Origin of the sequence: Gluconacetobacter brunescens (assembly GCF_048695475.1) — a bacterium.
GTDB lineage: Bacteria > Pseudomonadota > Alphaproteobacteria > Acetobacterales > Acetobacteraceae > Gluconacetobacter.
This window is the reverse complement of sequence record NZ_JBLHEN010000002.1, coordinates 1,237,501-1,279,780: the sequence shown is the minus strand read 5'-3', so window position 1 is coordinate 1,279,780 and position 42,280 is coordinate 1,237,501. Positions and strand designations below refer to the sequence as shown.

At 67.0% G+C, this 42,280-nt stretch carries 35 protein-coding genes (1 of these 35 cut by a window edge); 7 read left to right on the top strand and 28 right to left on the bottom strand.

All coding sequences use genetic code 11. From position 1 onward, the window contains the following. The first annotated feature begins 161 nt into the window (after nt 1-161). A complete protein-coding gene (locus tag ACMAUO_RS18050; RefSeq protein ID WP_420358252.1) occupies nt 162-716 on the top strand; it encodes a DUF4232 domain-containing protein in 555 nt (184 codons plus the stop codon). Between the two features lie 259 nt (nt 717-975). On the opposite strand, the gene ACMAUO_RS18045 is transcribed toward ACMAUO_RS18050, so the two are convergent. The 6 genes from ACMAUO_RS18045 to ACMAUO_RS18020 form a co-directional block, all read right to left on the bottom strand. Next, a complete protein-coding gene (locus ACMAUO_RS18045) occupies nt 976-3,624 on the bottom strand; it encodes a M1 family metallopeptidase (protein ID WP_420358251.1) in 2,649 nt (882 codons plus the stop codon). A gap of 267 nt (nt 3,625-3,891) precedes the next feature. Continuing rightward, the gene (locus ACMAUO_RS18040) at nt 3,892-5,760 is read right to left on the bottom strand and encodes a TonB-dependent receptor domain-containing protein (protein WP_420358320.1); all 1,869 of its coding nucleotides are present in this window, start codon (nt 5,758-5,760) and stop codon (nt 3,892-3,894) included. Nucleotides 5,761-5,841: 81 nt separating this feature from the next. Next, complete coding sequence (locus ACMAUO_RS18035; protein ID WP_420358250.1) at nt 5,842-7,137, bottom strand: TonB-dependent receptor plug domain-containing protein; 1,296 nt, start codon at nt 7,135-7,137, stop codon at nt 5,842-5,844. 540 nt (nt 7,138-7,677) lie between these two features. Beyond that, the gene (locus ACMAUO_RS18030; RefSeq protein ID WP_420358249.1) at nt 7,678-8,607 is read right to left on the bottom strand and encodes an EamA family transporter; all 930 of its coding nucleotides are present in this window, start codon (nt 8,605-8,607) and stop codon (nt 7,678-7,680) included. A gap of 57 nt (nt 8,608-8,664) precedes the next feature. Beyond that, nucleotides 8,665-10,695: a DNA topoisomerase IV subunit B gene (gene parE / locus ACMAUO_RS18025; RefSeq protein WP_420358248.1), complete on the bottom strand. Its 2,031-nt coding sequence runs from the start codon at nt 10,693-10,695 to the stop codon at nt 8,665-8,667. Nucleotides 10,696-10,804: 109 nt separating this feature from the next. Next, complete coding sequence (locus tag ACMAUO_RS18020) at nt 10,805-11,347, bottom strand: hypothetical protein (protein WP_420358247.1); 543 nt, start codon at nt 11,345-11,347, stop codon at nt 10,805-10,807. Between the two features lie 321 nt (nt 11,348-11,668). On the opposite strand from ACMAUO_RS18020, the gene ACMAUO_RS18015 reads away from it, so the two are divergent. Next, nucleotides 11,669-12,199 (top strand): hypothetical protein, encoded by a 531-nt coding sequence (locus ACMAUO_RS18015; protein ID WP_420358246.1) that lies wholly within the window; start codon nt 11,669-11,671, stop codon nt 12,197-12,199. Between the two features lie 52 nt (nt 12,200-12,251). On the opposite strand, the gene ACMAUO_RS18010 is transcribed toward ACMAUO_RS18015, so the two are convergent. Further along, complete coding sequence (locus ACMAUO_RS18010) at nt 12,252-12,701, bottom strand: RrF2 family transcriptional regulator (protein ID WP_420358245.1); 450 nt, start codon at nt 12,699-12,701, stop codon at nt 12,252-12,254. Nucleotides 12,702-12,869: 168 nt separating this feature from the next. Between ACMAUO_RS18010 and cysK the strand changes: the two genes are divergently transcribed. Further along, on the top strand, nt 12,870-13,859 hold the full coding sequence (gene cysK, locus ACMAUO_RS18005; protein ID WP_420358244.1) for a cysteine synthase A: 990 nt from the start codon (nt 12,870-12,872) through the stop codon (nt 13,857-13,859). Between the two features lie 238 nt (nt 13,860-14,097). Here cysK and ACMAUO_RS18000 read toward each other — a convergent pair whose 3' ends face one another. From ACMAUO_RS18000 to gltX, 10 genes are all read right to left on the bottom strand, one after another. Next, entirely contained in the window at nt 14,098-15,246 is a 1,149-nt protein-coding gene (locus tag ACMAUO_RS18000; protein WP_420358243.1) for an OmpA family protein, read from the bottom strand. Between the two features lie 209 nt (nt 15,247-15,455). Then, entirely contained in the window at nt 15,456-15,794 is a 339-nt protein-coding gene (locus ACMAUO_RS17995; RefSeq protein ID WP_114728989.1) for a DUF1491 family protein, read from the bottom strand. A gap of 33 nt (nt 15,795-15,827) precedes the next feature. Further along, nucleotides 15,828-17,423, bottom strand: coding sequence for a S41 family peptidase (locus ACMAUO_RS17990; protein WP_420358242.1), 1,596 nt, complete (start codon nt 17,421-17,423; stop codon nt 15,828-15,830). Next, nucleotides 17,423-19,702 (bottom strand): ribonuclease R, encoded by a 2,280-nt coding sequence (gene rnr, locus ACMAUO_RS17985; RefSeq protein ID WP_420358241.1) that lies wholly within the window; start codon nt 19,700-19,702, stop codon nt 17,423-17,425. Before rnr ends, ACMAUO_RS17990 begins: the two co-directional genes overlap by 1 nt. 2 nt (nt 19,703-19,704) lie before the next feature. Next, entirely contained in the window at nt 19,705-22,419 is a 2,715-nt protein-coding gene (gene topA / locus ACMAUO_RS17980) for a type I DNA topoisomerase (protein WP_420358240.1), read from the bottom strand. A 36-nt stretch (nt 22,420-22,455) separates the two neighbouring features. Next, nucleotides 22,456-23,643 carry a DNA-processing protein DprA gene (dprA, locus tag ACMAUO_RS17975; protein ID WP_420358239.1) on the bottom strand — a complete coding sequence of 396 codons (1,188 nt, stop codon included), beginning with the start codon at nt 23,641-23,643 and terminating at the stop codon, nt 22,456-22,458. Beyond that, nucleotides 23,640-24,275, bottom strand: coding sequence for a glycerol-3-phosphate 1-O-acyltransferase PlsY (gene plsY / locus ACMAUO_RS17970; RefSeq protein WP_420358319.1), 636 nt, complete (start codon nt 24,273-24,275; stop codon nt 23,640-23,642). The genes dprA and plsY overlap by 4 nt, the downstream gene beginning before the upstream one ends. Beyond that, a complete protein-coding gene (locus ACMAUO_RS17965; RefSeq protein ID WP_420358238.1) occupies nt 24,275-25,585 on the bottom strand; it encodes a dihydroorotase in 1,311 nt (436 codons plus the stop codon). Before ACMAUO_RS17965 ends, plsY begins: the two co-directional genes overlap by 1 nt. Then, nucleotides 25,582-26,547 carry an aspartate carbamoyltransferase catalytic subunit gene (locus ACMAUO_RS17960; RefSeq protein ID WP_420358237.1) on the bottom strand — a complete coding sequence of 322 codons (966 nt, stop codon included), beginning with the start codon at nt 26,545-26,547 and terminating at the stop codon, nt 25,582-25,584. Before ACMAUO_RS17960 ends, ACMAUO_RS17965 begins: the two co-directional genes overlap by 4 nt. After that, nucleotides 26,544-27,944 carry a glutamate--tRNA ligase gene (gltX, locus tag ACMAUO_RS17955; protein ID WP_420358236.1) on the bottom strand — a complete coding sequence of 467 codons (1,401 nt, stop codon included), beginning with the start codon at nt 27,942-27,944 and terminating at the stop codon, nt 26,544-26,546. Before gltX ends, ACMAUO_RS17960 begins: the two co-directional genes overlap by 4 nt. Before the next feature lie 180 nt (nt 27,945-28,124). Here gltX and ACMAUO_RS17950 point away from each other — a divergent pair, with 180 nt between their 5' ends. Both ACMAUO_RS17950 and ACMAUO_RS17945 read left to right on the top strand, forming a co-directional pair. Continuing rightward, on the top strand, nt 28,125-30,239 hold the full coding sequence (locus ACMAUO_RS17950; RefSeq protein ID WP_420358235.1) for a ComEC/Rec2 family competence protein: 2,115 nt from the start codon (nt 28,125-28,127) through the stop codon (nt 30,237-30,239). 79 nt (nt 30,240-30,318) lie between these two features. After that, a complete protein-coding gene (locus ACMAUO_RS17945; RefSeq protein WP_420356546.1) occupies nt 30,319-30,987 on the top strand; it encodes an IS1595 family transposase in 669 nt (222 codons plus the stop codon). A gap of 120 nt (nt 30,988-31,107) precedes the next feature. On the opposite strand, the gene nth is transcribed toward ACMAUO_RS17945, so the two are convergent. Next, entirely contained in the window at nt 31,108-31,794 is a 687-nt protein-coding gene (gene nth / locus ACMAUO_RS17940) for an endonuclease III (RefSeq protein WP_420358234.1), read from the bottom strand. A gap of 262 nt (nt 31,795-32,056) precedes the next feature. Between nth and ACMAUO_RS17935 the strand changes: the two genes are divergently transcribed. Further along, nucleotides 32,057-33,889, top strand: a complete 1,833-nt coding sequence (locus tag ACMAUO_RS17935) for an ABC transporter ATP-binding protein (protein WP_420358233.1) — start codon at nt 32,057-32,059, stop codon at nt 33,887-33,889. Nucleotides 33,890-34,018: 129 nt separating this feature from the next. Here ACMAUO_RS17935 and ACMAUO_RS17930 read toward each other — a convergent pair whose 3' ends face one another. The 10 genes from ACMAUO_RS17930 to hisB all read right to left on the bottom strand — a co-directional run bounded on the left by ACMAUO_RS17930 (nt 34,019) and on the right by hisB (nt 41,622). Next, nucleotides 34,019-34,768 (bottom strand): nucleotidyltransferase domain-containing protein, encoded by a 750-nt coding sequence (locus ACMAUO_RS17930; RefSeq protein WP_420358232.1) that lies wholly within the window; start codon nt 34,766-34,768, stop codon nt 34,019-34,021. A 712-nt stretch (nt 34,769-35,480) separates the two neighbouring features. After that, nucleotides 35,481-35,882 carry a P-loop NTPase family protein gene (locus ACMAUO_RS17925; RefSeq protein WP_420358231.1) on the bottom strand — a complete coding sequence of 134 codons (402 nt, stop codon included), beginning with the start codon at nt 35,880-35,882 and terminating at the stop codon, nt 35,481-35,483. A gap of 427 nt (nt 35,883-36,309) precedes the next feature. Further along, on the bottom strand, nt 36,310-36,795 hold the full coding sequence (locus tag ACMAUO_RS17920) for a hypothetical protein (protein ID WP_420358230.1): 486 nt from the start codon (nt 36,793-36,795) through the stop codon (nt 36,310-36,312). 138 nt (nt 36,796-36,933) lie between these two features. Beyond that, entirely contained in the window at nt 36,934-37,314 is a 381-nt protein-coding gene (locus ACMAUO_RS17915) for a histidine triad nucleotide-binding protein (protein WP_420358229.1), read from the bottom strand. An 18-nt stretch (nt 37,315-37,332) separates the two neighbouring features. Beyond that, nucleotides 37,333-37,815, bottom strand: coding sequence for a phosphoribosyl-ATP diphosphatase (locus tag ACMAUO_RS17910; protein ID WP_420358228.1), 483 nt, complete (start codon nt 37,813-37,815; stop codon nt 37,333-37,335). Nucleotides 37,816-37,843: 28 nt separating this feature from the next. After that, nucleotides 37,844-38,617, bottom strand: a complete 774-nt coding sequence (gene hisF / locus ACMAUO_RS17905) for an imidazole glycerol phosphate synthase subunit HisF (RefSeq protein WP_420358227.1) — start codon at nt 38,615-38,617, stop codon at nt 37,844-37,846. Further along, the gene (gene hisA / locus ACMAUO_RS17900) at nt 38,617-39,972 is read right to left on the bottom strand and encodes a 1-(5-phosphoribosyl)-5-[(5-phosphoribosylamino)methylideneamino]imidazole-4-carboxamide isomerase (RefSeq protein ID WP_420358226.1); all 1,356 of its coding nucleotides are present in this window, start codon (nt 39,970-39,972) and stop codon (nt 38,617-38,619) included. The genes hisF and hisA overlap by 1 nt, the downstream gene beginning before the upstream one ends. Then, nucleotides 39,969-40,640, bottom strand: coding sequence for an imidazole glycerol phosphate synthase subunit HisH (gene hisH / locus ACMAUO_RS17895; protein ID WP_420358318.1), 672 nt, complete (start codon nt 40,638-40,640; stop codon nt 39,969-39,971). Before hisH ends, hisA begins: the two co-directional genes overlap by 4 nt. A 2-nt stretch (nt 40,641-40,642) precedes the next feature. Then, a complete protein-coding gene (locus ACMAUO_RS17890) occupies nt 40,643-41,029 on the bottom strand; it encodes a hypothetical protein (RefSeq protein WP_420358225.1) in 387 nt (128 codons plus the stop codon). Then, complete coding sequence (gene hisB, locus ACMAUO_RS17885; protein ID WP_182975705.1) at nt 41,026-41,622, bottom strand: imidazoleglycerol-phosphate dehydratase HisB; 597 nt, start codon at nt 41,620-41,622, stop codon at nt 41,026-41,028. The genes ACMAUO_RS17890 and hisB overlap by 4 nt, the downstream gene beginning before the upstream one ends. A 184-nt stretch (nt 41,623-41,806) precedes the next feature. Here hisB and ACMAUO_RS17880 point away from each other — a divergent pair, with 184 nt between their 5' ends. Beyond that, nucleotides 41,807-42,280: the 5' portion of a nitroreductase family protein gene (locus ACMAUO_RS17880; protein ID WP_420358224.1), read on the top strand. The gene runs 117 nt beyond the window's last position; only the first 474 of its 591 coding nucleotides appear in the window; its start codon is at nt 41,807-41,809; the stop codon falls past the right edge of the window.

Here is a 42,280-nt window from a genome sequence, read left to right as displayed (position 1 = left end):
TGAATCCCATTTGATACCAAACGATTAGGCCGCCCCCAGGGCGGCCTTTTGCGTTTCCAGGCACACAACTGGAAGCATATGGGAAGCCGCCGCAAGCTTGCCTCGGATGATGTGCTGTTTTTAGGCTGTCAGAATGGCGGACGATGGGGAGCGCTGACGATATGGTGGACGCGCAACGTGTGCGGCTTGCGGTTCTGTCGCTTTGTGCCGAGCTATTCGTCGCAGGCGGCCTGTCCGCTTCGAGGGTTCAAGCCGCTCCGGCGTCGTATTCCCAGTGCATGGTTTCACAGCTCTCGCTCGGCTTCGATGATGAAGGGGGCGTATTCAACGGTATGTCGCAGAGCGGCACGCTGCTGGTGCTGCGGAATATCGGTATCGTGCCGTGCCAGGTGCGGGCTCTGCCGCATCTGCATTTCGAGGACGCCGATGGTCATGCAATGGACGCGGTTCGCCGTGCGCCGCCCGGGGTGCATCCCGGGCCGGTGCTGTTGCCGGCCCTCGTGATGCCCGACGCGGAACTGACGGCGCGGCTGCATTGGGTCTCGGGTGATGTCTATGACGGTCACCGCTGCATCTCGCCGGCCACTGCCGTGATTGACCTTCCAGGGGGCGCGTTGCGGCAGTCCTTCGGTCGGCATATGTGCGCCCCGGCCGGTTCAACGCAGTTTTTCGATCAGGCGCCGCTGCGGCCGGATCCGGTGCCCCCGGCGCCATAGGTCACAGGCCCTGCAGGCCGGAATCGGATCTGTGCCGCAAGCACGGCGGCTCAAAGCCGGGTTGCCCGGCGGGATTTGAAATGGTCATGAAGAAAATGCGCCGGGACGTTGTTCGAGAAACCATGCGGGCGAACAATGCCCCGGCGGCAGATCCGGGCCGCGATTGATCGCGGCCGGAGGTGGGATTGCCGGAGACGATCGTTTCAGGCTCCGTCAGCCTGAAACGATCGGTTGGGTTTTCCTGCGCTCCCGATCGTGGTCAGTGCGAGAGGGTAGCCAGCCACGGGGTCAGGTCCGCCTGGGCCCGGGCCGCGACGGCGGCATTGGCCGCGATCAGATCGGTGGCCTTGTGGGCCTCGATCTTGGCGCCGATCGATTCCGTGGTGGAGGGGTCGGTCGCCAGCGCCTTCGCGATGTCGGGATTGATCGAGTACGACGCAATGGCCGGCAGCAGGGCGGATTGCGACCAGGGGGCCAGACGCGCGCGGATCTGCTTCTGCGTCTGCGGGTCCTGCACCAGCGACCAGACAAAATCAGGATTGTCGCTGGCGGCGGCCACCCGGGCGAGCGAGCGGGCAACGCGGCCATTGGGAATGACGCCGCTATAGGCAAGCTGCACGCTCTGGCGGATCAGCGCGGGATCCTGCGCTCCGGCAAGAGCGTTGAAGAAGCGCAGCTTGTCTTCGGTACTGGTGGCCGCGTGCAGCTTCCTGGCCAGGATGGCATAGGTGGCGGCATCGGCATGCCGGCCGACGACCGAGGTGACGGGGTCGACCAGGCTGGCCGGCAGGCTGTCGGGGTTCTTCACATAGGCGGCAAAGCGCTCCTGTGCGCCGCTGACGACCGTCGGGTCGTCGAACTGGCCCAGGGCCGAGATCACCTGCGGACGCAGCAGGGTATCGAGGAAGGACTCATCCGCGCGCGGCGTCCAGCCCAGGCGCGCCAACTGCGGCCCCAGCAAGGCGCGGGCGAAGGCGTGGAAGGCGGGCCGTGACGGGTTGCCGCGCTCCATGGTGTCCAGATCCCTCAGGCGGCCGATCGTGTCCTGCCAGACGGCGATATTGTCCTCATGCGTGGCCGGCAGGGCGGCGACCAGATTCAGCCAGGTCGACAGCGGGGCCTGGCCGGCCTGGAACAGGGTGTACTGGTCGCCCAGCAGGTTGGCGCGATCGACGGCGCTCAACTGGCTGAACGCCTTGCCGAGCGCCGCCAGCGACGGTGCATCGTAGGCGACGCGATAATAACCGTTCTCGCCCGGATTGGCCTTCAGCGCCAGGTCGCAGCCGGCGAAGGTCAGGTGCGCCGGCTGGTCGGGCTTCAGGATCACGCGCTGCGCGGTGATGCCGGGACCCGCGACGGTAACGGGGATGATCCAGCGTGCCGGCAGCGGATGGGCGTCGCCGATGGAGAAGCGGCCCTCGGTCAGCGTCAGGGTCGTCTTGCCGGCCTCGCAGCGACGGCCCACGGTGACCAGCGGGATGCCCGGCTGCTCGGTGAAGCTGCGCGCGACGGTCGCCACATCCTGATGCGAGACCTGCGACAGGGCGGCCCACAGGTCGGCGCTGGTGGTGTTGCCGTAGGCGTGGGCCTTCATGTAAGCGCGCATGCCCTCACGGAACACATCGGGACCCAGCCAGTCCTCGACCATGCGGATGACCTGCTCGCCCTTCTGGTAGCTGATCCGGTCGAAGGCGGTATTGGCCTCGCTGACGTCGTGGATCACCTGCTGGACCGGATGGGTGGTCGGATGGGCATCCTGCGCCATCGCCTGCTCGCGGTCGGAATGCTGGCGGGGCCACATCTGCCAGGTCGGGTTGAAATGGTCGGTGGCCTTGGTCTCCATCCAGGTGGCGAACCCTTCGTTGAGCCAGATATTGTCCCACCAGCCCATCGTCACCAGGTCGCCAGACCATTGATGGGCCATTTCATGCGCCACGACGACATAGACGGCTTCCTGGGTCGTGGGCGCGCTGGTCTTGGGATCGAACAGCAGGTCGTCGTCGATGAAGGTGATGGCGCCCCAGTTTTCCATCGCCCCGGCCTCGTAATTTCCGGGAATGGCGATCAGGTCCATCTTCGGCAGCGGATAGTCGACGCCGAAATACTCGTTGTAATACGGCAGGATCTGCGACGCTGCGGTCAGGGCGTAGCGTCCCTTTTCCTGCTCGCCGGTGGGGGCGTAGACATTGATCGGCGTCTCGCCGCCCTTGCCGCTGACGGCCTTCATGTCGCCGGCCACCAGGGCCAGAAGGTAGGTGGACATGCGGGGCGTCGTGCCGAAGACGACTTTCTTGGCATGCGCGCCGGCCGGGGTGGACGATTCGATCGGCATGTTGCTGACGGCGGTGAAGTCGGCCGGCAGGGTCGCCGTCAACTGGAAGGTCGCCTTGAAGGCGGGCTCGTCCCAGCCGGGGAACATGCGGCGGGCATCCGCGACCTCGAACTGCGTCACGAGCATGCGATGCTGCTTGCCGTCTGACGTGCGGTAATCGTCGTAATAGATGCCGTTCGGCGTGGCGGGGATGGGGCCGCGATAGACGATCGCCAGCTTGTGCGCACCCATGGTCATGGGCTGCGGCAGGGTCAGCGTCGCGGTCTGGGCCTTGTCGTCCTGCGTGATCTTTGCCGGCGTGCCATCGAGCGTTGCCGAAACCAGCGTCAGGCCCGCCTGGTTCAGCGTGATGCTGGCGGTGGAAGACGTGACGTTGACGTCGATGTCCTCATGCCCGGTCAGGGCAAGGCGCTTCAGATCGGTGACGATATTGATCCGGTACGCGCCGGGAACGACATCCTTCGGCAATTGGCCGGGTGCGTGCGCGAAATCGAAGGGGGATTCGGCCAGGGCCGGTCCTGACAGCAGGGCTGTGCCTGCCAGCAGAAGGGCGGCGATGGCGGGTTTGCGGAACATGCGGAAAATCTCCGGTATCGTGGACCAGCGTGCCTGGTCATTGCCGTCGCATTGTCCGTTCATTGAACGGACAACGCAAATCGACCGCCATGTTTTATGGGAGGGTACGGACGGCGATGAAGGAGCCGGTCCAATTTTCTGGCATTGGCGGCATCCGGGTTAGAACCGGATGCGAATGACGGCCGGCCGGTTGTTACACCGGGCCGGCCGTCTGGTCTGGCCGACCCGCATGCCCGGCTGGGAATGCGGATCGGACACTACGATGGATTAGAAGTGCGCCCCGATATTCAACTGGAAGGAGCGACCGAGAACCGCCTCGTAGTAGCGCGTCAGGCTGACCGTGCCGGGATATTTCGGCAGGGCGTCGGTGATGTTGTTGATCATGAAGTTGGCGTCGATGTTCTTGGTGATCTTATACCCGAACGTCGCGTTGAAGTAGGCGAAGGCCGGCCGGTTGTTGGCCTCATAGGCCGTGGCCGGAACCTGCAATGCATAAACTGACTTACCGTAATAGACCGTCTGCCACTGAAAGGACAGCGGACCACGATAGTAGTTCAGGTTCAGCGTCATCAGGTTGCTGGGATTCGAGGTATCGCCGGTTCCGTAATAGGTGCTGCCCAGATAGGTCTGGTTGTTCTTTACATAATGCGTGAAGTTGCCACGGACTTCCACGGTGCCAGCATCCCTGGACAGGCCGAAGCGCGACAACGGCATGGCGTAGTCGAAATTGGCCTGGACCGCCTGCATATGCTGGTTGGCGATGTTGTAATAGCCTTCGTTGAAGTTCGTGATCTGGTGGGTTTCCGGATCGCGGGTGAAGGCGTTGCAATAGGCGTTGTTCGGGTAGCTGGACGAGTCATAGCATGCGTTCATCAGGTCGCCGACCGCGAGATAGGTGATCTCGTTGCCGACCTTCACATCCACGAACGAACCGGTCATATCCAGGCCCGGGATGAAGGTCGGACGGAATTCCAGCGTGCCGGTGAAGCTTTTCGATGTCTCGTTCTGAAGGTGGACGTTGCCGCCGGTCCGGCCAGGAACCGTCCCGCTCACGATGTTGGAGACGAAATCGGCGGGAACCCCGGCGCGGGCGCAGTTGGCGCTGCGAATGCCCGGGTTGGGGCCGGCATTAACGTAGGCGCCGTCGCAGGGATCGTCGGCGAATTCATAGGACGTGCTCTGGGGCGCGAACAGTTCGGTGACCGAGGGGTTGCGGACCGAGCGCGCATAGTTGCCCGACAGGCCGAAATCCTGCGTCGGCCACCAGGCGCCGCCGAACATATAGGTCCAGTAGCTGCCGGTCATGCTGTTGTGGATGTAGCGGCCGTTGGCGGTCGCCGACAGGCTGTAGGCGCCGGTCATCTGCATGCTGGGCGAAATGAGGGGAACGTCCAGTTCGCCGAAGACTTCATGCGTGCCGTAGGAGCCGGACGTACGCGGCAGCGAAGTCAGGTTGCCATACTGCTTGTAGGTGCCGTCCGGCTGCTGATCACCGGCGAAGAAGGAACCGGGATTGAAGGTATAGCCTTCGCGACGATGTTCGTAGCCCAGATCCCAGCGGACCTGACCAGCCGGCAGACGAACGACCGTGCTGTGGATTTCCGCCTGAAGGTCACGCTGCGCATTGGTATTCTTGTAGTGCGCGTCGGAAATGATGTAGTCGACCGCGGCCGGGGTGGATTGGCCGGTGCCGAACGGATTGAACGGCGCGCAGACCGAGCTGCGGGTCGGTGCCGACGAATTGACGTAACCGGGGGCGCAGACGATGTTGCCGGCGGCATCGGTCGTGGCGTTCAACGCGTTTGTCAGGTTCTGGGTATTGATCGACGGCTGGAACGTGTCGTTCATATACTTGCTGTATTCGCCCTTGGCCGACCATTCGAAATGACGGCCGACCGCGTCGAAGTCGCCGCTCAGGCCACCCTGGAAGCGGAACATCTGCAAGTCGGTGCGATACATGCCCTGATCCAGGTCCTGGTTCAGGCGCGACAGGTAGAACGTATCGGTCGGCTCACCTGCAGCGGCCAGCGCGTTCTTGATCGTCGTCTGTTCCGCGGGCGTCAGGAACGGATTGTTGGTGCTCATGGCAAAGCCACCGTTGACGGTCGTATAGTCCTGATAGTTGGCTGCCGTCAGCGGGTTGGAATCGAAATATGGGGTGTTCCAGGTGCCCTGGCCGACCAGGCTCGATGCCTCGCCGCGCGCGTACCAGCCCTGTCAGGTGGCGTGCAGATGGTCGGTAATGTCGTAATGGCCCAGCGTCGTCAGGTTGAGCTGCGAGGACGGGGCGTAAAGCTGGCTGTAATTCTGCAGCGCGGTGCCGTTGCCGCCCGACGAGTTGAAACCGCTCTTCGTCGCCCAGTTATAGGTCAGCGGCACCAGCGACTTGCCGTCCTGGCTGAACATCAGCGGCTGGCCGGCGGCATTGGCGATGCCGGCTTCGACCTGCCCGGCATAGATCGGTACATCGTCGGGTACAAGACCCGGAACGCCGTTCGGGGATGCGATCAGGTTGCGGACCTGCGGCGTCAGGACACGGGAATAACCCGGATTCGTGCCGATCGGGGCGTACTGATAGGTCGTCGCGTTGGCGCCCGTGATGTTGGGTCGGTCGCTGGCGAGCATGCCGCCCATGTTACGGTATTCCACGTCGAAGACGGCGCCGCCCCGGCCGTGGTCGAATTCATGCCCGAATTTGAAGGTGATCTTCTCGCCGGGGGCATCCAGCTTCTGGGTCCAGTTGCCCTGCGCGGTGAAATCGACGCCCGTGAAATGATCGTCGAGCTGATAGTTTACGACGCCAGCCACGGCATCCGCGCCGTAGGCGGCGCCCGCGCCGCCCAGCCGGGTATCGACCTGCTTGATCAGCGAGGTCGGGATCGTGCTGACGTCGACCTGCGAACCGGAACCGTTGCCGTACAGCGAGGCCGTTTCGCCGCCGACCATGCGCATGCCGTCGATCAGCGTCAGCGTGCGCTGGGAACCAAGGCCCAGCAGAGAGGAGAAGGACTGGCCGGCGGCCATCCCCTGCGTGCCGATCGGCGTCTGGTCGCCGAGCGAGAACGCGGTGTTTTCACGCAGCAGGGCGATGCCCATGTCGGTATAGCCGCGCGTGCGCAACTGCTCCGCGCTGACCGTCGAGCCGGCCATGACATTGGTCAGGCGGCTCTGCGACAGGCGGGTGCCGGTCACGGTCACGGCTTCGGGCTCCGCTGTGGGCACCTGCAGCACCGACGAGGTGGCCTGTGTCGAGGTCGCGGGAACCGTCGTTGCCGGAACGACCGTCGCCGGAGCCGCCGTGGCGGGCGCCGTGGTTGTTGTGGCCGTCTTGGCCGTCTTGGTCGCCTTCTTGCCCTTGGTGCTGTGCTTGTGCGTCGTGTGGGTCGCGGGTTCGGCCGTCTGCGCGAAGGCATGAGCGTACATCATTCCGCTCATGGCCGTGAAGGCGAGCAGAATGGTGTTCTTTCGGCGGAAGGCGCGTGCGGTCGTCTGCTTTATCTGGCGATCGCCCATGAATTTCTCCAGAAGGGTTAACGTGAAAATTGGTAAGCGAGTGTCTCGATAAGAATTCGGCGCCAAGGGCCATGCCAGATCATCCCGAACGGAGAATTGGACGGAATCGTAGCGATTCCGACACGATTCAACGGTCGGCCACGTCTCATGCTGTTCCGGACTTCCGGGTGTTGCGATGTCGCGTAGAACTCTCCTGGCCTGTGTCATTGCCCTGTTACGGCGCGTTAATAAAAGTTACACATGATCGGAACGAGCCTGTCGACCGCGTGCGTGCCGTCTGTTACGAATTTCATGCAATATGTTGCTCGTATGCAACATGGGTGCCCGTTGATATTCGCAGGGCTAGCGTCCAATACAGGCGCAAATATTAGAAATTCATAAATTCAATTAAAATATTCGGGAAGTTTCATGGAGGAATCTTCATGAAGGGGCTGCGGCTTCTCCCCGGAGCGATGACATGGAGCGCGCGTCGGGATGTGGTATCCGCGCCACCGTGCCGTCTGGCCGATCATGATTCTGTTGCCGCTGCCTATTGGTTGCCTATTTATCGCGATCTTCGGGCGATGTCGGCGCCGTCTCATAGCCGGGGCGCTGGATCAGGACGCCGGCGATCGAACTCAGGACGATGCACAGGATCCCGGCCCATTGCGCGGGGGCCAGATGCTCCCCCAGCAGCAGCAGGCCGGTGATGGCGGCCACGGCCGGGTCCAGGCTGGTCAGGATGCCGAACTGGCGCGCGTGCAGCCGCTTCATGGCCAGCATCTCCAGCGTGTAGGGCAGGGCGGACGACAGGATGGCGACGCCACAGGCCACCAGGGCGGCATGTGGATGGACGATGGCGACGGGTGTGGTCGCCGCCATCAGCGGTGTGACCAGCACCGCGCCCACGGCCTGGCCGAGCGCCGTGGCGCGCGCCGCGTCGATGCGCCGGCTGACCCGGCCGCCGGCCACGATATAGGCGGCCCAGCCCGCCGCCGCCATCAGTCCGTAGGCCAGGCCCAGCAGGTCGAGCGGCCGGCCCGCCAGCGCCGCGCCGGGTTGCAGCAGCAGATACAGCCCGCCGACGATGACGGGAAACAGGAGCAGTTCGCAGGCGCGGCGCGCGCTCGACAGGGCCAGGATCAGCGGCCCCAGGAATTCGACCGCCACCGCCACGCCCAGAGGCAGACGCGCCAGCGAGAGATAGAACGCCATGTTCATCACGCCGATCGAGGCGCCGTACCACAGGATCAGCCTGAGAGTCGCCCGGTCGGGTGCCGCGCGCCACGGGCGGACCAGGATGGCCAGCACGATGGCGGCGATCCACAGGCGCAGGCTGACCGTGCCCAGCGGCCCGAAGACCGGGAACAGCAGCTTGGCGAACGATCCGCCCACCTGGAACGAGAGCATGCCCCCGACGACCAGCAGCGTGCCGGCCAGCGGGTTATGCGTCTGTTCGTCTCCCGCCGCAGGATGCGCGGCCGCGCTCATCGGCGGCCCGGAGGCATGTGGGTGACGCCGGCGGCGGGCAGCGGGGCGGGCAAGGGGTCAGACGTCCAGTTCTTCGACCAGACGGGCATGTTCCTGAATGAACTGGAAGCGCGACTCGGCCTTTCGGCCCATCAACTGCTCGACCCGGTCGCTGGTCAGCGCGCGGTCTTCGGGCCGGGTGACGACTTGCAGCAGCGTGCGCTTCTTCGGGTCCATGGTCGTCTGCTTCAGGTCGCCCGGCGGCATTTCGCCCAGGCCCTTGAAGCGCGAGATCTCGACCTTGGCGTTGGGCTTGAAATCCGATTTCAGCTTCCGCTCGCGGTCGGCGTCGTCCATCGCATAGACCGTCCGGCCGCCCTGGGTCAGGCGGTAGAGCGGTGGCTGCGCCAGATAGATATGCCCCCGGCGGATCAGTTCGGGCAGTTCGCGGTAGAAGAAGGTCATCAGCAGCGACGCGATATGCGCGCCGTCCACGTCGGCGTCGGTCATGATGATGACGCGCCCGTAGCGCAGGCGCGTGGCATCGAACCGCTCGCCGATGCCGCAGCCCAGGGCCTCGACCAGATCGCGGAGTTCCTGATTGGCGCGCAGCTTTTCGGTCGAGGCGCTGGCGACGTTCAGGATCTTGCCACGCAGGGGCAGCACCGCCTGGGTTTCGCGGTTGCGGGCCTGCTTGGCCGAGCCGCCGGCGGAATCGCCCTCGACCAGGAAGATCTCGGTCTCGGCCGCGTTCTCGCGCGTGCAGTCGGTCAGCTTGCCCGGCAGGCGCAGGCGCCGCGTGGCGCTCTTGCGTGGCGTGTCCTTCAGGTCCTTGCGGCGCAGCCGTTCCTCGGCGCGCTCGATGATGAAGGCCAGCAGGTTGTCGGCCTGGGCGGGGTGTCCGGCCAGCCATTGCTCGAACCGGTCGCGCAGCGCGGTCTCGACCAGGCGGCCGGCCTCGGGCGAGGTCAGTTTTTCCTTGGTCTGGCCCTGGAATTGCGGATCGCGGATGAAGACCGACAGCTTGGCGGCGATGATGCCCATGATGTCGTCGGCCGCGATGGCCGAAGCGCGGCGGTTCGACCGCTGCTCGCCCCACGCGCGGAAGCCCTTCAGCAGCGCGGTGCGGAACCCGGCCTCGTGCGTGCCGCCCTGCGGGGTGGGGATGGTGTTGCAGTAGGAGGCGAGGGTGGACGACCCCGATTCCAGGAACGCCACCGCCCATTCCATCCGGCCGGTCTCGGCGCCGTCCGAGGCCACCGGCAGGTCGGCATCGCCCGACCACATCTCGGCCAGCAGCGCGGCCGAGCCCAGTTCGTCGCGCAGGCTGTCGGCCACGCCGCCGGGGAAATGCAGCACCGCCTCGGCGGGAATGGCATCGTCACGGATCAGCGCCGGGTCGCAGGCCCAGCGGATGGTCACGCCGCGATACAGGTAGGCCTTCGACCGGCACAGCTTGTACAGGCGGGCCGGCGAGAAATGGAGGCGCCCGAAAATCTGCGGATCGGGGGTGAAGCGGATCTGGGTGCCGCGCCGGTTCTGGGTCGGCCCCACCTTTTCCAGCGTCGTGACCGGGTGGCCGCGTTCGTAGGCCTGGCGCCACAGGGTGCGGTCGCGTGCGACCTCGACCTCCATCCGCGCGGCCAGGGCGTTGACCACCGACGAGCCCACGCCGTGCAGGCCGCCCGAGGTCGCATAGGCCTTACCCGAGAATTTCCCGCCTGCGTGCAGCGTGGTCAGGATGACTTCCAGGGCCGAGCGGTCCTTGAATTTGGGGTGGGGGTCGACCGGAATGCCGCGTCCGTTGTCGCGGATGGTCAGCCAGTCGCCAGCTTCCAGCGAGACGTCGATGGTGGTGGCGTGGCCGGCCACCGCCTCGTCCATCGCATTGTCCAGGATCTCGGCGGCGAGATGATGATACGCGCCCTCGTCCGTGCCGCCGATATACATGCCGGGCCGGCGCCGGACGGGCTCCAGCCCCTCCAGCACCTCGATGGCGCTGGCATCGTACGCCTCGGCCGCGTTGGCCGGAGCCGGCGCGGCGGCCTCGGTCGGGCGGGGGCGGGGCCCCCGCTTCGGGCGCGGCGCGGAAAAGAGATCGTCGTTCATGGACTGTTCTTTGTTCCGCGCCCCTGTTCCCTGTCAAGCAGGCGCATGCCCAGGGTCGTGTCCAGGGTCGTGTCCGGGGTCACGCGCCACGCCCCGGAAACGCCGTGTGTCAGCTCCGGGTGGTGCGGGCGGCGCGGGTGCGCGAGCGGCTGCGGATCTCGGTATGCAGCACGCGCTCGGGCGCGGCGCAGGTTTCGTATGACGCCGGCTGGATGATGTCCTTGGCCTGGGCATAGCGCGAGAGGTCCTGCGCGCTTTCCAGCACCGCGACCTCGTCGAACATTGCCGCGCGCTGGTTGCAGAAAGCGGTGCCGGCCTTCAGCCCGCGCTCGGACTGCACGTTGGCGAGCTGGGTGATGTAGTCGTCGTGCTCGCGCTGGGCGCCGCGGCCGTAGGTGGTGCGGAAATAGGCGTTCAGCGCCCCTTCCTCGTCCAGCAGCTTGGGGCGGAAGCGCGTGACGAAGGCGTTGTAGCGGTCCTGCATGCTGCACGACAGGGCCGTGACCATCAGCTCGCTTTTCAGGCCCTGCACGTCGAAGGCCTCGTGCGCGGGCGACGATGTGCAGGCGCCGGCGGCGAATGCGGCCTGGCCGTTCACGAGCCCGGCAAGGGCCAGGCCGGCGACTGCGGCACGCCAAATGGGAAACGTCATGATAGGGTTTCTCCCGACCGACCGGAAAGCTGCGCCGGGTCGTGGTCGATGACATGAACCGGCATGTGAACTGGGCTTGCTAGCCTTCTATAATGGCAGCATAACCCTGACCAGAGCGTTGGCAATCAAATTTTGGGGGCGCGACCGGTCGCCGCATCATGGCGCGTTTCGCCGCCCCTTGCCATCCATGGATTGCCGATCCCTGGGGATCGGCTAGGGTCTTTGTATGCATCCCGGTATTGCTCTAGAGCGTTGCCGGACGATTCGCGGCCGCGTCTGGGGCGTGCCGGTTTCTTGAGCGAGCGGAGTTGACGAGTGCGCGTGCGACTGTCTTCTGCAATTCTGGTGGCGGCGACAGCCGTGCTGGCCGGATGTCAAAACAAGCCTGCGCTCCAGGTCGCGGGTCCTCCCGATCCGTTCGGCTATATGAAGCGTTCGGCGGTCTGCCAGGTCGGCCCCGTCAAGGCGTCCGGGCCGGCCCGAAAGACGACGATGGCGGTGCGCAGCGATGACGGCAATTGCCCCGTGCTGGTCCAGGACGGGGAGCATGCCTATGCCTCGTTCGGCGTTTCGCCGGCTCCGGAGCACGGCAAGGCCTTCCTGTATAATCACAACGATCATACGGTTGTGATGTACACGCCCAACACCGCCTATGCCGGGCAGGACCATTTCGGCGTGACGCTGATCCGTGGCCCCGGCCAGCCGCGCGACACGCTGGATGTGACGGCGACGGTCGATGCGACGGGCGTGGTGGTGCCGACCCCCATGGTGACGGCGCCGACTCCGGCCCCTGCCCCCGCGAAGAGCACGGCCAGGACCGCGACCAAGCGTCGCGCCAAGACCGCGCACTAACGGGACAGGCGGGGGTTTGCGCCCCCGCCATCCGCGCACCCAGCGCGGAAAATCAGATTGAAAAGGTGATCGGCTCGGCCAGCGGACGGCGCATGCCGCTGGATTCCGCCCGGTGGACCAGATCGTCGAGCGTCAGCTTGCGGCACTGGGCCGATACCGTCTCGTTCAGCTTCTGCCAGCACGGATCGATGACGCGGGTGAAAAGCTGGCCCATCGGGCCGTCGTCGGACGACGAATCGTCGGCCGTTGCGACCTCGACGATGTCGGCCACGGTGATGTCGCGCCGAGGGCGCCCCAGCCGGTAGCCGCCGCGCGGCCCGCGTACGCTTTCCAGCAGGCTGGAGCGCGACAATGTCTGGAGCAGCGGTTCGATCCCCCGTCGGGCCAGGCCGGCGCGCTCGGCGATGTCGGCGGCGCTGACGGTGCCGGTGCGTCCGGCATGGAAGGCGACGTCGAGCATGATGAGCACCGCGATCATGGCCCTGTCACGCCGAAGCAGCATTCCCGATTTCCCCTGCAATTCATGGTGCGTCCGACGGCCGGATGCCCGCTGGGCGCGAGGCTAGCAGGATCGGCGGCGATGATCCACGCTTCTGTTTGGTGTGATGATGGATTATGTCAGCTATTACGATTAAATCTGCGTCAATGCGTTGAGGGGAAGGAGCGACCCATGGATCATTCAGTGGCGGCGGACGGCCATCTGGGCCTGGCCGGGCCGCGTGGGCGGGTGTACGACTCGATCGTGGATACGGTCGGCGGCACCCCGCTGGTCGCCCTGCCGCGCCTGATGCGCGAGGACGAGGTGGCCTGCCGGATCCTGATGAAGCTGGAATTTTTCAATCCGCTGGGGTCGGTCAAGGACCGGATCGGGGCCGCCATGGTGCTGGCCGCCGAGCAGCGGGGCGACATCACGCCGGGTCGTACCATCCTGGTGGAGCCGACATCGGGCAATACCGGTATTTCACTGGCGTTCGTCGCGGTTGCGCGGGGGTACCGGCTGATCGTGACCATGCCCGAGGGGGCTTCGATGGAGCGGCGCAAGATGCTGCGCCTGCTGGACGCGGAATTGCAATTGACCCCTTCGCGGCTGGGTATGGCCGGTGCCATCGCCAGGGCCGAGGACATCGTGAAGAAGACGCCGCATGCCTGGATGCCGCGCCAGTTCGAAAACGCGGACAATCCGACGATCCACGCCCTGACCACCGCCGAGGAGATCTGGACCGATACCGCCGGCGCGGTCGATATCGTGGTGGCCGGCGTGGGAACCGGCGGCACCGCCAGCGGCATCGCCCACGCCCTGAAGCCCCGCAAGCCGGGGCTGGCGGTCTATGGCGTGGAGCCGGTGGAGAGCGCGATCCTGAACGGGGACGAGGCGGGTCCGCACGGTATCCAGGGGATCGGGCCCGGCTTCTGTCCGCGCACGCTGGACCTGCCGGCGTTGGACGGGGTGCTGACGGTGTCGGAGCGCGAGGCGATCGCGGCCGCGCGGCGGTGTGCGCGGCTGGATGGCGTGCCGGTCGGGATTTCGTCGGGGGCCGCGCTGCATGCGGCGCTGAAGCTGGCGGAACTGCCGGAGCACGCGGGCAAGACGATCGTCGTCATCGCCCCGTCCTTCGCCGAACGGTATCTCTCCACATCCCTCTTCACCGGCCTCACCTAGGTTCAGGCCCGTAAACGCGCGCTGGTGGCGATCCGGCGCGCGTTCCCTGCGCTTCGATGCTCACGGCCATCAAGGCCGCTCCGCTTCGATGCTCGGTAACACACGACGGCCGTGCCGCTGCGCGGCACTCTCGCTCACCAGCCCACGTTTCCGGGCCTGAACCCCGCGGCTTCAGGCGGAATTGGGGTCAAGGGGCCGACTGGCCCCTTGCGGGTTCGGGCGGAGCCCGAGTTTGACCCTATTTCAGGATGATTTCGACGCGGCGGTTCTGGGGTTCGCGGGTGTTGGGGCCGGTGGGGACCAGCGGGTGGTCTTCGCCGAAGCCGTGGATGTCGATGGCGGTGCCGGGCACGCCGTCGCGGATCAGTTCGGCCTGCACGGCCTGGGCGCGGCGGAGGGACAGCGCCATGTTGTAGCGCGCGCCGCGCGGGCCCGGATGGGCGGCGGAATTGTCGGTGTAGCCGTTGACCTCGATCCGCGTGGTCTGGGTGTGGGTCGAGGCCTGGGCGGCGGTGGACACGATGCCCCGCGCGCGGTCGGAGAGGCCGGATTTATCCCAGTCGAAGAACACCAGGTAGGTGCGGGTCTGCGCCGGGGCGGGGGCCGCGGGCTCCACGGAGGGGGGAGCCGGGGGCGGGGCCGGGTTGAACTCGTAGCGCAGGCCGAGCATCAGCGAATGGTTGAAGTCGGTCATGGTGTCGCGATTGCCCGTCGCGGCGCCGTAGGGGCGGCTGGCGTTGTAGCCGCCGATCGTGCCCACCGAAGTCGCGCCGTGGGATTGCGGGCCGAGCATCGTCCAGAACCGGTATTCCGCCGTCGCCGACAGGCCGACGACCCATGGCACGGGGAAGGCGAGGCCGAAGATGCCCTGATAGGCGAAATTGCCGAACGTGCCGCCGATCTGCTGGTTGAAGCTGTTGCCCGGCCCCATGACGGAGGCGTTCATCGACTGCCAGGCATAGCCGATGCCCGCGCCGAAATAGGGGTAGAGCCAGCTCTTGCCGATATCCATGTCGAACAGCGCGTTGGCCATGACGCCGTAGGTCTGCTGCCGTCCGCCCACATGACTGTTGGCCATCGCGGCGGAGTTGAAGTTCTTCAACCCGCTGTTGCGGTAGTCGCCCTCGACCTCCACGCGGAAGCCGTTGCCCAGGCCCCAGCCGATGCTGCCGATTCCGACCGCGCCGGTATGGTATTTGTCCCGCCCGTCAGGGAAATTGGGCGACGAGCGCACGCGCTCGTCCTGGTTGAAGGTGGCGCCGCCCTCGCCGGCCACATACAGGCCCTGGACGGGTTGGGCGAAGGCCGGGGCAACGGAGAGGGTGGAACCGAAAGCGAACGCCGCCGCCAGAATCGTTCCTCCGAGCAATCCGTGCCGCACTGTCATGGTCTGGTTTCTCCCTTAGCCGGGTATGCTGACTGTGCGGCCCGGTCGAATGAACGCGCGTCGCCCTTTATATTTCTGTCTTCTTTGCCGAAAGACGCGCCGATGGCAATCCATAGGGTGGCATGCGCGGCGGCCTGACCGGCGCCGGACAGTCGAGAGGGGACGGGTGTGGAGCGCACGACACACCCCGTGGGTTCCCGCCTGGGGGGTCAGAGCAGGGTTGCCTCGAAGGGCGGGGTGAGGTCCGGGGCATCGAATTCCAGCACCCACAGGTCGGGGTCGCGCCCCACCTGGCGGGCGACATAGGCATCGGCGGCGGCCTGGTCGACCGGGTCGGGCCCGGTGCCGCGAATCCACGCGGGACTGCCGTCCGGCGCCCTGGTCTGGGCCAGCACCGACAGGCGGCCGTCGCGCCCCAGCAGGACGGCCAGGATGCCGCCGGCGTCGGCGTCACCGCGCCGCAGGACCATCGCGGGGTGGCCGCTCTGGTTCGCATGCCGGACCACGGCGGAAGCCCACAGGCCGGCGCGCAGCCGGGCTTCCGTCACGATCCGCGTTCCGGACGGGCGGCGCGTATTTTCTTATTCGGCCTGGGGGGCATAGGCGCTTTCTTCCGGGATGGCGGACAGGGCCGCGCGATATTCCGCCGGATTGTCGATCAGCGAGCGGGCGGCGTCGAGGTCGGAATCGGTGCCGATCGCGGCGGGGCACGCCTTGCGCAGGTCGAGGATGCGCGACACGGCGACGGGGAAGCGGACGGCGCGCGTGGCCTGCACGGTCTCGCGCATGTCCACCTGGCCGGCCGCCAGGTTCTGGAGCTGCCGTTCCAGGTCGGCCTCGCCCCGGCTGGTGCAGACCTGCGGCATCACACCCAGCCCTTGCAGCGGCCAGCCCAGCGGCGCCAGGACGCGGCTCCAGGTCACGAACAGTTCGCCGCCGTCGGGCATCTGGCCGATCGTCTGCACCAGCCCCTTGCCCAGCGTGGCGCTGCCGACCACCACGGCGCGCCGGTGGTCGGCCAGCGCGGCGGCCAGGATCTCGGCGGCGCTGGCGGTGCGGCCGTCCACCAGCACCACGATCGGCACGCCGCCGGTCATGTCGCCGCCCTGCACGGCCCAGACATGGTTGGCCTGCGCGTCGCGCCCGTGCGTGACCACCGCCACGCCGCGATCCAGCACCAGGGCGCTGGCCGTGACCGCCTGTTGCAGCACGCCACCCCGGTTGCCGCGCAGGTCCATCACCAATCCGCGCAGGTGCGGGTCGTCGCTCGCCTGGTCCAGATACTGGCTCATTTCCTGCGCGGTATCGGCGGAAAAGGCGGTGATGCGGATGACCACCACATGCCCGTCGGCATAGGCGAAGACCGTCTCGGGCGGTACCGAGGCGCGGTGCAGCGTGATGGTGCGGCGCGCGCGCTCGTCGCCCACCAGCAGCGTCACCTTGCTGCCGGGGTCGCCCAGCAGCCATTGCGTGACGGTCTGGGGCGTCTGGTCGCGGGTGGACCGGCCGTTGACCGCATAGAGGCGCTGCCCGACCACGAGGCCCGCCGGCCAGGCCGGCCCGTTGGCATTGACCGCCGTGATCAGGATCGAGCGCGCGTCATGCCCCAGCGTCAGGCCCGTGCCGGCCTCGCCGCCGGTGCGGGTATCGCGGTCGGTCGTCGCCGGGGCGGGCGCGACGTAGCGCGAATACGGGTCCATATGGTTGAACAGTTCGTCGAAGAACCCTTGCAGCAATCCGCCGCCGCCGGCGTCGCGCACGGCGGAGGACCGGCCCCACGCCGCCTGCATCAGCCGCACCGTCACGTCGGTCCAGCCGGCCTGGTCGGTCTCGGCCGGGTCGGGCACGCGCAGGAGCACGTCCTGCCCGAAGGCGAGCTGCACGGTGCCGTCGCGGTCGGTCACGGTCAGGGACGGGTCGATCGCGCTCAGGCCGTTCAGGCCCCACAGGCAGAAATCGCGCGAGGTGTGACTTTCCAGCGTGCGGGGCAGCAGGAAGGTCAGGGCCGCGTTGAGCACGGCCTGCGTCATGCTGGTGTCCAGCGCCGGACTGGCCGGCTCGGCTGCGGCCAGCCTCGGCGTCATCAGGTAGATGACGACCAGCATGATCGCGATCGAACGGGCCGGCAGCCGCAGACGGCGGCCGATCCACCGCGATGAGGCGGCGCGGGGGCGCATCAGCGCGGGCGCTGGCTGCGGGCGCGGCGCGCGGGCAGCGGCGGCGGGTCCGTCAGGGTGAAGAGCAGGCCGCCCGTCACCGGCGTTGCCTCGGCCAGCCGCACCGTGACCGGCTGGCCCAGCCGCAGAACCAGTCCGCTGTCGCGGCCGCGCAGGGTGTGGGTCTTGTCGTCATGGGTCCAGACATCGTCGGGCAGGGTCGATACCGGCACCAGACCGCTGGCCCCCGTCCGCGTCAATGTCACGAACACGCCGAACCGGGTCACGCCCGACACATGGCCGGTAAATTCCGCGCCGACCCGGTCGGCCAGCCAGGCGGCGACGTAGCGTTCGGTGGTCTCGCGCTCGGCCGTGATGGCGCGCCGCTCGGCGGTGCTGACCTGCGTACCGATCTCCTCCAGCTTCGCCGCGTCGGCGGCCGGCATCGCATCGGGCGGGTGGGTGCCCATGCCGATCAGCGCCCGATGCACCATCAGGTCGGCATAGCGGCGGATCGGGCTGGTAAAATGCGCGTAGGCGGACAGCGCCAGCCCGAAATGGCCGATATTCTCCGGACTGTATTCGGCCTGGCTCTGCGCCCGCAGGATGGTCTCGCTGACCAGCGTGGGCGCGTCGCCCTCGGCGGCGCGGGCCAGCACCCCGGCCAGATCGCGCGCATGCAGCGTGCCGACCGGCGGCACGGTGAATCCCATGGCGGAGAGATTGTCGCGCATCGACTCGGCGCGCTCCGGCGAGGGCGGGGCGTGGATGCGGTACAGGCACGGCCGGCGTCGGCGTTCCAGTTCCTCGGCGGCGGCGACGTTGGCCAGCACCATGAAATCCTCGATCAGGCGATGGCTGTCGTGGCGGATGCGGGGCTCGATGGCGGTGATCCGCCCGGTTTCGTCGAGTCGCACCACCCGTTCCGGCACGTCGAGTTCCAGCGTGCCACGTTGCGTCCGCGCCGTCGACAGGGCACGCCACGCATCGAACAGCGTTTCCATCATGCCCTCGGGCAAGGGGTTGTCCTGCGCGCCGTCCGCGATCGCCTGGACCTCGTCATAGGTCAGGCGCGCGGCGCTGCGCATGAGGCCCCGGCCGAAGCGGTGGCGCAGTTTCCGGCCCGCCGCGTCGATATGGATTTCGACGAACAGGCAGCCGCGATCCTCGCCGGGGCGCAGCGAGCACCAGCCGTTCGACAGCGCCTCGGGCAGCATCGGCACCACGCGGTCGGGGAAATAGACCGAATTGCCGCGCCGCCTTGCCTCGCTGTCCAGCGCCGAGCCGGGGCGCACGTAATGCGCCACGTCGGCGATGGCCACGATCAGGCGGAAGCCGGTGCCTTCCGGCCCGGACCAGGGCTCGGCATACACGGCATCGTCGAAATCGCGGGCGTCGGCGCCGTCGATCGTGATCAGCGGGACCCCGCGCAGGTCCTCGCGGCCTTCCGCCGGGACGCCGCGCGCGCGCTCGGCCTCGGCCAGCGCGTCGGCGGAGAACTGGTGGGGGATGGCGTGGGTGTGGATCGCCAGCAAGCTGACCGAGCGGGCGTCGCCCATCGGACCCAGCCGTTCGACGATGCGGGCGGGCTTCAGCCCATGCCCCGCCATCGGCAGCGGCTCGGCGACCACGATCTCGTCATTTTCGGCGCCCATCGTCTCGCCCGCCGGGACGATCCATTCCGCCTTGGCGCGCCGGTCGGCGGGCACGATGCGCCCGGCCTCCTGCACCCGGCGCGGCGGGGCCGCCGGGTCGGGCGCGGTGGCGCGGAACAGGCCGACGACCCGGCCCGGTGCGTCGGTCAGCCGACGCAGGGTGCGGCCCTCGTAGCGGCCGGGGCCGACGCGCTTGAGGCGCGCCACCACCCGTTCGCCCGGCGCCAGCGCGGGCCGGCCCTTCTGCTCGGGGTGCATGAAGATGACGGGCGCGGGGCCGTCGCCCTCCCACACCACCGGGCGGGCGATCGGGTCGCCGTCCGGGTCGGTGCCGGTGACCTGCACCACCGTGGCCTCGGGCATGGCGCTGGACGCGCGGAAGCGGCGCGCGCCGGCCGGGACCAGCGCGCCGTCCAGTGCCAGCTCGCGCAGCATGTCGCGCAACGCCGCCTTGTGTTCCGGGCCCAGGCCGAATGCGCGCGCGATTTCGCGCTTGCCGACGCGGCCGGTGGCCTCGGTCACGAACCGGCGCAGGGTCTCGCGATCCGGAAGCCCGCCGGCCCGGGAAGGGGCGGCGGGTTCGGGCAGCGTATCGGGCGGCGTGTCGGGCGACGACTGGGGGTCGGAAGGCTTCCTCCCCGCCATCGTCACTCGGCCTTGGCCGCCGTGCGCCGGCTTCGCTTCGCCGGGCTTTCGGCGCCCTCCGCCGGGGCCGCCTTTTTGGCGCGGGCGGGCTTGCGGGCCGGGGCTTCGGCTCCGTCGGCGGTGGGCTCTTTCTTCGTGGTCTTAGCTGCTGTCTTGCGGGTGGCGGTCTTGGCGGTCGTCTTCTTGGCGGCGGCCTTGCCCTTGGGCTTCAGCGGCTTGCCCTTCTCGGCCAGCAGCGCCACCGCCTGGTCCAGCGTCACGTCTTCCATCGCCTCGCCACGGGGCACGTTCACCACCATCTGGCCGTGCTGGATGTAGGGCCCGAAGCGGCCCTTGCGCACCATCACCGGCTCGCCGTCCCTGGGATGCGGCGCGATGGTGCGGACCGAGGCCAGCTTGCGTGCCAGCACGTCGACCGCGCGGTTGAGCCCGACGGTCAGGATGTCGTCATCCTTGTCCAGCGACCCGTAGATGGCGCCCATCTTCACATACGGCCCGAAGCGGCCCAGCCCGGCCTCGATCAGCTCGCCGGTCTCGGGGTGGATGCCCACCATGCGCGGCAGGGACAGCAGGCCCAGCGCCTGCTCCAGCGTGATCTTGTCGCCCTCGATGCCGCGCGGGATGGTGGCGCGCTTCGGCTTGGCCTTCTTGTCCTCGGGATTGGGCTCGCCCTGCTGGACGTAGAGCCCCCACGGGCCGCGCTTGACGGTCACGTCCTCGCCGCTCGGGGCCTGGCCCAGCACGCGCATGCCGTCCTTCAGCGTGTCGGCCTCGCCTTCCTCCTTCGAATCCACCACCAGGCGGCGGGTGAACTGGCAGGTCGGATAGTTCGAGCAGCCGATGAAGGCGCCGTAGCGCCCCAGCTTCAGGCCCAGCCGGCCGGTGCCGCAGGCCGTGCAGACGCGCGGGTCGGTGCCGTCGGGGCGCGGCGGGAAGAAATGGGGCGCCAGGTCGGCATCCAGCGCGTTGATGACGTCGGAGATCTTCAGATCCTTCGTCTGGTCCACCGCGTGGGAGAAATCGCGCCAGAAGGCCGACATCACGTCGCGCCATTCGGCCCGGCCGCCCGAGATGTCGTCGAGCTGCTCCTCCAGCCCCGCCGTGAAGCCGGTATCGACATAGCGTTCGAAGAACGAGGTCAGGAACGCCGTCACCAGCCGCCCCCGGTCCTCGGGCACGAAGCGCCGGGCCTCGAGTCGCACGTAATTGCGGTCGCGCAGCACCGAGAGGATCGAGGCATAGGTGGAGGGACGGCCGATGCCGATCTCTTCCATCTTCTTGACCAGCGACGCTTCCGAATAGCGCGGCGGCGGCTGGGTGAAATGCTGGTCGGCCGCGACGGCGCCGGTCTTCAGCGGGTCGCGCTCGCGCATCGGCGGCAGCATCCGGCTTTCGTCGTCCTGGTCGTCCTTCGCGGCGTCGTCGCGGCCTTCGCTGTACAGTTTCAGGAAGCCGTCGAAAGCGATGATCGAGCCGTTGGCGCGCAGGGTCGCGGCGCCGGCGGCATCCGCGATCTCGACGATCACCTGGTCCAGTTCCGCCGACTGCATCTGGCTGGCGACCGAGCGCTTCCACACCAGTTCGTACAGCCGTCGCTGCTCGTCGCTCAGATAGCGGGCGACCTCGGCGGGGGTGCGGGCGACGTCGGTGGGGCGGATCGCCTCGTGCGCTTCCTGCGCGTTCTTGGCGCGAGTGGAGTAGATCCGTGCCTTTTCCGGCACGTAGGGGGCGCCGAAGCTGCTGCCGATATGCGCGCGGATGGCGGTAATCGCCTCGCCGGCCATCTGCACGCCGTCGGTTCGCATATAAGTGATCAGACCGACCGTCTCGCCGCCCAGGTCGATGCCTTCGTACAGTTGCTGCGCGACGCGCATCGCCGCCTGCGCGCCCATGCCCAGCTTGCGCGAGGCTTCCTGCTGCATGGTCGAGGTGGTGAAGGGCGGCGGCGGGTTGCGGCGGACCTTGCGCCGCTCGACCGAGCGCACCGCGAATTTCCCGCCCTCGACGGTCGCCTTGGCCGCCATGGCCCCGGCTTCGTCATGCAGGTCGAACTGGTCCAGCTTCTGGCCGGCCAGATGGGTCAGGCGCGCGGTGAAGGGCGCGCCCTCGGGCGTGGTGAACTGGGCGGCGACCGTCCAGTATTCCCGGCTCTTGAAGCTCTCGATCTCGGCTTCGCGCTCGCAGATCAGCCGCAGCGAGACCGACTGCACGCGGCCGGCGCTGCGCGAGCCCGGCAGCTTGCGCCACAGGACCGGCGACAGGGTGAAGCCCACCAGGTAATCCAGCGCGCGGCGGGCCAGATAGGCCTCGATCAGCGGCTGGTCGAGGTCGCGGGGGTGGGCCATCGCGGTGCGGATGGCGGATTTGGTGATCTCGTTGAAGGTGACGCGCTGGACATCCACGCCCTTCAGCAGCTTCCGCTCCTCCAGCATCGCGCGGACATGCCAGGAAATCGCCTCGCCCTCGCGATCCGGGTCAGTGGCCAGATACAGGGTCTTGGCCCCGCGCAGCGCCTTGGCGATGGCCGCGATCTGCCGGTTGCCGCGTTCGTCGGCTTCCCAGTCCATGGCGAAATTCTCGTCCGGGCGGACGCTGCCATCCTTGGGCGGCAGGTCGCGGACATGGCCGAACGACGCCAGAACGGTAAAGCCGTCTCCCAGATACTTGTTGATCGTCTTCGCCTTGGCAGGCGATTCGACCACGACCACGTCAGTCATTCTGTCTCCGGATCACGCATCTCGTTCCGGCGTCCGTCAGCCTCCGTCGGACAGGGATGGTAGGACGACACTCCCGCCGGGAAGGGTTTCAATGTCGCCTGCCAGTTCCAGTTCCGACAGTACGGTCAGGATCGCCGATGTCGAGAACTGGCAGCGCCTTACAAGATCGTCAACCGGCGTTGGTGTGAATGACAGCAGAGTCAGGACCGCCTGACGGATATCGGAGGCCTCGCCGGGGGTGTCCGGCGGGGGTTCGGGGCCGGCCTGGGGCGGCGGTTCCGGCCAGGGTGCGAGGCTTTGCGCCAGCCCGCCGGGCCGGGTTGGCGCGCCAGTCGATGCGTCGGTGGAAAAGAGATCGCGCGCTGCCGCATCGGGCAGTTCGGCCAGGATATCGTTTTCGCTTTCGGTCAGGATCGCGCCGCGCCGCAGCAGGGAATTGGCGCCCCGGCTGCGCGGGTCCAGCGGCGATCCGGGCACGGCGAAGACCGTGCGGCCATAGCCCGCCGCCAGATCGGCGGTGATCAGGCTGCCCGAGCGCAAGGCGGCCTCGACGACCACGCAGCCCAGCGACAGGCCGGCGATCAGGCGGTTGCGGCGGGGGAAATGCCGGCTCTGCGGCGCGATACCCAGCGGGGTTTCGGTGACCACCGCGCCGTATTGCGCAATCCTGTCCTGCAATTGTGTGTGTTCCGCCGGGTAGGGACGGTCCAGCCCGCCGGCGACGGCGGCGATGGTGGTGCCGGCGCGCAGCGCGCCGACATGGGCGGCGGCGTCGATGCCTCGCGCCAGGCCCGAGACCACGGTGATGCCTTGTGCCGCCAGCGTCGCGGCCAGGCTTTCGGCCATGCGCGCGCCGTTGGAGGAAGCATTGCGCGCGCCCACGATGGCGACGCAGCATCCATTCAGTCGGGCCGGGTCGCCCAGGATCGAGAGGGCCGGCGGGGCGTCATGGATGGCGGCCAGCAGCGGCGGGTAGTCGGGGTCGCCCAGCATCAGGATCCGGCCGCCGAGCGCCGCCGTGCCCTCGATTTCCGCCGCGATCTCGTCTGCGGGGGGAATGCGCAGCACCCGCGCCCGGCCGGCGGCGCGGGCCCGTGCCGGCAAGGCGGCCAGCGCGCTTTCCGCGTCGCCGTAATCGAGCAGCAGCTTGCGATAGCCGACCGGGCCGACGCCTTCGCTGCGTGCCAGCCGAAGGCGCGCGGCCAGCGGCCCGGCCGGTGTCACGGATTTTTCCGTCCGATTCGCGGCTCGGTGCCGTTGAGCAGGCGGCGGATATTGCCGTGATGCCGCGCGACGACCAGCAGCGCGATCAGCAGCCCCGCCACCGGAATCGGGCCGCGCGGGTCGCCGCTCAGCACGGCCAGCAGCACCGGCATGGCCACGAACGCGGCCAGCGCCCCGGCCGAAGAGATCTTCGTCAGCTTCGCCACGCCCAGCCACAGCGCGCAGCAGGCGAGGCCGGTCAGCGGCGAGAGCGCCAGCGCCGCCCCCAGCCCGGTGGCCACGCCCTTGCCGCCCTTGAATTTCAGCCAGATGGGAAAGCAATGGCCGATCACGGCGAACAGGCCCGCCACCGCCATAGCCGGGGCGGTGTGGAAGGGCGAGAGGATGAAGCCGCACAGCACCGCGAACGCGCCCTTGCCGCCATCCAGCAGCAGCGTTGCCGCCGCCAGCCCGCGCCGGCCGGTGCGCAAGACGTTGGTCGCGCCGATATTGCCCGACCCGATGGCGCGGATATCGCCCGCGCCGCCCAGTTGCGTCAGCAGCAGGCCGAAGGGAATGCTGCCGATGCCGTAGGCCAGCACGGCGATGGCGGCGAGCAATTGCAGGACGTAGTTGGGGAGTGTCTCGGCCATCATGCCGCGTCCTGGCCGAAGACCTGCCGGCCGGCCTTCCATGTGCCCAGCACCCGGCCTTCCACCGCCCGTCCGTCGAAGGGCGTGTTGCGGGCGCGGCCCGGCAGGGCGTCGGCCATGATCTTCCAGGCGCGATCGAGGTTGAACAGGCACAGATCGGCGGCGGCACCCTCGGCCAGCGTGCCGGCGTTGCTGCCCAGCAGGGCGGCGGGCCGGTGGGTCAGCAGGCCCAGCGCGTCGATCAGCGCCAGCGTGCCGCCATGCACCTGCGCTAGCGTGACGGCCAGCAGGGTCGCCAGCCCGGTGCCGCCGGCCGAGGCCACGGCGAAGGGCTGGCGCTTGTCGTCGGCGTCGCAAGGCGCGTGGTCGGACGCGATGGCGTCGATCGTGCCGTCGGCCAGCGCGGCGCAGACCGCCAGCCGGTCGGCTTCGCCGCGCAGCGGCGGCGACAGCTTGGCATAAGTGCGGAAATCGCCGATCGCGGTTTCGTTCAGGTCGAAATAGGGCGGCGCGGTGTCGCAGGTTACGCGCAGGCCGCGCGCCTTGGCGCTCCGGATCAGCTCCAGCCCCTCGGCCGTCGAGACATGGGCGAAATGGAGCCGCCCGCGCGTCAGTTCGGCCAGTCGCAGGTCACGGGCGATCATGATCGCCTCGGCCGCCGTGGGAATGCCTGGCAGGCCCAGGCGCGTTGCCAGTTCGCCATCCGTCGCACAGCCGCCGCGCGCCAGCGACGGGTCCTCGGGATGCTGGACGACCAGCGCGTCGAAGCCCCTGGCATAGGTCAGGGCCAGCCGCATCATGCGCGCGTCGGCCAGCGCCCGCGTGCCGTCGGTGAAGGCGACCGCGCCGGCTTCGTCCAGCAGGCCGATCTCGGCCATTTCGGTGCCCGCGCACCCGCGTGTCAGCGCGCCGTAGGGCAGGATCGAGACCGTGCCCGTTTCCTCGCCGCGCGCGCGCAGGTGCCGCACCAGCGCCGGGTCGTCGATCGCCGGCTGGCTGTTGGGCAGCACCGCCATGGTGGTGATGCCGCCCGCCGCCGCCGCCCGCGCCGCCGAGGCCACGGTTTCGCGATATTCGAATCCGGGTTCGCCGATCGCCACCCGCATATCGACCAGGCCGGGGCACAGCACCGCGCCCCCGCCATCGACCACATGGGCGCCGTCGGGCACGCCTTCGGCGTCCGGCAGGTCGATGCCGGCGATCACGCCGCCTTTGACCAGCAGGCGTCCGGGCCGGTCCAGCCCCCGCGCGGGGTCGATCAGGCGGACATTCTCGAACAGGACGGGTTGGGCCGGGTGGGAAGCGCTCACGTCTGGTCTCCGGCGCGCGACAGCAGGTCCAGGACGGCCATGCGCACGGCCACTCCCATTTCGACCTGCTCGCGGATCACGCTCTGGTCTGAATCGGCGACGCGGCTTTCGATCTCGACACCGCGATTCATCGGGCCGGGATGCATCACCAGTGCGCCTGGGCGGGCAAGGGCCAGCCGCTTGAGGTCCAGCCCGTAGAAACGGAAATATTCACGCGGGCTGGGTACCTGCCCGCCATTCATCCGCTCGCGCTGCATGCGCAGCATCATCACCACGTCGGCGTCGCGCAGCCCGTCTTCCATCGTATAATGGATATCCACGCCCAGCGCGCCGATGGCGCCCGGGATCAGCGTCGGCGGGCCGACCACCCGCACCTTGGCCCCCATGGCCGTCAGCAGGTGGATGTTCGACCGTGCCACCCGGCTATGGCTCACATCGCCGCAGATCGCCACCGTCAGCCCGTGCAGCGTGCCGAAATGCCGGCGGATGGTCAGGGCGTCCAGCAGGGCCTGGGTCGGGTGCTCGTGGGTGCCGTCGCCGGCATTGATCACGCTGGCCTCGACCTTGCGGGCCAGCAGCGCCGGCGCGCCGGACTGCGAATGGCGTACCACCAGCAGGTCGGTGCGCATCGCGTTCAGCGTGGCGGCGGTGTCCAGCAGCGTCTCGCCCTTGTTCACCGACGAGGTGGCCACCGTCATGTTGACCACGTCCGCCCCCAGCCGCTTCGCGGCCAGTTCGAACGAGGTGCGGGTGCGCGTGCTGTCCTCGAAGAACAGATTGATGACCGTGCGCCCGCGCAGCCGGTCGCGCGGCGTCTGGCGCGAGCGGTTCATCAGCGCGTAGCTCTCGGCCAGGTCCAGGAAGGGCACGATCCGGGTCGGATGCATGCCCTGAAGACCCAGCAGGTGCCGCCCGTGCTGCGGGAAGAACCGGGGCGGCGCCGCGCGCGGGCTGTCGTTCATCGGGCGACGGCTCCCAGCCGGGCCATCACCTCGTCCCGGCCCAGGGCGGCCAGCGTGGCGTCGATGCCCGGCGAGGTCGCGCCGCCGGTCATCGCGGCGCGCAGGGGCTGGGCCACCTGGCCCAGCTTGTGGCCGTGGTTCTCGGCGAAATGGCGCAGGGCGGCGTCGATCGAGGGTGCATCGAATTCCGCCAGCACCGCGAGGTCGCGGGCCAGCTTGCCCAGCATGGTGCGGGCGTCGTCGGTCAGCAGCTTCTCGGCCTTGGCGTCGAACGCCAGCGGCACATGCCGGCCCAGGAAGGCGGCGCTGTCGGCCAGTTCGACCAGCGTCTTGGCGCGTTCCTTCAGGCCGGGCATCAGCGTCAGCACGCGCGCGCGCAGCGTGTCGTCCACCGTCACGCCCTCGCGCCCCGTCAGGCGTTCCAGCACGTCGTTGGTCAGGCGCGCATCGTCGGCCTGGCGCAGCCACACGCCGTTCAGGTGCAGCAGCTTGGCGTAATCCATGCGCGAAGGCGACCGGCCGACGCCGTCCAGATCGAACAGCTGGATCTGCTCGTCGCGCGACAGGATCTCGGCGTCGCCATGGCCCCAGCCCAGCCGCAGCAGGTAGTTGTTCAGCGCCTCGGGCAGGTAGCCCATGTCGCGGAATTCCACGACCGACTGCGCGCCGTGCCGCTTGGACAGCTTGGCGCCGTCCGGCCCGTGGATCAGCGGCAGATGCGCGAATTTCGGCAGGTCCCAGCCCATGGCGCGATAGATCATCGCCTGGCGGAAAGTGTTGGTCAGATGGTCGTCGCCCCGAATGACATGGGTGATGTCCATGTCATGGTCGTCCACCACCACCGCGAGCTGGTAGACCGGCGTGCCGTCGGCGCGCAGGATGATCATGTCGTCCATCTCGGCATTGGCGACGCGGACATCGCCCTGCACCAGGTCCTGGATCACCGTCTCGCCCTCGCGCGGGGCGCGGATGCGCACCGTATAGGGCGCGCCGGGCGGGGCTTCGGACGGATCGCGATCGCGCCAGTAGCCGTTGTAGCGGGGCGGCCTGCCCTCGGCCATCGCCTGCTCGCGCATCTGCTGCAATTCTTCCTGCGTGCAGTAGCAGCGATAGGCCAGCCCCTGCGCCAGCAGGTGGTGCGCGATCTCGGCATGCCGCGCCTGGCGCGTGGACTGGAACACCGGTTCCTCGTCCGGGGTGATGCCCATCCAGGCCAGCCCGTCGAACAGCACGTCGACCGCATGCTGGGTCGAGCGTTCGCGGTCCGTGTCCTCGACACGAAGCAGGAATTTTCCCCCATGGTGGCGGGCATAGAGGAAGTTGAACAGGGCGGCGCGGGCGTTGCCGATATGCAGCAACCCCGTCGGGCTCGGTGCGAAGCGCGTACGAACGGTCATGAGCCGGCTCCTTACCATGAGACGATGTTTGCCGACAGGGGGCGCCGGTATGGGAGCGTTGCGGGGTGGGGGTGTTTGTCTCTTCTTTTTCTGAAGAAAAAGAAGCAAAAAGACTTTTAATCTGTTGTCGGCATTCCGTCTGGTCCGGCGGTTTTCCCCCCTTAAAAGGCTAAAAGTTTTTTGGTTCTTTTTTTCAAAAAAGAACGGGACAGGCTCGTCGGGCTGCTGCTGGCGGAGCAGAGGCGTCTGGCGCTGTGGCTGCCGGTCGGGCTGGGGCTGGGCATCGCGTGGTATTTCCGGTTGCGGCACGAGCCGGGGATGCCTGAGGTGCTGGCCTGGGCCGGCATTGCGGTGTTGGGGCTCGGCTGGATCGGGTGGCGGCCGTTCGCGCTGGCGCCGCGCCTGCTGGGCGGTGGTGTGGCGACGCTGGCTGTGGGGTTTCTCGCCGCGTTCTGGGCCACGCATCGCCAGCCGCCTTTGCCCGACCTGCCGGCGCGGGCGACCATCGTGACCGGCCGTGTCGTGGCCGTGGCGTTGTTGCCGGGCGATGGTCCCTCCGTCCTTCGGCTGGATCTGGCCAGCGCGGTGCTGGACGACCCGCTGGATTCCGGCATGCCGCCCCTAAGGCGCATCCTGCGCGTGCGTTTGCGCGCCGACGATCCGCTGGTGCCCGTTCCGGGCATGGTGGTGCGGGTTCGCGCTCTGTTGCGGCCGCTGGCCCCACCGTCCTTGCCCGGCGGCCCCGACCGGCAACGCCGCGCCTATTTCGACGGGACCGCCGGCAGCGGAACGGCATTGGGCCGGGCGGAGGCGCTCGGGCCCGTGCCGGGTGCGTCGTCGCTGGAGGGATGGCGCGAACTGATCTCGGCCCGGATTGTCCGGGTTCTGCCGGGTGCTGCGGGCGGGGTGGCAACGGCGGTGCTGACCGGCTCGGCCGTCGGCATGGCGCAGGCGGATCGCGATGCATTTGCCGATGCGGGGCTGGCCCATCTGCTGGCGGTGGCGGGCCTGCATCTGGGTATTGTCATGGGGGTCTCGGTGGCGGCGGCGCGGCTGCTGCTGGCGTGTTCGGAACGGGCGACGTTGTACTGGCCGTGCCGCTCGATTGCCGCCATCGCCGGGCTGGCGGCCGGTATCATGTATGTGGCGCTGACGGGCGCGCATCTGCCCGCCCTGCGCAGCCTGACCATGGCGGCGCTGGTGGTGCTGGCGATCGTCACCGGCCGGCGGGCGCTGTCGCTGCGCGGGCTGGCGGTCGGGGCGATCCTGCTGCTGCTGACCGGGCCGGCCGATCTGCTGGAGACTCCGTTGCAGATGTCGCTGGCCGCCGTCATGGCGCTGGCGGCGGGTGCCGAGGTCACACGTCCGCTCATGGCCCGCCTGATCGAGCAGCCCGGCTGGTGGCGGCGCTTCCTGCATCATGTCGCGCATCTGGCGCAGGCCAGCCTGCTGGCCGGCGGAGCGACGGTGCCAGTGGTGATGGCGCATTTCGGTACGCTCCAGCCCTGGTTCGTGCTGGCCAATCTGCTGGCGGTGCCGCTGATGGCCATGTGGGTCCTGCCGCTGGGCTTGCTGTCCCTGTTTCTGATGCCATGGGGGATCGAATCCGTGGCCCTGGTGCCGATGGGCTGGGGCATCGGGCTGATCCTCGATCTGGCGCGCATGGTTTCCGGCTGGCCGGCGGCGCGGCTGGCGGTGCCGGCCATGCCGGGATGGGGGCTGGCGATATGGGTGCTGGGCCTGTGCTGGCTTTGCCTCTGGGTGGGCCGATGGCGCTGGTGGGGTGTGGGCCCGATGGTGCTGGCGCTGACCGTGCCCTTTCTGGTCGTGCGGCCGGATCTGCTGCTGTCACCCGATGGACGGACGGTGGCGGTGCGTGATGGCGCCGTGTTGCGCGTCGGCCCCCATCCCGGTAGCGAACGGCTGGTCGAAGACGATTGGCATCAGGCCCTGGCGCTGCCGATCGTGCCGTTGGCCGGTAATGGAAACACAACCTGTCGCGACGGATTGTGCGTGCTGAATGGAGGGCGTGTGGCGCTCCGCCTGCGGGGTGCGCCACCGGCCAGATGTGTCGGGCTGGACTTGTTGATCACGCTGGCCCCCGATGATGCGGGGTGCTCCGGCGCGCGCATGCTCGACACGCTGGAGACCTGGAAAAGCGGTGCGCAGGCCGTCTTTCTGCACTCTGCCGGCCCGGTGGTGATCTCGGATCGTGACTGGCGCGGGGGACGGCCCTGGGTGCTGGCGCCGGGGCAGCACGGGATGCCGGTGCTGCCGTTGGCGCAGAGGGAGTAAGTCTTCTTTTGTCTTCCGAAAAAGAAGCAAAAAGACTTGGGGCTGGCATAGGTAAGCCGACAGAGGCTTGATATGTCGCATGAAACTACGTCGCCGCAGCCGCCTACCTGTCGGCACCCAAAAACGGCTCCTGGAGCACTTCGTTGCTGGCACGCCGGCGCGCAGTGCTGCAGAACTCGTGGGCGTCAATCGCAATACGGCAACACTATTTTATCGCAAATTGCGTGAGACGATCGCAGAACAGATCGCCCATGAGGCACCCATCGAGGGTGAGGTCGAAGTCGATGAAAGCTATTTCGGCGGACACCGCAAAGGCAAGCATGGTCGAGGCGCTGCGGGAAAGGTTGCAGTCTTTGGCCTGCTCAAACGTCGCGGTCGGGTCCACGCCGTGATGATACCCAACGCCGGCCATAAGACGCTCATGCCGATCATCAGGGAGAAAGTTCAGGCTGATTCAATTGTCTATAGCGATTCATGGCACGCATACGACAAACTCGATGTCTCGGAGTTCCATCATTATCGCATCCATCATGGCACGCGCTTCGCTGACGGCACGAACCATATCAACGGCATCGAGAATTTCTGGAGCCAGGCCAAGCGTCACTTGCGTCGATACAACGGAATACCACGGAAAGACTTTCATCTCTTCCTCGCGGAATGCGAATGGCGCTTCAACTACCGCTCGCCCGCAAAGCTCGTGAAAATCCTCACCCAATGGGTTAACCTGCCACCACCGCGGTCCAGATAAATCGCTTACCTATGCCAGCCCCAAAGACTTTTATCCGTTCAGGGGCATCGTGTGCCCCAGCCAAAAACTCCTGAACAGATCAAAAGTTTTTTGGTTCTTTTTTTTCAAAAAAGAACAACCTCAAGGCGCAATCAACACCTTCGCCGTATACTGGCAAGGCTCGATCGCCGGGCACCGCCAGCAATCCGGCCGGCGAGCCTTGCACACATAGCGTCCGTGCAGGATCAGCCAGTGATGGGCCGGGCGCAGCATGGGCGCGGGGATGCGCGCCACCAGTTGGTCTTCCACCGCGCGGGGGGTCTTGCCGGGGGCCAGGCCGGTGCGGTTGCCGATGCGGAAGATATGGGTATCGACGGCCATGGTGCTGTCGCCGAAGGCCACGTTCATCACCACGTTTGCGGTCTTGCGGCCCACGCCGGGCAGGGCTTCCAGCGCCGCGCGGTCGTGCGGCACCTGCCCGCCGTGCAGGTCTAGCAGGGCCTGCGACAAGGCGACGACGTTGCGGGCCTTGGTGCGCCACAGGCCGATGCTGCGGATATGCTCGCCGACTGCCTCCTCGCCCAGCGCCACCATGGCGGCGGGGTTGGGGGCGTCGCGGAACAGGCCCTTGGTCACGCGGTTGACCGAGACGTCGGTGGCCTGCGCGGACAGGGCGACGGCGACCAGCAGCGTGTAGTCGTCGACGAAATCCAGTTCGCTTTCCGCGTTGGGGTGGGCGGCGGCCAGCAGGGTGATGAAGCGTTCGACTTCCTTCAGCGTCATGCGGCGGCGGGCGCCGGCGGGGCGGGCGGTTGGGGTGCGGGTCATGCCGTCTCTGCGGAAGGTGGAAGGTGAGGTGCGATCCGTTTTCGGCCGGATGGCGCGATCTGTAAATCGTCGGCCGCGCGGACCTGCTGCGCCGCCTTGCGTTCCGGGGGCGGCACGGCGATAATTTGGCCTGAAAACCGGGACAAGATCAGAATGCCCATCGTGCGGCGCGGGCGCGCGCCGCGCGGCACGCGACGGCCTGCGCCGTCGCCGCGGTTGGGGCTGACGCATAAGGATGGCCGGCAGAACCGGCCGGAGCATCATGACAGACCAAAACGCCGCCCCGGGCCAGGAACGCCCCGCGCGCAACGAATTCGCCGAAGTTCTGGATTTCGTGATCCGCCGCTGGCTGCGCCATCCCGGCGCGCTGGCCTGGACGCTGGCGGGCGTCTCGGTGGCGACGGTGGCCGATGTGGCCACGCCGCTGCTGGCCGGCTGGATCGTGGATGACGTCTCGCACGCCGCCGGTGGGGCAGGCGCGGGCGCGGTTGCCACCCCGGCAATGGAGGCCGCCCGGCACGGTGCGCTGTGGCTGGTCGGCGGTCTGGTGCTGCTGGGCCTGCTGGGCGTCGCCGGGCGCCGCATGTCCTATCTGGGCATCACGCATCTGACCGCGCGCACCATGCGCGGCATCGCCGAGAGTGCCTTTGCCCGCGTCCAGCGTTTTTCGACCGACTGGCACGGCAATACCTTCGCCGGCTCGACCGTGCGCCGATTGACGCGCGGCATGTGGGCCACTGATACGCTGGCCGACACGCTGATGCTCATGCTGCTGCCCAGCGTACTGGTGCTGGCTGCGACGACGGTGGTGCTGGCGGCGCACTGGCCGTCGATGGGCCTGCTGCTGGGGGTGAGTTCGATCCTGCTGGTGGCGATGTCCACATCGCTGACCTTGCGCTATGTCGCGCCCTCGGCCCGGCTGGCCAATAAATGGGATACCCGCATGGGTGCGGCGCTGGCCGATGCCGTCACCTGCAATACCGTCGTCAAGGCGTTCGGTGCCGAAGAGCGCGAGGACGCCAATCTGTCGCGCATCCTGGCGCGCTGGCAGGCGCGGACGGAACGGTCGTGGATCCGGGGTACCAATTCAGGAAATCTACAGAACGTGGCAGCCCTGTTGATGCGGGTTCTGCTGATCGGCGCGGTGCTGGCGCTGTGGTGGCGCGGCCGCGCCGGGCCCGGCGACGTGGCGTATGTGCTCACCATGGTGTTCCTGGTGCAGGGCTATCTGCGCGATATCGGGCAGCAGATCTCGATGGTCCAGCGCTCGGTGAACGAGATGGAAGAACTGGTCGCCATCTATCGCCAGCCGCTGGGCGTCGCGGATCGGCCGGGGGCCGGCACGCTGCACGTCACGCATGGTGCCATCCGCTTCGATCATGTCGGGTTCGGTTACAAGGCACAGACCCGGCCTCTGTTCCATGACCTGTCGATCGACATCCCCGCCGGCAGCCGCGTCGCGCTGGTCGGCCCGTCAGGCTCGGGCAAGACCACGCTGATCAAGCTGTTGCAGCGGCTGTATGACGTGACCTCGGGCCGGATCCTGATCGACGGCATCGACATCGCCACCGTCACGCAGTCCAGCCTGCGCTCGCAGATCGCGATCGTGCAGCAGGAACCGGTGCTGTTCCATCGCTCGCTGGCCGAGAACATCGCTTACGGCCGCCCCGGCGCCTCCATGGCCGAAATCGAGGAGGCCGCGCGCCAGGCCAATGCGGCCGGCTTCATCGACCGCCTGCCCAAGGGTTACGCCACCATGGTCGGCGAACGCGGCGTCAAGCTGTCGGGCGGCGAGCGCCAGCGCGTGGCCATCGCCCGCGCCTTCCTGACCAACGCCCCGATCCTGATCTTCGACGAAGCCACGTCCAGCCTGGACTCGGAATCGGAAATCCTGGTGCAGGAGGCCATGGAACGGCTGATGTTGGGCCGCACCGTGCTGGTTATCGCCCACCGCCTCTCCACCGTTGTCGGCCTGGACCGCATTCTGGTCTTTGCGCGCGGCGAACTGCTCGAGGATGGGTCGCATTCGGAACTGGTAACGCATGAGGGCGGGTTGTATCGGCGACTGTTCGAGTTGCAGTCGTTGGATGGGTAGGGAGGAAGTCGCAGGGCGCCGCCCTGCACCCGGAAGGGGACAGTCGTCCCCTTCACCCCTGTTCGTTTAGGCGGCTTTGCGGGGAATACGGAACGTCCGCTGTCGGCAAAAGAAGAGCAATAGCTGCCGTTAAATCACCCGCCAGAATCCGGGCGCCACACGGCAATCACCGTCGAACAGTGTTCCTCCGTGGGGTGCCAGTTCCGCTTCGACCAAGTCAATGACCGGACGGGCATCGCCGGTCGTGAACAGCGTTTGGAAGGCTCTATCGAACTGGTCCGCCAGCTCGCTATCTATCTCGCCGAGCAAGCGCGGCGCCCATTTTCCCGTACCATTCCAGCGCCCCCGTCCGCGCAATGCGAGTTCTACAAGCTTGGGATGAAGCGAGGCACCGATCGCTATCACCTCTCTCAAAGTTCGATTGCCGCGAAGGTCATCGATTGCATCCGTTAATTCATAGCGCAACGCATTCAAGCCGGTGGGCGATAAAGGAGGCGGACCCTTTGCCAAAAGATCTGACATCTCTCTGCGCAGTGCCTCGGCTCTCTCATGCTCTCGACCGATAATTTGGCCTTCTGCAATCATACTCACAATACTGGGGCGACCTCGCGACACGTCTTCTTTAACGAACCAGGCCAACGTCTCGCAATCGTGAATGAAAGCCTCGATGGGTGTGTCTCCTACGATGAAGCTCTCTCGGCGTGCGGCCTCGAGATGATCGTAGATGACAACGAGATCTATATCGGAAAGATAAGTGCCTTCACCGCGCATGATCGAGCCAGCGACATAAGCGAAGGATGCCGCCTCATAGCGAGCCTGGAATACAGTTCTTGCTGTCGCTAGGGCTTCAGCCGGATTAGGACAGTAGCGGTCTACCATACGGCAGCATCTTCGACCGGTTCCGACAGGTAAGCAATAGAAAATGAACAACTGACATGAGGGCCTAATGGGTCTGGCCGGGAGCGGCAAAAAAATAGCAGCTGTTGCCAATTGAGATGGACGGCCGATACGAGACGCTGTAGCCGGGCTATCTTTACAAGCGGCTAGGTGTGCCGATGACAGAGGATTGTATCTCCAGTCGTCAACCGGTTGCCATCACGACTAACGGCCCAGTCAATCTTGAATGTGTTAGGGGCCTGGAATTCGTAGGAAAATTGCTCAGCCACTGTCCCATCTTCTATTCGGTTCAGCTTCAGACTTTTTCCATCCCATCCCTGGGACGTGAACCAACGCATGCCGTAAGCGTCACTAATTGAGGATTTTAACGAGCCATCCTTATTGGCACTCCAGATCTCCAGGGAATGGTATGAACCAGGAGCACGATCATCATGATGGAGAACTAGCGCGCCACTCCGGACGTCGTGTGTGATAGAAATGTCTGCAGAAATCGGACGTTTATTTCGAATGAAATATCCCTCACATGACCAGTTCCCCTCAATTTGAGGCAAAACGACATGCGCTTCATCCGCTCTGGATGCACGAAACTGAAATGTCGTACATAGAACTATAACAGTTACTGTAATAATAGAGCGCATCGGAAACCACCTCATCCGTTCAAGAATAATATTCTTCACATTAACTGGTCATATTTCTAATTTTTTTCCATAATAAAAGACTTATTTTTAGTTCCTGCGGCATTGCGCGTCAAGCCATTAACACGATAAAACTCATCCAGAGCTTCGGGAGAAGCGAGTTGCACTTTTGGAAAACTGATATCCCTGAACATTCGCTTATATCGCTCGCGATTGACGCGGGTAGTGCCGATCAGGTGACGTATCATGGTCCATTTTACGGTGTCACTGCCGCCCTCTAGAGCGCCCGGTCTATCTCTCCTGATCCAGCAGCGCCGAACATAACGATAAAGGCTGACAGTGGTGGGAGCATCAAGAAGGATAAACCCACTGGCGCGCTCCAACCGTTGTGGAAGCAGACGAGAATAATTACCTTCAATAACCCAACTTAAACCTAAAATTTCCGTGTCATGAAGTGCCATGAACTCTTCTGGGCTTCTGGAGACCCAGTCAGTGTGAGGAAGGTGGCTCAGTTGGTCGAGGTGTACGGTTCTCAGCCCGCGCGCCCGTGATATCGCGTCCGCCAGTGTGGACTTCCCGCTGTTGGATGGTCCCATAATGCAAATGCGTGGTCCAAGATCATCAAGCATCATGATCGCCACTCTATGGCTGCTTTAGGGGAAGCAGCAAACTTTATATAACGGCAACATTGAAGGCAAAAACCGTCAGTTTACGGCAAATATACTCATGTAATTGAGGTGCAGGAGGTAAGCCCCTGCCGGGGTGTCGGGGCAACGCCCCGACGAAAAGCCGCGGCATGTTTCTTCTATGACGGCACTTGGTATTCATCGCCCTCGACAGAGCTGCGACAAAGAACAGAACCGCTCCTCCGGCAATGCCCGATCTTGCCTACCACCCGGCATTATACTGGCCCATGCCGGGGTCCCAATTGCCCCAGGAGGGGTTCCAGGCCGGATTCCACCCGCCCCAGCCAGGGCCGGTCATCGGGCCCCATGCATTCCAGTTCCACATGGTGTCCTGGTATTCGCCGGCCGTCATCTCGTGCTCGTCGGCCATCATCCTCTCCTGGCGATAGCTCTGGTAATTGTCGTAGGCGGCCTGGTCGCCCACATACAGGCAGTCGCACACGGTCGGGTCGGCGAACACGTAGAACACGCTGTTGCCGTGTGTCCGGCGGACGAAATGGTGCGGCGGAAGACGGTTCAGCATGGTCTGCTGCTGCTGCGACGTGACGGGTTTCAGCGCAAAGCCCGCGGCGGCCAGATGGTCCTCCTTCTGCGCGATCCGCTGGGCGGTCGTCGCGCACGACGGCAGGCCGGCCAGCATGGCCAGGACGGCAAGGCCACGCACCGGCGCGTTCTTCCACACGATCATTCCCGCTCGCTTCCATCTTTGGCAATGTTTTGAAATATTTTATCCACTATCGCGGCCGGCGCCACCCCTGAAATCGCGGTGCGGCAGGCAAGCCTCCTGCCGGGATGTCGGGGCAGCGCCCCGACGAAGGGCGCCCGTTCAGCCCCGGTGCAGCATCGGCCCCAGCGCGGCCCCACCGAACAGATGAACATGGAAGTGCGGCACTTCCTGCCCGGCGGCGGCGCCCATATTCGCCAGCAGACGGTAACCGTCTTCTTCCAGTCCCAGCAGCGCCGCCACATGGCCGACCGCGCGGGTAAAGCCCGCGATTTCGGCATCGCCGGCGGTCTGGCTGAAATCGGCGAAGGAGACGTAGGGCCCTTTGGGGATCACCAGCACATGAACCGGTGCCTGGGGCGCGATGTCGTGGAATGCCAGCGCGTACTCGTTTTCATAGACCTTGCGGCACGGGATTTCCCCGCGCAGGATCTTGGCGAAGACGTTCTGCGGGTCGTAGGGACCCCGTCCGGAAACGGCCATGGACAATGCCTCCTTGCGTTATACCGCCAACGGGTCGCGGGGGCGGGCGGCTTTTTCGGCAATGCCGCTGATGCCCTGGCGGCGCGTCAGTTCGGACCAGACATCCGACGGATGGATGCCGGCATCAACCCACATGACGATGAGATGGTACAGCACGTCGGCGCTTTCGCCGATCAGTTCCTCGCTGTTGCCGGCGACGGCCTCGATCAGGCATTCGACCGCTTCCTCGCCGAATTTCTGGGCGATCTTGCGCCGGCCACGTGACAGCAGGCGTGCCGAATGGCTCACGGCGGGGTCGGTGCCCTTGCGCGAGACGACGACGTTGAACAGCCGATCCAGAATCTCCGCCGTTGCCGCCGGCTCGGCGGGCAGGGAAGGGACCGCCTTGATGACGGCTTCAGCGGGGGCGGCCTTTTTCCGGGCCGTCTTCTTGGCGACGCTCTTCTTGCCGGTGGCCTTGGTGTCGTCGTTCTTGCGCGTGGTCTTCGGGATTTTTGGCATCGTGCCCTCGCTTGCGTATCGGCGTCGTTCAGGATCTGGCGGCTGGCGTGTGGCGCACCGGCAGGCCGGCATCCGCCAGCGCCTGCTTGACCTGCGGGATGGTGAACTGGCCGAAATGGAACACGCTGGCGGCCAGCAGGCCGGTGGCGCCCGCGCGCGCGCCTTCGACGAAATGTTCCAGCGTGCCGACGCCGCCCGAGGCCACGACCGGCACCCGCACCGCGCCGCAGGCCGCGCGCAGCAGCTCCAGGTCGAACCCGCTGCGGGTGCCGTCGCGGTCCATGCTGGTCAGCAGGATCTCGCCGGCACCGCGCTCGGTCACCTCGCGGCACCAGTCGATGGCGTTGCGGCCGGTGGGGGTACGGCCACCATGGGTATAGACTTCCCACGAGCCGTGCCCGTCCGACCGGGCATCGACGCCCACCACAACGCACTGGCTGCCGAATTTGCGGGCGGCCTCGTTGACCAGTTCGGGGCGGCTGACGGCGGCGGAATTCATCGCGCATTTGTCGGCGCCGGCCAGCAGCAGGCGGCGCATATCGTCGGTGGTGCGCACGCCGCCGCCCACGGTCAGGGGCAGGAAGATTTTCTCGGCTGTGCGGTTGACCACGTCCAGGATGGTGTCGCGGTTCTCGTGGCTGGCGGTGATGTCCAGAAAGGTCAGCTCGTCGGCGCCGGCGGCGTCATAGACCGCCGCCTGCTCCACCGGGTCGCCGGCGTCGCGCAGCGAGACGAAATTGACTCCCTTCACCACCCGTCCGTTCTTCACGTCCAGGCAGGGGATGACCCGCAGTTTCAGCATCAGGACAGGATCCGCAGCGCGTCGACGGGGTCTACCCGGCCGTCATAGAGCGCACGGCCGACGATCACGCCCTCGATGCCCGGTGCGGTGACGGTCGCGGCCCGCAGCGCGCGCAGGTGCTCGACATTGCCCACGCCGCCGCTGGCGATGACCGGAATCGACAGGCTGTTCGCCAGTTCGGCGGTCTGGGGGATGTCGATGCCCGTCAGCATGCCGTCGCGGCTGATCTCGGTGAAGATGATCGCGGCGACGCCGGCATCCTCCATCCGGCGGCCCAGCTCGATGGCCTTCATGTCCGAGGTCTCGGCCCAGCCTTCGGTGGCAACCTGTCCCGAGCGGGCGTCGATGCCGGCGACGATCCGGCCGGGGAAGGCGCGGCAGGCGGCGCGGACCAGTTCGGGGTTCTTCACCGCGACGCTGCCCAGGATCACGCGGGTGATCCCGGCGGCCAGCCAGCGCTCGATGCTGCCCAGGTCGCGCAATCCGCCGCCAAGCTGCACCGGCACGGTGGCATTGGCGATGATGGATTCGATGGCGGCGCTGTTGGCCGACTTGCCGGCAAAGGCGCCGTTCAGGTCGACCACATGCAGCCAGCCGCAGCCCGCCGCGATCCAGGCGCGGGCCTGCGCGCCCGGATCGTCGGAATAGACCGTGGCATCATCCATCTCGCCCCGGCGCAGGCGCACGCAGGCGCCGTCCTTCAGGTCGATGGCGGGGTAGAGGGTCAGGCTGTGGCCGGTCACGCTGGCGGGTCCTGTCGCGGGAATGGGAACGGAAGAGGCCTGCGGGTGGGCGGGCACGACCCGCTCATTGTCCTGCAGGCGCTTAGTGAAGAACAGGCCCCGCATCGTGCGCCCGTCGGCGCGGGCATAGCTGGGATGGGTGCCCCATTGATAGAAGCCGAAGGCGCGAAACAGCCGGATCGCGGCTTCCTGGGTTTCGCGCACATCCAGGTTCAGGATCTGGTAGCCCATGGCCCGCGCGCATTGCTCGGCTTCCAGAAGCAGCAGCCGGCCAAGCCCGCGCCCCCTGGCATAGGGTGCGACATAGAGATGCATCAGTGTGGCGCTCATCGCCTGCGCTTCGTTGTTGCGTGGCGGGCGGACCAGTTGGGCGCCACCGACGATGATGCCGTCCAGCCGTACCACGAACAGCATGCGTTCCGGCACCATCAGCAGGCCCCGGAAGTAACGCTCCATTGCCTGGCGCCCCGGCACGTTCAGCCAGCCGAACCCGCCGCCATCGAGGATCGCGGCGTCGGTGGCCTCGCACAGCGCCTGAAGCTCGTCTTCCGTCAGCGACTGGACCCGTTCGGCACGCGGCTGGTCGTGGGTGGATTTGCCGATACCGGTCATGCGGGGGCTCCTTCGCGGGCTGGGGTCCAGCGCAGGAAATTGGACAGGATGCGCAGGCCGACCGTCTGGCTCTTCTCGACATGGAACTGGGTGCCGGCGCGATTGCCGCGGGCCACGATCGCCGGCACCGCGCCGCCATAATCGGTGGTCGCCACCAGTTCGCCGGGCACGCCGTGGCGCAGCGCATAGGAATGGACGAAATAGCCGTGGGCGTCCGCATCCAGCCCATCGGTCAGCGGATGGGCGTCTGGCACAAAATCCAGCCGGTTCCACCCCATCTGCGGCAGGCGCAGGCCCGGCGCGTCCATCGGTGCGATCTCGCCGGCGACCCAGCCGAAACCGGGGGTGACGGCGTGTTCCAGCCCGCGCTCGGCCATCAACTGCATGCCCACGCAGATGCCCAGGAACGGCGTGCCGGCATCCGTTGCATCAACGATGGCGGCGCGCAGTCCCGGCACGGCATCCAGCCCGGCGGCGCAGTCGGCAAAGGCGCCCTGTCCGGGCAGCACGATCCGGTCGGCGTTCCGCACGGCCTGCGGGTCGGCCGAAATCGTTACCTCGGCGTCGATGCCGCTATCCGCCGCCGCGCGGGTCAGGGCCCGTGCGGCCGATGCCAGATTGCCGCCATTATAATCAATGACCACGATGGATTGCGTCGCGGATGTCATGCTCAAGCCTCAGCCATATTCCCGCGGGTGCGTGCCAGCGTGGGATTGCGCTCCAGCAGGCGCAGCAGTGCGGCTTCACGCCCCTGCGCCACGACGACCGGCCCGGCGATCAGGCCATTCAGCCGCAATTCCCACGCCCTGATATCAGCGGCGCACAGGCCCAGCAGCAGATGCAGCCCGGCCCAGAAAGGTAAAAAGGGCAGATGTGTCGCCTGCACGGCACCCAGCAGGATCAGGCTGCCGGCGCCGCCCAGCAATCCGGCGATCCAGCTTCCCTGGATCACCAGCCCCAGCCAGCCCAGCAACAGCACCCGCCAGGACAGGCGCTCGGCGACCAGAACGGGCGGCCGCCGGTCATCCGCCCGGAACCATGTGGTATAAGTCGTCACAGCACGCCTTTGGTCGAGGGAATGCTGCCCGCCGCGCGCGGATCGGGCTCGGCCGCCATGCGCAGGGCCCGGGCCGCCGCCTTGAACGAGGCCTCGGCGATATGGTGGCAGTTCCGCCCGGCTTTCTGCGTGACGTGCAGCGTCAGCAGCGCGCTCATGGCGAAGGCGCGGAAGAACTCCTCGAACAGTTCGGTGTCCATCTCGCCGATCTTGTCGCGGGTGAAATCCACCGACCAGGCCAGGAAGGGGCGGCCGGAGATATCCACCACCACTTCGCTCAGCGCCTCGTCCAGCGGCACCAGCGCGTGGCCGAAACGGCGGATGCCGCGCTTGTCGCCGATCGCGCGGACAAAGGCCTGGCCCAGCGCGATGCCGGTATCCTCGGTGGTGTGATGGAAATCGATATGCAGGTCGCCCTTGGCCTCGATTTCCAGATCGAACAGGCCATGGCGCGCCAGCGCCGTCAGCATATGATCGAAGAAGCCGATTCCGGTCGCGATCCGTGACTGGCCGGTGCCGTCCAGGTTCAGGCGGAGCGTGATGTCGGTCTCGCTGGTGACGCGATGAATCGTGGCTGTGCGGGCGGTATCCATGCCCGTTCTCCTACAGGAATGGGGCGCGTTAGGCCACTCTCCTATATATGTGCGCGACGCGCCGCCGGCCGGGGTTCGCGCCTCTGGTTCGCAGGGGATGGATATTGGCTTCCCCTGCCTTCTGCTGCATGGTGCCGGCCAGGGCCGCGCGACCGCTGCCGGGGCCCGAGACCAAGGAGGCCCCATGGCCGTGCTCGACAGCCTGCTGTCCCGCTCTTCGACCGACGCCCTGTCCGAACCCGCGCCCGAAGGGGCGGTGCTTGAGGATATCCTGTCCACCGCAATGCGCGCGCCCGATCATGGCCGCCTGCGGCCATGGCGCTATGTGCTGATTCGCGGGGATGCCCGGCCGAAGCTGGCTGAGCTGGTGGTGGCTGGCATGCTGGCGCGCGACCCGGACGTGCCGGCGGCCAAGATCGAAAAGCGCCGCAGCCGCTTCTCCACCATGCCGTTGACCATCGCGCTGGGCATGCATCTGCGCCCCGAAGACAAGATCCCGCTGATCGAGCAGGAAATGGCGGTCGCGGCGGCGGCGATGAATATCCTCAACGCCCTGCATGCGACCGGTTTCGGCGGGGTCTGGGTCACCGGCGACATGGCGGTCGATCCTGCACTGGCCTCGGCGCTGGGGTTCGAGGCGCCGCACCGGCTGGCGGGG

Coding starts and splice junctions, on each gene's coding strand:
- gltX (WP_420358236.1), bottom strand. CDS start 27,944: ATGACCGTTCGTACGCGCTTCGCACCGAGCCCGACGGGGTTGCTGCAT.
- ACMAUO_RS18050 (WP_420358252.1), top strand. CDS start 162: ATGGTGGACGCGCAACGTGTGCGGCTTGCGGTTCTGTCGCTTTGTGCC.
- hisH (WP_420358318.1), bottom strand. CDS start 40,640: ATGACATCCGCGACGCAATCCATCGTGGTCATTGATTATAATGGCGGC.
- ACMAUO_RS17910 (WP_420358228.1), bottom strand. CDS start 37,815: ATGCCAAAAATCCCGAAGACCACGCGCAAGAACGACGACACCAAGGCC.
- ACMAUO_RS17945 (WP_420356546.1), top strand. CDS start 30,319: ATGAAACTACGTCGCCGCAGCCGCCTACCTGTCGGCACCCAAAAACGG.
- topA (WP_420358240.1), bottom strand. CDS start 22,419: ATGACTGACGTGGTCGTGGTCGAATCGCCTGCCAAGGCGAAGACGATC.
- ACMAUO_RS17930 (WP_420358232.1), bottom strand. CDS start 34,768: ATGGTAGACCGCTACTGTCCTAATCCGGCTGAAGCCCTAGCGACAGCA.
- ACMAUO_RS18045 (WP_420358251.1), bottom strand. CDS start 3,624: ATGTTCCGCAAACCCGCCATCGCCGCCCTTCTGCTGGCAGGCACAGCC.
- hisF (WP_420358227.1), bottom strand. CDS start 38,617: ATGCTGAAACTGCGGGTCATCCCCTGCCTGGACGTGAAGAACGGACGG.
- nth (WP_420358234.1), bottom strand. CDS start 31,794: ATGACCCGCACCCCAACCGCCCGCCCCGCCGGCGCCCGCCGCCGCATG.
- ACMAUO_RS18035 (WP_420358250.1), bottom strand. CDS start 7,137: ATGGGCGATCGCCAGATAAAGCAGACGACCGCACGCGCCTTCCGCCGA.
- cysK (WP_420358244.1), top strand. CDS start 12,870: ATGGATCATTCAGTGGCGGCGGACGGCCATCTGGGCCTGGCCGGGCCG.
- ACMAUO_RS17990 (WP_420358242.1), bottom strand. CDS start 17,423: ATGCGCCCCCGCGCCGCCTCATCGCGGTGGATCGGCCGCCGTCTGCGG.
- ACMAUO_RS18010 (WP_420358245.1), bottom strand. CDS start 12,701: ATGCTGCTTCGGCGTGACAGGGCCATGATCGCGGTGCTCATCATGCTC.
- ACMAUO_RS18030 (WP_420358249.1), bottom strand. CDS start 8,607: ATGAGCGCGGCCGCGCATCCTGCGGCGGGAGACGAACAGACGCATAAC.
- ACMAUO_RS17935 (WP_420358233.1), top strand. CDS start 32,057: ATGACAGACCAAAACGCCGCCCCGGGCCAGGAACGCCCCGCGCGCAAC.
- ACMAUO_RS18020 (WP_420358247.1), bottom strand. CDS start 11,347: ATGACGTTTCCCATTTGGCGTGCCGCAGTCGCCGGCCTGGCCCTTGCC.
- ACMAUO_RS18000 (WP_420358243.1), bottom strand. CDS start 15,246: ATGACAGTGCGGCACGGATTGCTCGGAGGAACGATTCTGGCGGCGGCG.
- ACMAUO_RS17960 (WP_420358237.1), bottom strand. CDS start 26,547: ATGAACGACAGCCCGCGCGCGGCGCCGCCCCGGTTCTTCCCGCAGCAC.
- rnr (WP_420358241.1), bottom strand. CDS start 19,702: ATGGCGGGGAGGAAGCCTTCCGACCCCCAGTCGTCGCCCGACACGCCG.
- ACMAUO_RS17915 (WP_420358229.1), bottom strand. CDS start 37,314: ATGGCCGTTTCCGGACGGGGTCCCTACGACCCGCAGAACGTCTTCGCC.
- plsY (WP_420358319.1), bottom strand. CDS start 24,275: ATGGCCGAGACACTCCCCAACTACGTCCTGCAATTGCTCGCCGCCATC.
- hisB (WP_182975705.1), bottom strand. CDS start 41,622: ATGGATACCGCCCGCACAGCCACGATTCATCGCGTCACCAGCGAGACC.
- ACMAUO_RS17925 (WP_420358231.1), bottom strand. CDS start 35,882: ATGGCACTTCATGACACGGAAATTTTAGGTTTAAGTTGGGTTATTGAA.
- hisA (WP_420358226.1), bottom strand. CDS start 39,972: ATGACCGGTATCGGCAAATCCACCCACGACCAGCCGCGTGCCGAACGG.
- ACMAUO_RS17920 (WP_420358230.1), bottom strand. CDS start 36,795: ATGATCGTGTGGAAGAACGCGCCGGTGCGTGGCCTTGCCGTCCTGGCC.
- parE (WP_420358248.1), bottom strand. CDS start 10,695: ATGAACGACGATCTCTTTTCCGCGCCGCGCCCGAAGCGGGGGCCCCGC.